51 protein-coding genes and 1 pseudogene (1 of these 52 cut by a window edge) are annotated in these 57,145 nt (G+C 62.0%); 30 read left to right on the forward strand and 22 right to left on the reverse strand.

What is annotated here, in order from left to right:
* A partial coding sequence (locus AC3WN7_RS21815; protein ID WP_102674916.1) for an HvfC family RiPP maturation protein occupies positions 1–678 on the reverse strand: 678 nt, incomplete at its 3' end.
* The gene (locus AC3WN7_RS21820) at positions 671–1,513 is read right to left on the reverse strand and encodes an HvfB family MNIO-type RiPP peptide maturase (protein ID WP_095967741.1); all 843 of its coding nucleotides are present in this window, start codon (positions 1,511–1,513) and stop codon (positions 671–673) included. The genes AC3WN7_RS21820 and AC3WN7_RS21815, both read right to left, overlap by 8 nt.
* A gap of 446 nt (positions 1,514–1,959) precedes the next feature.
* Here AC3WN7_RS21820 and AC3WN7_RS21825 point away from each other — a divergent pair, with 446 nt between their 5' ends.
* Entirely contained in the window at positions 1,960–3,006 is a 1,047-nt protein-coding gene (locus tag AC3WN7_RS21825) for a class I SAM-dependent methyltransferase (protein WP_102674915.1), read from the forward strand.
* Positions 3,007–3,133: 127 nt separating this feature from the next.
* Positions 3,134–3,976: an NAD-dependent protein deacetylase gene (locus tag AC3WN7_RS21830; RefSeq protein WP_102674913.1), complete on the forward strand. Its 843-nt coding sequence runs from the start codon at positions 3,134–3,136 to the stop codon at positions 3,974–3,976.
* A 33-nt stretch (positions 3,977–4,009) separates the two neighbouring features.
* Here the strand turns inward: AC3WN7_RS21830 and AC3WN7_RS21835 are convergent, their stop codons facing one another.
* Entirely contained in the window at positions 4,010–4,906 is an 897-nt protein-coding gene (locus AC3WN7_RS21835; protein ID WP_095967737.1) for a LysR family transcriptional regulator, read from the reverse strand.
* A 173-nt stretch (positions 4,907–5,079) separates the two neighbouring features.
* Between AC3WN7_RS21835 and AC3WN7_RS21840 the strand changes: the two genes are divergently transcribed.
* The 5 genes from AC3WN7_RS21840 (at position 5,080) to AC3WN7_RS21860 (ending at position 9,663) form a co-directional block, all read left to right on the forward strand.
* Positions 5,080–5,778: a CoA transferase subunit A gene (locus AC3WN7_RS21840; protein ID WP_015094554.1), complete on the forward strand. Its 699-nt coding sequence runs from the start codon at positions 5,080–5,082 to the stop codon at positions 5,776–5,778.
* Between the two features lie 36 nt (positions 5,779–5,814).
* On the forward strand, positions 5,815–6,480 hold the full coding sequence (locus AC3WN7_RS21845; protein WP_007975748.1) for a CoA transferase subunit B: 666 nt from the start codon (positions 5,815–5,817) through the stop codon (positions 6,478–6,480).
* A gap of 11 nt (positions 6,481–6,491) precedes the next feature.
* On the forward strand, positions 6,492–7,673 hold the full coding sequence (locus AC3WN7_RS21850; RefSeq protein WP_095967736.1) for an acetyl-CoA C-acetyltransferase: 1,182 nt from the start codon (positions 6,492–6,494) through the stop codon (positions 7,671–7,673).
* 486 nt (positions 7,674–8,159) lie between these two features.
* Positions 8,160–8,966 (forward strand): hypothetical protein, encoded by an 807-nt coding sequence (locus AC3WN7_RS21855; protein ID WP_102674920.1) that lies wholly within the window; start codon positions 8,160–8,162, stop codon positions 8,964–8,966.
* A 130-nt stretch (positions 8,967–9,096) separates the two neighbouring features.
* Positions 9,097–9,663 (forward strand): DcrB/PsbP domain-containing protein, encoded by a 567-nt coding sequence (locus AC3WN7_RS21860; protein WP_102674911.1) that lies wholly within the window; start codon positions 9,097–9,099, stop codon positions 9,661–9,663.
* A gap of 3 nt (positions 9,664–9,666) precedes the next feature.
* On the opposite strand, the gene AC3WN7_RS21865 is transcribed toward AC3WN7_RS21860, so the two are convergent.
* The 3 genes from AC3WN7_RS21865 to AC3WN7_RS21875 all read right to left on the reverse strand — a co-directional run bounded on the left by AC3WN7_RS21865 (position 9,667) and on the right by AC3WN7_RS21875 (position 12,668).
* Positions 9,667–10,383, reverse strand: coding sequence for an alpha/beta hydrolase (locus AC3WN7_RS21865; RefSeq protein ID WP_102674910.1), 717 nt, complete (start codon positions 10,381–10,383; stop codon positions 9,667–9,669).
* A gap of 191 nt (positions 10,384–10,574) precedes the next feature.
* Positions 10,575–11,687 (reverse strand): succinylglutamate desuccinylase/aspartoacylase family protein, encoded by a 1,113-nt coding sequence (locus tag AC3WN7_RS21870; protein ID WP_102674909.1) that lies wholly within the window; start codon positions 11,685–11,687, stop codon positions 10,575–10,577.
* Between the two features lie 201 nt (positions 11,688–11,888).
* Positions 11,889–12,668, reverse strand: coding sequence for an ABC transporter substrate-binding protein (locus AC3WN7_RS21875; protein WP_095967732.1), 780 nt, complete (start codon positions 12,666–12,668; stop codon positions 11,889–11,891).
* Between the two features lie 329 nt (positions 12,669–12,997).
* Between AC3WN7_RS21875 and AC3WN7_RS21880 the strand changes: the two genes are divergently transcribed.
* Positions 12,998–13,639, forward strand: a complete 642-nt coding sequence (locus AC3WN7_RS21880; RefSeq protein WP_102674908.1) for a type 1 glutamine amidotransferase — start codon at positions 12,998–13,000, stop codon at positions 13,637–13,639.
* Between the two features lie 134 nt (positions 13,640–13,773).
* Here AC3WN7_RS21880 and AC3WN7_RS21885 read toward each other — a convergent pair whose 3' ends face one another.
* Positions 13,774–14,208, reverse strand: a complete 435-nt coding sequence (locus AC3WN7_RS21885; RefSeq protein ID WP_095967729.1) for a rhodanese-like domain-containing protein — start codon at positions 14,206–14,208, stop codon at positions 13,774–13,776.
* Positions 14,209–14,309: 101 nt separating this feature from the next.
* Here AC3WN7_RS21885 and ftrA point away from each other — a divergent pair, with 101 nt between their 5' ends.
* The gene (ftrA, locus tag AC3WN7_RS21890; RefSeq protein ID WP_102674907.1) at positions 14,310–15,284 is read left to right on the forward strand and encodes a transcriptional regulator FtrA; all 975 of its coding nucleotides are present in this window, start codon (positions 14,310–14,312) and stop codon (positions 15,282–15,284) included.
* Between the two features lie 130 nt (positions 15,285–15,414).
* On the opposite strand, the gene cobF is transcribed toward ftrA, so the two are convergent.
* Together cobF and AC3WN7_RS21900 are read right to left on the reverse strand one after the other, a co-directional pair.
* A complete protein-coding gene (cobF, locus tag AC3WN7_RS21895; RefSeq protein ID WP_102674906.1) occupies positions 15,415–16,170 on the reverse strand; it encodes a precorrin-6A synthase (deacetylating) in 756 nt (251 codons plus the stop codon).
* Positions 16,170–16,742: a histidine phosphatase family protein gene (locus AC3WN7_RS21900; RefSeq protein ID WP_102674905.1), complete on the reverse strand. Its 573-nt coding sequence runs from the start codon at positions 16,740–16,742 to the stop codon at positions 16,170–16,172. The genes cobF and AC3WN7_RS21900 overlap by 1 nt, the downstream gene beginning before the upstream one ends.
* A 738-nt stretch (positions 16,743–17,480) precedes the next feature.
* Between AC3WN7_RS21900 and AC3WN7_RS21905 the strand changes: the two genes are divergently transcribed.
* From AC3WN7_RS21905 to AC3WN7_RS21915, 3 genes are all read left to right on the forward strand, one after another.
* Complete coding sequence (locus AC3WN7_RS21905) at positions 17,481–18,497, forward strand: arginine N-succinyltransferase (RefSeq protein ID WP_102674904.1); 1,017 nt, start codon at positions 17,481–17,483, stop codon at positions 18,495–18,497.
* A 55-nt stretch (positions 18,498–18,552) separates the two neighbouring features.
* Positions 18,553–19,587: an arginine N-succinyltransferase gene (gene astA / locus AC3WN7_RS21910; RefSeq protein WP_102674903.1), complete on the forward strand. Its 1,035-nt coding sequence runs from the start codon at positions 18,553–18,555 to the stop codon at positions 19,585–19,587.
* A gap of 142 nt (positions 19,588–19,729) precedes the next feature.
* Complete coding sequence (locus tag AC3WN7_RS21915) at positions 19,730–20,599, forward strand: isocitrate lyase/PEP mutase family protein (RefSeq protein ID WP_007975765.1); 870 nt, start codon at positions 19,730–19,732, stop codon at positions 20,597–20,599.
* 183 nt (positions 20,600–20,782) lie between these two features.
* On the opposite strand, the gene AC3WN7_RS21920 is transcribed toward AC3WN7_RS21915, so the two are convergent.
* Entirely contained in the window at positions 20,783–21,856 is a 1,074-nt protein-coding gene (locus AC3WN7_RS21920) for a diguanylate cyclase (RefSeq protein ID WP_095967723.1), read from the reverse strand.
* 198 nt (positions 21,857–22,054) lie between these two features.
* Between AC3WN7_RS21920 and AC3WN7_RS21925 the strand changes: the two genes are divergently transcribed.
* The 3 genes from AC3WN7_RS21925 (at position 22,055) to hglS (ending at position 26,039) form a co-directional block, all read left to right on the forward strand.
* Positions 22,055–23,509, forward strand: coding sequence for a flavin-containing monooxygenase (locus tag AC3WN7_RS21925; protein ID WP_102674902.1), 1,455 nt, complete (start codon positions 22,055–22,057; stop codon positions 23,507–23,509).
* A 22-nt stretch (positions 23,510–23,531) separates the two neighbouring features.
* Entirely contained in the window at positions 23,532–24,488 is a 957-nt protein-coding gene (locus tag AC3WN7_RS21930; RefSeq protein ID WP_102674901.1) for an alpha/beta fold hydrolase, read from the forward strand.
* A gap of 120 nt (positions 24,489–24,608) precedes the next feature.
* Positions 24,609–26,039, forward strand: coding sequence for a 2-oxoadipate dioxygenase/decarboxylase HglS (gene hglS, locus AC3WN7_RS21935; RefSeq protein ID WP_102674900.1), 1,431 nt, complete (start codon positions 24,609–24,611; stop codon positions 26,037–26,039).
* Positions 26,040–26,849: 810 nt separating this feature from the next.
* Here hglS and AC3WN7_RS21940 read toward each other — a convergent pair.
* From AC3WN7_RS21940 to AC3WN7_RS21955, 4 genes are all read right to left on the reverse strand, one after another.
* Positions 26,850–27,428 (reverse strand): hypothetical protein, encoded by a 579-nt coding sequence (locus AC3WN7_RS21940; protein WP_008052121.1) that lies wholly within the window; start codon positions 27,426–27,428, stop codon positions 26,850–26,852.
* Between the two features lie 117 nt (positions 27,429–27,545).
* On the reverse strand, positions 27,546–28,628 hold the full coding sequence (locus AC3WN7_RS21945; RefSeq protein ID WP_102674898.1) for a lipocalin-like domain-containing protein: 1,083 nt from the start codon (positions 28,626–28,628) through the stop codon (positions 27,546–27,548).
* Positions 28,618–31,089: an ABC transporter permease gene (locus AC3WN7_RS21950; RefSeq protein ID WP_102674919.1), complete on the reverse strand. Its 2,472-nt coding sequence runs from the start codon at positions 31,087–31,089 to the stop codon at positions 28,618–28,620. The genes AC3WN7_RS21945 and AC3WN7_RS21950 overlap by 11 nt, the downstream gene beginning before the upstream one ends.
* 1 nt (position 31,090) lies before the next feature.
* Positions 31,091–31,759: an ABC transporter ATP-binding protein gene (locus AC3WN7_RS21955; protein ID WP_102674897.1), complete on the reverse strand. Its 669-nt coding sequence runs from the start codon at positions 31,757–31,759 to the stop codon at positions 31,091–31,093.
* Positions 31,760–31,896: 137 nt separating this feature from the next.
* On the opposite strand from AC3WN7_RS21955, the gene AC3WN7_RS21960 reads away from it, so the two are divergent.
* Together AC3WN7_RS21960 and AC3WN7_RS21965 are read left to right on the forward strand one after the other, a co-directional pair.
* A complete protein-coding gene (locus AC3WN7_RS21960; protein ID WP_102674896.1) occupies positions 31,897–33,870 on the forward strand; it encodes an alkyl/aryl-sulfatase in 1,974 nt (657 codons plus the stop codon).
* Positions 33,871–33,904: 34 nt separating this feature from the next.
* A pseudogene (locus tag AC3WN7_RS21965) lies at positions 33,905–33,985 on the forward strand (outer membrane lipoprotein carrier protein LolA); the annotation flags it as partial.
* A 328-nt stretch (positions 33,986–34,313) separates the two neighbouring features.
* Here the strand turns inward: AC3WN7_RS21965 and AC3WN7_RS21970 are convergent.
* On the reverse strand, positions 34,314–34,610 hold the full coding sequence (locus AC3WN7_RS21970) for a DUF1330 domain-containing protein (RefSeq protein WP_095967716.1): 297 nt from the start codon (positions 34,608–34,610) through the stop codon (positions 34,314–34,316).
* Positions 34,611–34,680: 70 nt separating this feature from the next.
* Between AC3WN7_RS21970 and ribBA the strand changes: the two genes are divergently transcribed.
* From ribBA to AC3WN7_RS22000, 6 genes are all read left to right on the forward strand, one after another.
* Positions 34,681–35,790 (forward strand): bifunctional 3,4-dihydroxy-2-butanone-4-phosphate synthase/GTP cyclohydrolase II, encoded by a 1,110-nt coding sequence (gene ribBA, locus AC3WN7_RS21975; RefSeq protein ID WP_102674895.1) that lies wholly within the window; start codon positions 34,681–34,683, stop codon positions 35,788–35,790.
* Positions 35,791–36,094: 304 nt separating this feature from the next.
* Positions 36,095–37,120, forward strand: a complete 1,026-nt coding sequence (locus AC3WN7_RS21980) for an ABC transporter substrate-binding protein (protein WP_095967714.1) — start codon at positions 36,095–36,097, stop codon at positions 37,118–37,120.
* Positions 37,117–38,061, forward strand: coding sequence for an ABC transporter permease (locus tag AC3WN7_RS21985; protein WP_173862116.1), 945 nt, complete (start codon positions 37,117–37,119; stop codon positions 38,059–38,061). The genes AC3WN7_RS21980 and AC3WN7_RS21985 overlap by 4 nt, the downstream gene beginning before the upstream one ends.
* A gap of 6 nt (positions 38,062–38,067) precedes the next feature.
* Entirely contained in the window at positions 38,068–38,877 is an 810-nt protein-coding gene (locus AC3WN7_RS21990) for an ABC transporter permease (protein ID WP_007976227.1), read from the forward strand.
* 16 nt (positions 38,878–38,893) lie between these two features.
* Complete coding sequence (locus AC3WN7_RS21995; RefSeq protein ID WP_102674893.1) at positions 38,894–40,048, forward strand: ABC transporter ATP-binding protein; 1,155 nt, start codon at positions 38,894–38,896, stop codon at positions 40,046–40,048.
* A 401-nt stretch (positions 40,049–40,449) separates the two neighbouring features.
* Positions 40,450–42,165, forward strand: coding sequence for an amidase (locus tag AC3WN7_RS22000; protein ID WP_102674892.1), 1,716 nt, complete (start codon positions 40,450–40,452; stop codon positions 42,163–42,165).
* Positions 42,166–42,660: 495 nt separating this feature from the next.
* Here the strand turns inward: AC3WN7_RS22000 and AC3WN7_RS22005 are convergent, their stop codons facing one another.
* The gene (locus AC3WN7_RS22005; protein WP_095967710.1) at positions 42,661–43,659 is read right to left on the reverse strand and encodes a bile acid:sodium symporter family protein; all 999 of its coding nucleotides are present in this window, start codon (positions 43,657–43,659) and stop codon (positions 42,661–42,663) included.
* Positions 43,660–43,743: 84 nt separating this feature from the next.
* On the opposite strand from AC3WN7_RS22005, the gene AC3WN7_RS22010 reads away from it, so the two are divergent.
* Positions 43,744–44,532: an AraC family transcriptional regulator gene (locus AC3WN7_RS22010; protein WP_102674889.1), complete on the forward strand. Its 789-nt coding sequence runs from the start codon at positions 43,744–43,746 to the stop codon at positions 44,530–44,532.
* A gap of 143 nt (positions 44,533–44,675) precedes the next feature.
* Here the strand turns inward: AC3WN7_RS22010 and AC3WN7_RS22015 are convergent, their stop codons facing one another.
* Positions 44,676–45,776 carry a polyamine ABC transporter substrate-binding protein gene (locus tag AC3WN7_RS22015; RefSeq protein WP_102674888.1) on the reverse strand — a complete coding sequence of 367 codons (1,101 nt, stop codon included), beginning with the start codon at positions 45,774–45,776 and terminating at the stop codon, positions 44,676–44,678.
* Positions 45,777–46,226: 450 nt separating this feature from the next.
* Between AC3WN7_RS22015 and AC3WN7_RS22020 the strand changes: the two genes are divergently transcribed.
* Positions 46,227–46,844, forward strand: a complete 618-nt coding sequence (locus AC3WN7_RS22020) for a glutathione S-transferase family protein (RefSeq protein ID WP_095967707.1) — start codon at positions 46,227–46,229, stop codon at positions 46,842–46,844.
* A gap of 194 nt (positions 46,845–47,038) precedes the next feature.
* Here AC3WN7_RS22020 and AC3WN7_RS22025 read toward each other — a convergent pair whose 3' ends face one another.
* Positions 47,039–48,445: a purine-cytosine permease family protein gene (locus AC3WN7_RS22025; RefSeq protein ID WP_102674887.1), complete on the reverse strand. Its 1,407-nt coding sequence runs from the start codon at positions 48,443–48,445 to the stop codon at positions 47,039–47,041.
* Between the two features lie 324 nt (positions 48,446–48,769).
* Here AC3WN7_RS22025 and AC3WN7_RS22030 point away from each other — a divergent pair, with 324 nt between their 5' ends.
* The 5 genes from AC3WN7_RS22030 (at position 48,770) to AC3WN7_RS22050 (ending at position 53,000) form a co-directional block, all read left to right on the forward strand.
* Positions 48,770–49,255, forward strand: coding sequence for a flavin reductase family protein (locus AC3WN7_RS22030; protein ID WP_095967705.1), 486 nt, complete (start codon positions 48,770–48,772; stop codon positions 49,253–49,255).
* A gap of 230 nt (positions 49,256–49,485) precedes the next feature.
* Positions 49,486–50,529, forward strand: a complete 1,044-nt coding sequence (locus AC3WN7_RS22035) for an LLM class flavin-dependent oxidoreductase (RefSeq protein ID WP_102674886.1) — start codon at positions 49,486–49,488, stop codon at positions 50,527–50,529.
* Positions 50,530–50,703: 174 nt separating this feature from the next.
* Entirely contained in the window at positions 50,704–50,856 is a 153-nt protein-coding gene (locus tag AC3WN7_RS22040) for a hypothetical protein (protein ID WP_172435765.1), read from the forward strand.
* Positions 50,857–50,931: 75 nt separating this feature from the next.
* Positions 50,932–51,609 carry a cysteine hydrolase family protein gene (locus AC3WN7_RS22045; protein ID WP_102674885.1) on the forward strand — a complete coding sequence of 226 codons (678 nt, stop codon included), beginning with the start codon at positions 50,932–50,934 and terminating at the stop codon, positions 51,607–51,609.
* Positions 51,610–51,614: 5 nt separating this feature from the next.
* On the forward strand, positions 51,615–53,000 hold the full coding sequence (locus AC3WN7_RS22050; RefSeq protein ID WP_102674884.1) for a purine-cytosine permease family protein: 1,386 nt from the start codon (positions 51,615–51,617) through the stop codon (positions 52,998–53,000).
* Between the two features lie 268 nt (positions 53,001–53,268).
* On the opposite strand, the gene AC3WN7_RS22055 is transcribed toward AC3WN7_RS22050, so the two are convergent.
* The 4 genes from AC3WN7_RS22055 to AC3WN7_RS22070 all read right to left on the reverse strand — a co-directional run.
* Positions 53,269–54,615 (reverse strand): glutamine synthetase family protein, encoded by a 1,347-nt coding sequence (locus tag AC3WN7_RS22055; protein ID WP_102674883.1) that lies wholly within the window; start codon positions 54,613–54,615, stop codon positions 53,269–53,271.
* Between the two features lie 20 nt (positions 54,616–54,635).
* Complete coding sequence (locus AC3WN7_RS22060; protein WP_007976194.1) at positions 54,636–55,190, reverse strand: helix-turn-helix domain-containing protein; 555 nt, start codon at positions 55,188–55,190, stop codon at positions 54,636–54,638.
* A gap of 25 nt (positions 55,191–55,215) precedes the next feature.
* Positions 55,216–56,505, reverse strand: a complete 1,290-nt coding sequence (locus AC3WN7_RS22065) for an NAD(P)/FAD-dependent oxidoreductase (RefSeq protein ID WP_102674882.1) — start codon at positions 56,503–56,505, stop codon at positions 55,216–55,218.
* A gap of 139 nt (positions 56,506–56,644) precedes the next feature.
* Positions 56,645–57,145: the 3' portion of an NAD(P)/FAD-dependent oxidoreductase gene (locus tag AC3WN7_RS22070; RefSeq protein ID WP_102674881.1), read on the reverse strand. It continues 702 nt past the right edge of the window; 501 of the gene's 1,203 nt are visible here — the last part of the coding sequence; its start codon lies beyond the right edge, outside the window; the stop codon is at positions 56,645–56,647.

Here is a 57,145-nt window from a genome sequence, read left to right on the forward strand (position 1 = left end):
CACCGCCCCCGCCTCCACCGCCAACCCCTGCAACAGCTCAAGCCCGGTCAACCCGGGATACTCGCCAACAAGCAGCAACAACCGCCACGCCAACGGACTCAATTCGGAAAACTTCACACCCCAGTCCTCGGCGCGACGTACCAGCAACAACGTCGGCTGAGCCGGTAAAACGTCCGGCTGGTAATCCGGCCCCACCCGTTGCACCGGCCAGGCATACGCCAACGGCCAGGCCAGCGGCGACACCTGCAAGGTCCGATCCAGCAGCAACGCCGCATCACCGGCAGCCACAGGCTCGGCGTCGGACTGTTGCAGCGCCATTTCCACCCACTCGTAATGCGCCAGTTCCACCATGAACGGTGGCCACGAACCATCGGCCAACGCCAGCGGTTCACTGGCAAGAAACTCGACAAACTCCTGGGCGATCTCACCGAATTTCGGTGTGCGGGCTCGGTAGTCCCGCAGAAAAATCCGCACCAGCGAACGCCAGTGTTCATCGCCCAGAATCTTCACCAGGACCGGAAAGGTGCCACTGAGCAATGAAGACAGGTTGGCGAACACCAGATCGCGGTAAACCTGTGCCCGCGCCGGGTCCATTTCGGTGGGTGGCGCGTTGTGTCCAGGGTCGCGCAGGTACAGGCCCAGGGTGGTTTGTTGCTGCACAAGGCTCGACTTATCCACGGTTCATCCCCTCCTGTTGCAGGTGGCGAATGGTCTGCAGTTCCGCCACCAGTTCGGCGAATGCCGGAAAATTGAAATCGCGCTCCAGCAAGGTCGGCTGCGCACCGAACCGGGCGTAGGCCTGGGCCAGCAACGACCACACCGCCGGTTTCACCGAAGCGCCATGGGTATCGATTTTCAAGGTATCGGACTCATCGAAATGCCCGGCGATATGCATGGCCACCACCCGTCCCGCATCGATACCGGCGAGAAACGCCTGGGGATCGAAACCGTGGTTGATCGAGTTGACGTAGACGTTGTTGACGTCCAGCAACAGGTCGCAGTCAGCCTCGCGCAACACCGCATTGGTGAACGTCACCTCGTCCATGTCCTGTTGGGGGGCGGCGTAGTAAGAGACGTTTTCCACCGCCAGGCGCCGACCGAGGATGTCCTGGGCCTGGCGGATACGCGCGGCGACGTGGTGCACCGCTTCTTCGGTGAACGGCAGCGGCAACAGGTCGTACAGGTGACCGTCATCGCTGCAATAGCTCAAATGCTCGCTGTACAGCGGCACGTGGTAGTGATCGAGAAAACCCCGGACTTCCTGCAAAAAACCGACGTCCAGCGGCGACGGCCCGCCCAGGGACAGGGACAGCCCGTGACAGGACAACGGATAACGCTCGGCCAGTGCCCGCAGCGCCGCGCCATGGGCGCCGCCGATGCCGATCCAGTTTTCCGGCGCGAGCTCCAGAAAATCGAAATGACCGGCCGGGGCCGCTTGCAGGTCTTTGAGTAAACCGCGACGCAGGCCAAGCCCGGCGCTGGCCTTGGCTACGGGGGGAATGGATGTCTGCATGGTATCGATCTCGCCTGTGTCCAAGGGCGCGGGCAGGTGCCCGCCATGAGGCACAGTTAATCGAAGGGGTGTATCGGGACTGTGTTCGGCTGGGGGCGGAATAAGAGGTCACTGTGTCAAGAAGGGGTCTGGATACAGTGGGATACACACGATCCTTGCAGGCTCCGCTGATCCTGTGGGAACGGGCTTGCCCGCGAAGAGGCCGGCACATTCAGAAGCGATGTTGGCCGAGCCACCGCTTTCGCGAGCAAGCCCGCTCCCACAGGGGTTTAGTGTCAATCATGAGGACTTTCGTCGCTCCAGACAGCAGTACACACGCCCCGGACTAGACTTAATGCACACAGGACCCGCTTGGTGCCCTGCACATTTCCACGACCACCGCCCAGCGGCGCATGCCTCGCCAAACGATGCCTCTGGACCGTGATCCTGCCAAAGGAGCACACGTGATGGACGAGGCCAGACTCAACGATTTCATGGGCAAACTGGTGAATGACATGGGCGGCGCGGCGATGCTCGCCAACGTCATCCTCGGCGAAGAGCTCGGCCTGTACCGGGCGATGGCCGACAGCCAACCCATCACCCCCGAAACCCTTGCCGAGAAAACCGGCTGCAACACCCGGCTGCTACGCGAATGGCTCAGCGCCCACGCCGCCTCCGGCTACATGGAACACCGCGACGGCCAGTTCCGCCTGCCCGAAGAGCAAGCCCTGGCCCTGGCCATCGAAGACTCTCCGGTCTACATCGCCGGGGGTATCGGCGTGGTCGCGTCGTTTTTCCACGACAAGGACAAGCTGGTCAACGCCATGCGCGGTAACGGCGCCCTGCCCTGGGGCGAACACCATCCGTGCATGTTCAGCGGCACCGAGCGTTTCTTCCGCCCCGGCTACAAAGCCCATTTGATCGCCGAATGGTTGCCGGCCCTCGACGGCGTGGTGGCCAAACTGGAAGCCGGGGCCAAAGTGGCGGACATCGGCTGCGGTCATGGCGCCTCGACGGTGATCATGGCCCAGGCATTTCCCGATTCGCGCTTCGTCGGCTTCGACTACCACGCGCCCTCCATTACCGTCGCCACCCAACGGGCCGAAGAAGGCGGTGTGTCCGGCCGGGCCAAATTCTTCCAGGGCACGGCAAAAAGCTACCCCGGCAACGACTATGACCTGGTCTGCTACTTCGACTGCCTGCACGACATGGGCGACCCGGTGGGCGCGGCCAGACATGCCTATGAATCGTTGAAGGAGGACGGCACGGTGCTGCTGGTCGAGCCCTACGCCAACGACTTGCTCGACGACAACCTCAACCCGGTCGGACGCCTGTTCTACGCCGCCTCGACCTTCATATGCACGCCGAACTCGCTGTCCCAGGAAGTCGGCCTCGGGCTGGGTGCCCAGGCCGGTGAAGCGCGGTTGCGCAAGGTGTTCACCGAGGCCGGGTTCTCGAGTTTCCGTCGGGCTACGGAGACGCCGTTCAACCTGATTCTGGAGGCGCGTAAATAACCCCCGCCACCCCCTCTGTAGGAGCGAGCTTGCTCGCGAAAAGCGCGAGCACGCCGCGGGGTGTCAGGCTTACAGTGTTATCGTTGACGACCATCGCGAGCAGGCTCGCTCCTACAGGTTTTCCAGCATGCTCGACAGCCTGATCCACGAACAACTCCACCGCCTCCATCAACGCATGGCCGACGCGCCGTTTGCAGTGCTGACCGGTGCCGGCATCAGCACACCGTCGGGCATCCCCGATTATCGCGACAACCAAGGCGTGCGGCGGGGCCGGCAGCCGATGATGTACCAGGAGTTTCTCTCCGCCCCGGCGTCCCGGCGCCGCTATTGGGCGCGGGCGATGCTCGGCTGGCCACGGGTGCGCCTGGCGCAGCCGAACGTGGCCCACGACAGCCTGGCCCGGCTGCAGGGCACGCGACAGATCAGCGGGTTGATCACCCAGAACGTCGACACCCTGCACGACCAGGCCGGCAGCCATGACGTGATCGAACTCCACGGCAGTTTGCACCGGGTGTTGTGCCTCGATTGCGGCAGGCTTTGCGAGCGCGACTCGATCCAGCGCTTGATGGAAACCCGCAACCCCTACCTGGCCGGCGTCGACGCGGTACAGGCGCCGGATGGCGACACCCTGCTCGACGCGGCCTTCGAGGCACGATTCCAGGTCCCGCATTGCCCGCATTGCGCCGGGGAACGGATGAAGCCGGATGTGGTGTTTTTTGGTGAAAACGTCGCGCAAGCCACGGCGGCCAAGGCGATGGCGGCCGTTGAACAGGCGGCCGGGTTGTTGGTGATCGGGTCTTCGTTGATGGCCTATTCGGCGTTTCGCTTGTGCCGGGCGGTGGTGGATCAGGGCAAGCCGTTGATCGCGATCAACCTGGGCAAGACCCGGGCGGATGACATTCTGGATATGAAGATCGAGGGGTCGTGCGAGCATCTGTTGCCCCTATTGGCCCAACGCCTGACTTCCTGATCAACACAACACCCTGTGGGAGCGGCGCTCATGTCAGAGAAGCTTTTCCCCAAATTTTTCCTCCTTCAGCACATCAAACAACGCCTGCGCCGCCGCCGACAGCTCCCCCCCGGGCAACGTCAACACACCAAGCGCCCGCTCCACCACCGGATCGCGCAAGGTAATGCAGCGCGCGCCCAGCTCACGCATCTGCCCGGCACACAAGGCCGGCACTGCGCTCACGCCCAGGCCGCTGGCGACCATGCGTCCGACCGTCGCCAGTTGATGGCTTTCAAACTCCACCGACAGCTTCATGCCGCGGGCCTGCAGGTGCTCTTCAAGCATCACCCGCACGGTGGAAGGTCGCTGCAAGGTAATGAACGGCTCCTTGAGCAGGGTCCGCCAATCGATGTCATCGAGTTCGGCCAGCGCTGAATCCAGGGGCACTACCGCCACGAATCGATCGATGTACAACGGCGTGAATTGCAGCGGCGAACTCTGGGTCGGCTCGAACGCCACCCCCAGTTCAACCTGGCGGTCACGGACCATTTCCAGCACCTGCTCGTTGATCACGTCATTGACCGTCACGTTGACGTTCGGGTAGCGGGCGCGGAAGGTCTTGAGGATCGGCGGCAGCAGGTTGCCAGCGAACGATGGCATGGCTGCCAGGGTCACGCGACCGCGCTGCAGGGTGAAGCGTTGACGCAGTTCGTCCTCGACATTGTCCCAGTCGGCGATCAGCCGGCGCGCCAGCGGCACCAGGGCTTCGCCTTCGGCAGTGAGCGCCACGTTGCGCGTGTTGCGGGTGAACAGGCGTCCGCCGAGGCCCTCTTCCAGCGCCTTGATGGTCAGGCTCAGGGCCGATTGCGACAGGTGCAGGCGTTCACAGGCCACGGCAAAGCTCAGGCTCTGGGCCACGGCGAGAAAGGCGCGGATCTGCTTAATGGTCATGTTCGCTTCGCTTCCAGTTGTAAGCTACAAGCCTGGAGCTGCAAGAAAGCAGCGGTTTGTTGAGTTTTATCTATTAATCAACCGTAAAAATCAACTTAACAAATGAATGCTTCGGCGAGACACTCCATCCCATTCGGCTAGCCAGCCGCCCACAAAGAATAAAAGAGGTGCATATGGCAGGTTTCGACAAGCGCGTGAGTTCCTACGAGCAAGCGTTGGCAGGTCTTGAAGACGGCATGACCGTGATCGCTGGCGGCTTCGGCCTGTGCGGCATCCCGGAAAACCTGATCGCCGAGATCAAGCGCAAGGGCACACGCGACCTCACCGTGGTCTCCAACAACTGCGGCGTCGACGGTTTCGGCCTCGGCGTACTGCTGACCGACCGCCAGATCAGCAAAGTGGTGGCGTCCTACGTCGGCGAAAACAAGCTGTTCGAAGAGCAGCTGCTCAAGGGCGAAATCGAAGTCATCCTGACCCCGCAAGGCACCCTCGCCGAGAAAATGCGCGCGGGCGGCGCCGGCATTCCGGCCTTCTTCACCGCCACCGGCGTGGGCACTCCGGTTGCCGAAGGCAAGGAAGTGCGTGAATTCCATGGCCGCAAGTACCTGATGGAAGAGTCCATCACCGGCGACTTCGCCATCGTCAAAGGCTGGAAAGCCGACCATTTCGGTAACGTGATCTATCGCCACACCGCCCAGAACTTCAACCCGCTGGCCGCCACCGCCGGCAAGATCACCGTGGTCGAAGTCGAGGAAATCGTCGAACCCGGCGAGCTGGACCCGGCGCAGATCCACACCCCTGGCATCTACGTCGACCGGATCATCTGCGGCACGTTCGAGAAGCGCATCGAACAGCGCACCGTGCGTAAGTGATCCCCTGCCCCCGGACCGAATGAAGGAATAACGACAATGGCACTTTCCCGCGAACAAATGGCTCAACGCGTCGCCCGCGAAATGCAGGACGGCTTCTACGTGAACCTGGGCATCGGCATTCCGACCCTGGTCGCCAACTACATCCCTGAAGGCATGGAAGTCATGCTGCAGTCGGAAAACGGCCTGCTGGGCATGGGTCCGTTCCCGACTGAAGAAACCATCGATGCCGACATGATCAACGCCGGCAAACAAACGGTGACCGCGCGCATCGGCGCCTCGATCTTTTCCTCGGCCGAGTCCTTCGCGATGATCCGCGGTGGTCATGTCGACCTGACCGTGCTCGGTGCCTTCGAAGTGGACGTGCAAGGCAACATCGCCTCGTGGATGATCCCCGGCAAGCTGGTCAAGGGCATGGGCGGCGCGATGGACCTGGTGGCCGGCGCAGACAACATCATCGTCATCATGACCCACGCGTCCAAGGACGGTGAGTCCAAGCTCCTGTCGCAATGCAGCCTGCCGCTGACCGGCGCCGGTTGCATCAAGCGCGTGCTGACCGACCTCGCCTACCTGGAAATCGAAAATGGCGCATTTGTCCTCAAGGAACGCGCACCTGGCGTCAGTGTCGAGGAAATCGTCGCCAAGACCGCTGGTAAACTGATCGTCCCGGACCACGTTCCGGAAATGCAGTTCGCTGCCCAGTGAGGAATCATTCCATGCAAGAAGTCGTCATTGTTGCCGCCACGCGCACCGCGATCGGCAGTTTCCAGGGTTCCCTGGCCAATGTTTCTGCCGTTGACCTGGGCGCTGCGGTGATCCGCCAGTTGATGGCGCAAACCGGCCTGGACCCGGCCGAAGTCGATGAAGTGATCATGGGTCAGGTGCTGACCGCCGGCGCCGGGCAGAACCCTGCGCGCCAGGCCGCGATCAAGGCCGGCCTGCCCTTCGCCGTACCGGCCATGACCCTGAACAAGGTCTGCGGTTCGGGCCTCAAGGCCCTGCACCTGGGCGCCCAGGCGATTCGCTGCGGTGATGCCGAGGTGATCATCGCCGGCGGCCAGGAAAACATGAGCCTGGCCAACTACGTCATGCCCGGCGCGCGCACCGGCCTGCGCATGGGCCACGCGCAGATCGTCGACACCATGATCAGCGATGGCCTGTGGGACGCGTTCAACGACTACCACATGGGTATCACCGCCGAGAACCTGGCCGAGAAGTACAGCCTGACTCGCGAGCAGCAGGACGCGTTCGCCGCCGCCTCGCAACAGAAAGCCGTAGCCGCCATCGAAGCCGGGCGCTTCGTCGATGAAATCACCCCGATCCTGATCCCGCAGCGCAAGGGCGATCCGCTGTCCTTCGCCACCGACGAGCAGCCACGGGCCGGCACCACCGCCGAATCCCTGGGCAAACTCAAGCCGGCCTTCAAGAAGGACGGTTCGGTGAGCGCCGGCAACGCTTCGTCGCTGAACGACGGTGCCGCCGCCGTGATCCTGATGAGCGCCGACAAGGCCAAGGCCCTGGGCCTGCCGGTACTGGCAACAATCGCGGCCTACGCCAACGCAGGCGTTGACCCGGCGATCATGGGCATCGGCCCGGTGTCGGCCACCCGTCGTTGCCTGGACAAGGCCGGCTGGAACATCGACCAGTTGGACCTGATCGAAGCCAACGAAGCCTTCGCCGCGCAATCTTTGGCGGTGGCCAAGGACCTGGAATGGGACTTGAACAAGGTCAACGTCAACGGCGGCGCCATCGCCCTGGGCCATCCGATCGGTGCTTCGGGTTGCCGCGTGCTGGTGACCTTGCTGCATGAAATGCTCAAGCGTGATGCCAAAAAAGGCCTCGCCACCCTGTGCATCGGTGGCGGTCAAGGCGTGGCACTGGCGCTCGAACGGGCTTAAAGCGTTCAACAGACGGCGCGGGGACCCACGAAGATCCGTCGCTGTCTGGACAAACACCCGGTGCGATGCAAGTCGCACCGGGTTCTTTTTTGCCTGCGTTTTTTCAGTTGGACCGCGTCATCGTTCTTCGCGAGCAAGCCCGCTCCCACAGTGGACCGCGCTCGTCTGGACAATTGTGGGAGCGGGCTTGCTCGCGAAGAGGCCCGAGGAGTCACCCCAAGAACTGCAGAATCAACCCACTGTCCGCCCCACTGATTTCTGGTGCGCGGATCGAGCCAGATGGCAAAAAATGCCCGGGCGAACTGCAGTTCTTTCACATCACGCATGGCAGGCTGGCCTCCTCGCAGATGCCCAGGAAACGCAGGCGCAAAAAATCCTTTCGTACAAATTCAGAAGCCTGCATGTATACAAAATCCGCATACAGTTAAAGCAATCCAGCCGATGTAATGTTACCGTTGCCACCTCACACAGGTCGGAGACATGCGCGTGTTGATCCTCAAACTGCTGGTAATCCCAGGCTTCCTGCTGCTGATTTCCCTGGCTGGCAAACGCTGGGGACCGAGCGTGGCCGGTTGGCTGTCGGGATTGCCGGTGGTAGTCGGACCGATCCTGCTGTTCCTTGCCCTTGAGCAAGGCCAGGCGTTCGCTGCGCAGTCGGCCACGGCGGCGCTGTCAGCCATGTTCGCGATGATTGCGTTTTGCGTGACCTACGCCCAGGTCGCACAACGGGCCGGATGGCCATTGGCGTTGCTGATCTCGCTGTCGGTCTGGGCGCTGGTGGCGGTTGTCCTGGCGCTGATCCCGGGGTCCCTGGCGTTTTCGCTGTGCGCCGCCGCGACCGCGCTGCTCGCCGCGCCTAATCTGTTCCCCGCCGTGCAACCGGTGCTCAGTGGCCCGGGGCCGAAATCCGACAAGCTTGTGCTGCGCATGGTGGCCGGTGCATTGCTCACCTTGGTCGTGACGCTGCTGGCCAGCACCGTCGGCGACCGCTGGAGCGGTTTGCTGGCGGTGTTCCCGGTATTGGGCAGCGTGATGGCGGTGTTCTCCCAGCAAACCCGTGGCCCGGCCTTTACCGCCGCGTTGCTGCGCGCCACCGCCACCGGCATGTACTCGTTCGCCGCCTTCTGCCTGGTGTTGGCGCTGACCCTGCCGACGATGGGAATGAACGCTTTTGTCCTGGGCGTCGCGGTGTCGGTGGCCATGCTGGGGGTGACAAAGCGTCTGCTGGCGCGGCCGGTTGGCCCGACGACGGGCGCTGGAGGAACCGTCAAAGCACCGAAACACGTTCGATGAGGTACGTCGGAAAGAATGCCACAGGAAAGCGACCTCACCGCAAGTGACCGCTCGGTAGAGCACGCTGGAATGCAGCACAACCTCCGTGGGATGATCGCGCCCCACCGCGCGCCCATCCCTGGAGATTCCGATGTCTTTGTTGAGTAAAAAAGCCCTTGTCCTGCTGCTGGCAGCCGCTACCGGCCTGGGGGCTTTGAATGCGCAGGCCGCCAAGGCCACTTCCAGCGACGCGCCAGCGCAGAAAGTCTCGATGCTCGGCAGCAAGTTCACCTTCAACCTGCCCAAGGGTTTCATCGCCAACCCGCTGCCCGCCAGCCCGGACGGTGCCAGCGGCACCCTGTACAGCAATGAAACCACCAAGACCGTGGTGATTGCCGCTGAAAACACCCTGCCCAACGGTATCAGCGTCAAGGACAACGACGGCGGGTTCCTCGACGGCACCGTGGCCGACTTCGATGCGGCGCAACACAAGTCCCTGCCCGACTACAACAAGCTCAGCGAGAAAACCCTGACCCAGAAATCCGGGCTGGGCCTGCGCCAGATCGACGGCACGGCCACGCAAGGCGGTGGCATGACCCTCACCACCACGCTGATGGCCGCCTCCGGCACCCGCATGGCGGTGATCCAGGTGATTTCCCGCCCTGGCGACATGGCGGCCCATGAAACCCTGATCAAACAGATCGTCAGCGGAAAATAAGGCTCAGGGGTTAAGACGCTGCAACCAGGCGCTCAAGTCCTGGATCTCTTCGGCGCTGATGCTGTGGCCAACACCGGGGTAGCCGTGAAACTCGGGTTCGAGTGACACGCTCTGCAACAGGCTGTTGGCTTCAGTGCCGTCGCTGTAGGGAAGACGTTTGTCCTGCTCGCCATGACCAATGAAAATCGCCAGCGACTGGCGCTTTTCATCCGGTTTGAGTTCGGCCTTGAGCACCGGCAGAATCCGCCCGCTCAGCGCCGCGATCCCGCCGAGCGCTTCGGGGTGCCGCAAGCCCACTTCGTAAGACATGATCGCGCCCTGGCTGAAACCGATCAGGAACACCTTCTCGGGCTCGGTGTGATATTTCTTCGCGGCCTGTGTGACGAAATCCAGCAACACCTGTCCGCTGGTCTTCAGATCATCGGTCTCGCCGTTGTAGGCCCCTTCGCCCTTCTTGCGGAACCACTGATAACTGCCCGCCTCCATCACCAAAGGTGCCCGCACCGACAGGTAGGTGTAGGACGCGGGCAAGTCGTCCTTGATGTCGAACAGGTCCTGTTCGTTACTGCCGTAACCGTGAAGGAAAATCACCAGGGGCTGAGGGTTCGAATCGGTGGTGGCCTGCGCCAGGTACTTGAGTGGCAGGTCGGTTTGCAGCGGGGTTTGGGCGTGGACGGCAGTGGATGCCAACAGCGTGAGCAGCGCGAGAACCTTCAACATGGGTCTTCCTTCACGGAATGCAGGATTCGCGCAAGAGCCTAACACTGTGCAGTAGGCAGGAACATCTCGGGTGTGGCTGATGCCGCCTTCGCGAGCAAGCCCGCTCCCACACTGGACCTGTGGCGTTCACAAAACCTGTGGGAGCGGGCTTGCCCGCGAAGAGGCCAGTACAGACAAAGAAAATTCCCGGCTCAGTCGTTGATCAGCTTCCCCACCCGAATCGGCTCACGCCCGGCGACTTTCGCCTGCCAGGTGCCTGGCTGGGTGTAGCGCCCACGATCGATGGCGAACAGCACGCCACTGGTGCCGGCCTGCACGGTGGTGACCTTGTCGTTCAACGGGTCGACCACCTCGAACAGCGCATCGCCCTTCTCTACCCATTCCCCGGCTTCACGCAGGAAACTGACCACGCCGTGATGCGGTGCGAACAGGTATTGGGTGCCTTCGAACGGCATGCCTTCACAGCAGTCGACCGGTGCCGCCGGCCAGGTGCCGCAGATGAAACCCTGCTCGGCGAGGAAGCCGAGAATGGCCTCGCAATTGGCCCGGGCCTGGTCGACCCGAGTGTCCCCCATGCTGCCCAGCTCCAGCGTGGTCGCCAGGTTGGCCGGTGGAATCGCCGCCGCCGGGAATGCCCGGGCCAGGCGCAACCAGGGCGAAGAACAGGACTCGTCGAACGAGCTGCCGCCGGAGTCCTCACACAACAGCGCCACGCCAGCCTGCAAGCGCGCCGCCAGGGATCGCCATTGTGGCCAGTGCTGCGGCAACGCATAAATGTGGATCGCCGCTTCGAAATCGCAATGCAGGTCGAGGGTGATGTCGGCGTCGCAGGCATGGCGCAGCAACAGGCGGTGCATGGCTTCCAACTGTGATGTCGCTGCCGGCAAGTCGTCGAGCACCTGGCCCATGGTCTGGCGAATCAACGCGATATTGGCCTGGGCATCGCTGCCGAGGCGATCACCGACCCGCTCGGCCACCGGCGCGCTGAGTTCGACGAACGAGCGGTTGAAGTTCCTGCCGCTGCCCAGCTCGAAACGCCCCATGTGGCTGCCTTGCAGGTGCTGGTCGAGGCCAATGGGATTGGCCACCGGCACCAGTTCGATCACACCGTTCAACTGTCCCTGTTGCTCAAGTTCGGTCAGGCGTTTCTTCAACTCCCAGGCCGTGCGCATGCCCGGCAATTCGTCGGCATGCAGGCTGGCCTGGATGTACACCTTGCGCGGCCCCGCGCCATAACGAAATACGCTGAGGGTGCGCTCAGTGCCCAGGTGGCTCCAGGGCAGTTTGTGGTCGATGCGTTGCATGGGAACTCCGAATATTGAACGGCGAAATCACCTGTGGGAGCGGGCTTGCTCGCGAAGGCGTCGATACATTCAACATCCATGCTGCCTGACACGACGCCTTCGCGAGCAAGCCCGCTCCCACAGGGATCTTTGTGCTGAAAAGGATTGCACAAAAAAAATGGCAACCGCGTCTGACGGTTGCCACTTTTCCAAACGGCTGGATTACTCGCCGTAAACGTCAAACTTGAAGTACTTGTCCTGCACTTGCTTGTACTTGCCGTTGGCGCGGATCTCGGTGATGGCTTTGTTGAACTGCTCGGCCAGGGCGGTATCGCCCTTGCGCACGGCAATGCCGGCGCCGCCACCGAAGTACTTCGGATCGTTGTACTCAGGGCCGACGAAGGCAAAACCTTTACCGGCGTCTGTTTTCAGGAAACCGTCGTCCAGGTTGACCGAGTCGGCCAGCAGCGCGTCGATGCGACCGGAGACCATGTCCAGGTTGGCTTCCTGCTGGGAGCCGTAGCGCACCAGGACAATCCCCGCCGGTTGCAGCACTTCAGTGGCGAAGCGGTCGTGGGTACTGGCACGCAGAACACCGACTTTCTTGCCCTTGAGTTCGGTCAGCGGGTCCTTGACGTCGCTGCCTTCCTTCATCACGAAGCGCGCCGGGGTGTGGTAGTACTTGATGGTGAAATCGACGTTCTTCTTGCGGTCGTCAGTGATGGTCATGGACGACAGGATCGCGTCGATTTTCTTGACCTTCAGCGCAGGGATCAGGCCGTCGAACTCTTGCTCGACCCAGGTGCACTTGGCCTTCATCTGCTCGCACAAGGCATCGCCGATGTCCACGTCGAAACCGGTGAGTTTGCCGTCAGGGGTTTTCATCGAAAATGGCGGGTAGCCGGCTTCGATGCCGATGCGGATCGGCTTGGCGTCGTCAGCCACGGCGGTCAGGGACAACATCGACAGTGCCAGGGCACCGAACATCACTAGCTTCTTCATTTATAACTCCTGTGTGCGGAGGCTTTTATTGGCAGCTTCGATTGGCAGCGTTCGGTCCTTGCTTTGTGAGCGGAACCGAAGTGGCCGGCAGTCTAGAGCGGCTACAGGAGGGTAAATTACGCCAAGGCGACAAATATTTATAAAAAAGTGGCGCCGGGATCGAGTCATTGCGGTGGATTCGCCATGACGGCGCAACGTCTGTCGGACAGATCGCATTTTCAGACCAGACCTACAGGCTTTTCGGCGCCATCCGAGGCAACGGGCCGGCTGGCGATACCGGATGTTTTACGGCACATTGGGCGCCCTTGCGTCCCATCGAGAGTAGCCCGATGCCCACGTTGAACCTGATCCAGCACCATCCTGCCGAAGGCCCGGGTGCCATCGCCTTTTGGGCCGAGTCCCGAGGGCTGACGCTGAAGGTGTTTCGCGCCGACCTGGGGCAATTGCCGCCCGTCAGCGCCGATCCGGTGATCCTGCTGGGCGGGCCTTATGAATCCAATGCCGGCCCGGCCTGGCTTGCGGCCGAACGGCAATGGCTCAAAGGCAGTCTGGATCTGGGCGGGGCCGTGTTCGCCATCTGCCTGGGGGCTCAGTTGCTGGCGTTGAGTCTGGGCGGCAATGTACGGCGCATGGACCGGAGCGAAACCGGATGGACCACGGTGAGCTTTATCGATGGGCAAGCGCTGAAGGTACTCGAGTGGCACGAAGACGCCATCGACCTGCCGCCCGGCGCGCAACTGTTGGCCAGCAGCGCGCACTGTGTGCAGCAGATGTACCGCGCCGGGCCGGCACGGCTGGGGTTGCAGTTTCATCCGGAGTGGAACGCCGGGTCGGTGGCCGTGCTCAATGCGCATTTTGGTGAGGAGTCGCCATTGCCACGGGGGGTGCAGGACGGTGCGGATTACGCAGCGATGGCCGTGTGGCTGGAGGCGACACTCGATGAGTGGTGGGCGGCCGCTAACGAACACTGATCCATATCAAAGCACATTCCTGTGGCGAGGGAGCTTGCTCCCGCTCGGCTGCGCAGCAGACGCAGTTTTTGGGGTCGCTACGCGACCCAGCGGGAGCAAGCTCCCTCGCCACAAAGATCAACAGTGTTTGAAGGTCAGCATTCGCAACCGATCACTTCACGGGCCAGCCGCGGCTCCGTGACACTCAACTCAAACCCCTCATCCAGCCACCCGGTCACGCCGCCGATCATCTCCTTGACCGGATAACCCAAGGCCGCCAGCTTCACCGCGGCCTTGTTGGCGCCGTTGCAGTGAGGCCCGGCGCAATAGACCACGAACAACGTGTTTTTCGGATAACCGGCCAAACCTTCGGCGGTCAACAAGCGCGCGGGAATGTTGATCGCTCCCGGTACATGCCCGCGTTCGAACGCCAGCGGACCACGCACATCCACCAGAATGAAATCGATTTCGCCAGCCTGCTGGCTGCCGTAGACGTCGGAACAATCGGTTTCGAACGTCAGACGATTGCTGAAATGCATCAGGGCGATGGCCGATGGGGCGGCGGGAATTTCGCGAACCAGACTGGTCATGGGCTGTACTCCAAAGAGGCGGTGGGTGTGGGAAGACTTTATCCGCCCGGCACTTGCGGCTACAGTGGCGCACAAGACACCGATCGGGAATTTTCCGCCAAATGCATCCCAACCCGGCCATGGTCGCGATTCTGGCCTACGACGGCCTCTGCACATTCGAGTTCGGCATCGCCGTGGAGATCTTCGGCCTGCCACGCCCCGAGTTCGATTTCCCGTGGTACGAACATCGTATCGTCGCCGTCGATCAAGGCCCGATGCGTGCCATGGGCGGCATCCAGGTTCTGGCCGACGGCGGCCTGGAATTGCTCGCCGACGCCCGCACCATCATCATTCCCGGCTGGCGCGACCGCAGCGCCACGGTCCCCGCAGAGCTGATCGACGCCCTGCGCCAGGCCCATGCGCGGGGCGCACGGTTACTGTCGATCTGCTCCGGGGTGTTCGTCCTCGCCGCCACCGGATTGCTCGACGGGCATGGTGCGACCACGCACTGGCGCTACACCTCGGAACTGGCCGAGCGGTTTCCCGGCATCCGGGTGGACCCGGACGTGCTGTATGTCGATTCCGGCCAATTGATCACCTCCGCCGGCAGCGCGGCCGGCATCGATGCCTGCCTGCATCTGGTGGCCCGGGATTTCGGCACGCAAGTGGCCAATTCCGTGGCCCGGCGCCTGGTCATGTCGCCGCAACGCAGCGGCGGCCAGGCGCAATTCATTCCGACGCCGGTCAGTCCTACACCGCGCAGCGATCTTTCCCGCGTCATGCAGTGGGCACGTGAGCGCTTGCACGAACCGCTGGAAGTGCGCGACCTGGCCAGCGAAGCCGCCATGAGCGAACGCACCTTCCTGCGTCGCTTCACCGAAGCCAGCGGCCAGTCACCGAAAACCTGGTTGCAGCAGCAACGTCTGGGACGCGCCCGCGAACTGCTGGAAAGCAGCGACCAGAACACCGAGCAGATTGCCGAACGTTGCGGTTATCGCTCGGTGGAAAGCTTCCGGGTGGCCTTTCGCACCGTGGTTGGCGTGCCGCCTTCGGTGTATCGGGAGCGGTTTGGGCGCGGGGGCAGTGCTGGTTTTTGAGGTGTTCTCAAGGGCCCCTTCGCGAGCAAGCCCGCTCCCACATGGATGGTGTGAACAACACAAAACCTGTGGGAGCGGCGGTGCGGCGATCCGACTTGCCCGCGAAGGCGTCAGCCCGGTCACCGACTGATCAAGGCTTGCGCAACAGATAGGTATCCATGATCCAGCCATTGGCCAGCCGCGCTGCCTTGCGCACCCGTTCGATTTCATCCGCCACATCCTTGAGTTTGCCGCTGATCAGGATTTCATCCGGCGTCCCCAGATAGGCCCCCCAGTAAATCTCGGTGTCCTGATCCGCCACCTGATGGTAGGCATCCTGAGCATCGAGCATCACCACCAGGCTGTCGGCATCGCTCACCTGCCCTGCCGCCAACCGCCGGCCCGTGGTGATTTCAACGGAGCAGCCAATCTGGTTGAGCGCCACCTTGTGCTGTGCCGCCAGGGCCTGGACGCTGGTAATGCCGGGGATCACCTCGAACTCGAACCCACAGGCGCCCGAGGCCTGGATCGCCTGAAGGATACGGATTGTGCTGTCGTACAGCGCAGGGTCGCCCCACACCAGGAAACCACCACATTGGTCGTCGGACAATTCTTCATTGATCAGGCGTTCGAAGGTCTGCTGTTTGGCCAGGTTCAAGTCGTCGACACTGCTCCTGTAGTCCACCTCACCGCGCTCGCGCTCGGGGCTGTGGGCCTGGACAAAACGGTAAGCGTGGTCGGTGATGTAGCGTTCGCAGATTGCGCGCCGCAAGTCGATGAGCTTGTCTTTGCTCTCACCCTTGTCCATGAGGAAAAAAACATCGACCTGATTCAGCGCCTTCACCGCTTGCATCGTGAGGTAGTCGGGATTGCCGGCGCCGATGCCGATGACCAGGAGTCTTTTCATCACAGCAGGTCCTCGGGGTCGGTGCCCGGCAAGCGCAACCGCCAGCGGCCATGGAACCTCAGTTCCACCGCCGACAGGGGTTCGACGTCGATCATGTTGGACGCCGCACTCTGCAACACCTGCGTCAGTGCGGCGCGAATGACAAAGGGATGGGTAATGGCAACGATGTGTCCGGGTGTCGACTGCAATGCGGTCAACCACGCCCCCACCCGTTCGCCCAATTGCACCAGCGACTCGCCACCGTGGGGTGCCGAAGCCGGATCTTCCAGCCAATGCTCGAGCGCCCCGGGGTCGTTTTTTTGCAGAGCGCCGATGCGCTCACCCCGCCAACGCCCGAAGTCGCAATCTTTCAATGCATCGACAATCTGCGCCGCGCTGCCGAACAGTTCAGCGGTTTGCCGGGTGCGCAGTTCCGGACCGCAGACAAGACGTGGAACGCCCTTGAACTGATTGCAACGGGAAAGCCTGAGCGCTTGCCAATCCATCTCCAGAGGTTCGTCCAATGGAAAACGCGCCAGTTTCTGTGCGACGGTTCGAGCGTGACAAATCAGGGTTAAACGGGTCGCCTGCACCGGCAATCACTCCAGGGATGGAAAGGAACAACGGCGTCAGGGGGAGCGCCATCGCGCAATTGTGCCGCAAGAAAGCAGGCCTTGGGGTAAGCCGATCAGTTAAGAGTGACACTGACCTGTGGCGAGGGAGCTTGCTCCCGCTGGGCAGCGAAGCGGCTCCAATAAATGGGCCTGCTGCGCAGTCCAACGGGAGCAAGCTCCCTCGCCACAGGTTGATCAGCGCTGGCCGCCCCTTGACTGATCGGCATCAGGCCTTGGGGGCGTTTAATTTTCCTGTTTGAAGCGGGCTCCGTCAGGCATGTCCTGGCAGGTTTTCCGTTATCGCTGACTGCAATAAAGGCAATGGCCTACAAGACTTTGCGACATCGGCGTAGCCCCTTGCTACAGGCACTTCACCCCATTTTCTGGCACGGCCGGACCACGCGAAAATTAACTAGACAGGCAGCACGCGATAATTAAATACTCTTTTCAACGGACTGTTAAAACATGTGCCACGCTCATCCAGCAGGAGCCCGGATGCCCTTTCTCCAATACCCGATCAATGTGCCAGGCCCGGCAACGCCAGCGGCCGAACCGTCCGTTCCTCGTTTAATGCAGGCAACCCCGGCAAGCATCTGACAAGAAAAAGTGTGGCGCCTGACAACGATCAGATGGCCACCGAATAAATGTGTGGAAAAACCGACAGTGATAGTCAGGTTCGGCTCAAACCGCCGGATCGTTTGATACAGGAGTATCTCCATGCTGGTCTTGCGTCCAGTCGAGTTGGCCGACCTGCCAAGGTTGCAGAAGCTGGCTCGTGAAAGCCTGGTGGGCGTCACATCCCTGCCTGACGATAGCGAACGGTTGCGCGAAAAAATTCTCGATTCCTGCGCCTCGTTCGAGAAAGACGTCGAGGGTCATGGCCCGGAAAATTATTTCTTTGTCCTCGAAGACCCGACGACGCAGCACCTGGTCGGCTGCTCGGAAATCCTCGCCACGGCGGGGTACGACGAGCCGTTCTACAGCCTGCGCAACCGGCACTTCACCAGCGCCTCGCGGGAACTGAACATCGAGCACGGTGTACCGGCCTTGTCGTTGTGTCACGACCTCAGTGGCCACACCTTGCTGCGCGGCTTCCATATCGATGCCGCACGGGTACGCACCGCCCATTCCGAACTGCTGTCGCGGGCGCGCCTGTTGTTCATCGCGGCCCATCCCGGGCGGTTTTCCGCAACGGTGATCACCGAAATCGTCGGCTACAGCAGTGATGAAGGGCACTCGCCATTCTGGGATGCCGTGGGCAAGCATTTCTTCGACCTGCCCTACGTCGAGGCCGAACGGCTTTGCGGCCTGCAGAGCCGCACCTTTCTTGCCGAACTGATGCCGCAGTATCCGATTTACGTGCCCATGCTGCCTAAAGCGGCACAAGACTGCATCGGCAGCATCCACCCCGATGGCCAGGAGGCCTTCGATATCCTCGAGCGTGAAGGCTTCGAAACCAACAGCTACATCGATCTGTTCGATGGCGGCCCGACGCTCTATGCGCGCACCGCGGGCATTCGGTCCATCGCCCACAGCCAGTGCGGCCTCACGCAGCCTGGCCCGGTGAACGATGCCCGGGGCAGCTTTCTGGTGAGCAACGAGTCCTTGACGGATTATCGGGCCATTGTCGCCGATCTTGATTACATCGCCGGGCAACCCGTTACGCTGGACGCGGCCATGTGCACGGCGTTGAAGGTCACCGAAGGCAGCCCGGTCAGGCTGATCGCCCTGTGAGTGCCCGCCTGGGTCAACGCCAACGCCCGAACACCCATGAACAAGGAACAGCCGCATGATTGTCCGTCCGGTCCAGATCACCGACCTGCCTGCCTTGTTCACGCTGGTGCGTCAGGCCAGCCCCGGACTCACCAGCCTGCCGGCCGATGAAGAACGCCTGGCCTACCGGATCCGTTGGGCCCAACGCACCTTCGCCGGCCAGGTCGATCGGGCCGATGCCGATTACCTGTTCGTGCTCGAGGACGACGAGCAGCAAGTGGTGGGCGTCAGCGCCCTGAAGGGTGGAATCGGCCTGCGCGAGCCCTGGTACAACTACCGGGTCGGGCTGACGGTCAGTGCTTGCGCGGACCTGGGTATCCAGCGCCAGATCCCGACCCTGTTCCTGAGCAACGAATTGACCGGGCAATCGGAAGTCTGCTCGTTGTACCTGCGCCCCGATCAGCGCCAGGGAAGCAACGGCCGTTTGCTTTCGCTCGGGCGTTTGTTGTTCGTGGCCGAGTTCACGCAGCTGTTCGGCAACCGGCTGATCGCCGAATTACGCGGCAGTACCGACGAACGAGGCGGCTCACCGTTCTGGGACAGCCTTGGCCGGCATTTTTTCAAGATGGATTTCAGCCATGCCGATCACTTGTCCGGGCTGGGCAACAAATCGTTCATCGCCGAACTCATGCCACGCCAGCCGCTGTACACCTGCCTGCTCACCGAACAGGCCCAGGCGGTGATCGGCAAGGCCCACCCGAACACCGAACCGGCCCTGAAAATCCTCAGCGCCGAAGGTTTTGCCCACAACGGCCATATCGATATCTTCGACGGCGGACCGGTCATCGAGGCCCCGGTTTCCGGTATCCGCACCGTGTGCGACAGCCGACCGCTGCAACTGGCCATCGGCTCGCTGGACGCTAACGATTTGCTCTGGCTGATTCACAACCGTCGCTTGGAAAACTGCCGCATTACCTGCGTCCCGGCCCGCCTGGCGGGCAACAGCCTGGTGGTCGATCGCCTGACCGCCAAGCGTTTGCAGCTGCAGCCCGGCGACTCGGTGCGCGCCGTGCCGCTGCTCAACCAGCGGCAACAGGCCGCAGCGGCGTGACCTATCAGCTTCCTGTCTCAGGCGTCAATCCGGCTTACCCGGCAAATTCGTCATCATTCTCCCCCTGCGCGCGTGATAGCCTTTTATTTCTTCGGCGTTGACACTTTTGCTCAAGCCCTTCCATTCCATTGGTGGAACTCATATGTCCAGGCTTTCCCATCAAGATTTGCGCCGCAATTTTCGCCAACTGTTCGCCTCCAACACCTGCTACCACACGGCCTCGGTGTTCGACCCGATGTCGGCGCGCATCGCCGCCGACCTGGGCTTCGAAGTCGGGATCCTGGGTGGCTCGGTTGCTTCGCTGCAGGTGCTGGGCGCCCCCGACTTTGCTCTGATCACCCTCAGCGAGTTCGCTGAACAGGCCACCCGCATCGGTCGTGTCGCCCAGTTGCCGGTGATTGCCGATGCCGATCACGGCTACGGCAACGCGCTCAACGTCATGCGCACCATCGTCGAACTCGAGCGGGCCGGCGTCGCCGCGCTGACCATCGAAGACACCCTGCTGCCCGCGCAGTTCGGCCGCAAATCCACCGACCTGATCACGGTCGCCGAAGGTGTCGGCAAGATCCGCGCGGCGCTGGAAGCCCGCTGCGATAAGGAAATGGCGATCATCGCCCGCACCCACGCCGGGATTCTGCCGGTGCAGGAAATCATCAGCCGCACCCGGCAATACCAGCAAGCCGGGGCCGACGGGATCTGCATGGTGGGCGTCAAGGACTTCGACCATCTGGAGCAGATCGCCGAGCACCTGAGCGTACCGCTGATGCTGGTGACCTACGGCAACCCGCTGCTGCGCGACGACAAGCGCCTGGCCGAACTGGGTGTGCGTGTGACCATCGACGGCCATGGCGCCTACTTCGCCGCGATCAAGGCGACCTACGACAGCCTGCGCGAACAACGCCAGATCCTCACCCAGACCTCGGACCTGAGCGCGACCGAGCTGACTCACACCTACACGCAACCGGAGGAATACATCCGCTATGCGGAAGAATTCATGAGCGTGAAGGAATAACGGTTTAACCCGATACACCGCCTTCGCGAGCAAGCCCGCTCCCACAGGGGATCTGCAGTGAGCACATCATTTGCCTCCACCCGTGATCATTTGTGGGAGCGAGCCTGCTCGCGAAGAGGCCATCACAGCCAACATCCATGCCGCCTGACACTGCGCCTTCGCGGGCAAGCCCGCTCCCACAGGTCACGCCGAGTCGAGCAGTTCGCGATGGGGTTTGCCATTGCCGCAACAGATCACGCGGTTACGCCCGGTGGTCTTGGCTTCGTATAGCGCATGATCGGCGTCGTTGAGCCAAAGCGTCGCGTCGGTGTGCGCCGGGTCGTATGACGCCAGGCCAATGCTCAGGCTGACTTTCAGTGCCGGACTCTGCTCGTAACCCAAGGTGGCGAAGCGATCACGCAGGGCCTCCATGACCACCGCGGCGCGGTTCAGGGGCAGGTCCGGAAGGATCACGCAGAACTCGTCACCGCCGTAGCGCCCGGCCACATCGGTCGCTCGCAGGTTCTGCTTGAGCATTTTGCTCAACTGACGCAGGACGATATCACCGGCAACATGGCCGTAGGTGTCGTTGATGGCCTTGAAATGGTCGATGTCGATCAGGGCAATCGCCCCGCCTTTTTGCTGGCGTTTGCAACGCTGGAACTCGACTTCCAGCTGGTCCTTCCAGGTGCCATGGTTGAACAGGCCCGTCAGGCTGTCGGTGCGGCTCAGTGCCAGCAGTTCACGCTTCTGACGGCCGAGGGTATGGGCCTGGCGGAAGCAGATCCAGCCCAGCGCCAACGGATACAGGCACAGCAAGGGCAAACAGGCATAGAGCTGCAGCGGGCTGGTCGCTGGAATGAACGCCGGGGCGAAAATCTGCAAACCGACTCCAATGCCCAGCACTTGCGCGGCCGTCCCGGCCAACAGGAAGCGCATGCCGCCGATGGCCACGTTGTTCATGGCCATCATGGAAATGGTGGTTGCGCTGGGCAGTGGATTGAAATGCATCGCGGCAATCCAGAAGCCGCCGAGAAAGGCATCGATCAGCAGATTGCGGTGTTCGGCGTGATAAGGCTTTCTGGCCCGGCGCGCCCATTGATAAGCCACGTGCGGCCAGACCAGGCCATTGAACCACATGAAACCCCAGACCCAGGGCGCCGGATCGAGTGGATACATCGCCGCGCTCACGCACACCAATCCCAGGGCCACCCCCAGGATTCGCGATGTATAGAGCCTCCTGGCCAATGAGAACCCCTTTCCTCCCGCTTTTTCCATAAGGCCTCTGTGCCACTCGACGGAATGCGATAACAGCCTGTGCCTGTGCGCTGGAGTCTATCAGGGCGAGATTAAATAGCCATCACCGGCTGACGGGCTGAATATCGCGACATCACCCTCGCATAAAAGCAAAAGCCTCACCCCAGAAACGGCTATACATGACAGAAGGGGTTGATCAATGACCATAAGAGGAGGCCCATGCAGACCTTTCAAGTATTGATCATCGGCAGCGGGTTTGGCGGCCAATGTGCAGCAATCAATTTGCTCAAGGCCGGCATCGACGATTTTCGCCTGCTGGAGCGGCGGGATTTCTTCGGCGGCACCTGGTGCCAGAACACCTACCCCGGCGCGGCCGTCGACGTGCCTTCGCCGCTGTATTCGTTGTCTTTCGCGCCGTATCGCTGGACGCAGATGTTCGCCGAACAGGCCGAACTGCATCGCTACACCCGCCATGTGGTGGAACACTTCGGCCTGCGCGACAAGGTGGAACTGGATGCGAATGTCGAGCGCATCGAATGGGACGACACCCGCAAGCGCTGGACCGTCTACACCGCCGGCAAGGGCACGTATTGCGCGCAGTTCCTGATCAACGCAACCGGGCCGCTGAGTCAACCGGTGGTACCGCGCTTCGAGGGACAGGAGCGTTTTCAAGGTAAAACGTTTCACACCAACAACTGGGATCACGGCTACGACTATCGGCTAAAACGCGTGGCCATCGTCGGCAGCGGCGCCAGTGCGGCCCAGGTGATTCCGGCCATTGCCCCGGATGTCGGGCACTTGCATGTCTTCCAGCGCACGCCCCACTGGGTGTTGCCCCGGGCCGACCGCCGCTTTGGCCGTTTCCAGCGCTGGCTGCTGGGGCTCAAGCCGGCCTACAAACTGCTGCGCTGGGGGATCTACTGGCAGTTCGAAACCCGGGTGATTGCCTTCAAGTATTCGAAGCCGGCGATACACATGGTCCAGCGCCAGGCCCTGCGTTTTCTCAAACGCCAGGTGCCGGACGCCGAACTGCGGCGGCAACTGACGCCGGACTACACCATCGGCTGCAAACGGGTGATCCTGTCCAGCACGCTGTACCCGGCACTGGCGCGGCGCAACGTGACGCTGCACAACCGCGAGCAAGGCATCGCCGCCATCGACGAAACCGGCATCGTCACCCTGGATGGCCAGCACATCGACCTGGACCTGATCGTCTGGTCCACCGGTTACGACGCCACCGACGGGGTGATTTCCTACCCGGTAACGGGAAAAAACGGCACCCGTCTCAAGGAGGTCTGGGCGCAATACCCTCGGGCCTACCTCGGCACCGCCCTGCCCGACTTCCCCAACCTGTTTATCGTCACCGGGCCGAACACCGGGATCGGCCACACCTCGGCGCTGTTCATCATCGAATCGCAGATGAACTACATCCTCGACTGCATTCGCACGTTGAAGACTCAAGGTTTACGCAGCATCGAAGTTCGCCATGAGGCGGAACGTACCTACACTGAAATGATCCACCGGGAAATGGAACGTACCGTGTGGAAGTCCGGTGGTTGCCACAGTTGGTATCAAAGCAAGAGCGGTCATGTGATTGCGATGTTTCCGGGGTTCAGTTTCAGCTTTCATCGCTTGACCCGAGCGCTGAAACCCGCCGATCACATTTTGTCCTGAGCTGATAGAAGGGAGACGCGTGATGCTTTTGTTGTTCGTGGTTCTTGCAGTGTTCGTCGCCTGGAGCTGGCTGACCTACCCGGCCATCGGCTACTGGCTCTATGACCTGAGCATGGCGGCCGAGGCCAAGCTGTACCGGCTGCACAAGATCGTCGTGCCCATCCCCGAGATGACCGTCTCGACCTGGCAAGGCGGGCCGTACGAAGCCACCAGCAGTGTGCTGATGCTCCATGGCTTCAGCGCCGACAAGAACCTCTGGCTGCGTTTCGCCCGGCACTTTGTCGGCAGCCACCGGGTGATCATCCCGGACATCGCCGGCCATGGCGAAACCGGCTTCAAGGCGGGCGGCGGCTACGACATCCCGCTGCAGGCCAAGCGCATGATCCAGCTGCTGGACGTGTGCGGCGTCGAGAAAGTCCATGTCATCGGCAACTCCATGGGTGGCTACATGGCGGCATGGCTCGCGGCCAATTACCCGGAGCGCATTGTGTCCCTGGCCCTGATCGACCCGTCGGGGGTCACCTCGCCCGAGCCCAGTGACCTGGAGCGGCATTTGGCCAAGGGCCACAATCCGTTTCTGATTCACTCGCGGGAAGAATTCCGGCGTTTCTACGCCATGACCATGGCGTCCCCGCCCTGGGTGCCGAAGCTCGTGCTCGATGCCGTCGCCCAGCGCTATGAACAGTCCCGTGAGGAGCTGGAAGAAATCTTCCGCGATTTCCGCGCCAGCCCGCCGATGGAACCCCGCCTGCCCGACATCACCGCCCCGTCGCTGTTGCTGTGGGGGCGCAAGGACCGGCTGATCGACGTCAGCAGCGTGGCGGTCTGGAGCAAGGGCATCGCCGACCTGCGCGTGCATATCTGGGACGCCGTCGGGCACATGCCCATGGTGGAAGCGCCCTCCGGTTCGGCGCGCCTGTATCGGGATTTTTTGGCATCACTGCGTTCGGAGAGTCCACAGGATCAACGACTGCACTAGGTTTGTAGTCATTTGCAGTCCTTTGCAGAATGAAGTTCGTCAGAAACTTCGTTTGTCGGCGTCGCTCAAGGCTGCGATCTTTTGACCATCCTTTACGTCACCGCGCCAGGAATCCTGTTCATGAACCACCCGAACTTCGTCAGCCCTGACCTGATCCGCCAACGCTTCTCCAAAGCGATGTCCGACATGTACCGCGAGGAAGTGCCGTTGTACGGCGCGTTGATGGAACTGATGGAGCAGACCAACCGTCACGTGCTGCAAAGCGATCCGCAGATCCTGCAACAGCTCACCAGCACCGGCGAAATCGAGCGGCTGGACCTGGAACGCCATGGGGCGATCCGCGTCGGTACGGCCGATGAACTGGCGACCCTCGCCCGCCTGTTCGCGGTGATGGGGATGCAACCGGTGGGTTACTACGACCTGACACCGGCCGGCGTACCGGTGCATTCCACGGCGTTTCGCGCAGTGCATGAAGCGTCCTTGCAGATCAGTCCGTTCCGGGTATTCACTTCGCTGTTGCGCCTGGAGTTGATCGAAGACCTGGAACTGCGAGCGTTCGCCCAGTCGATGCTCGACCGGCGCTCGATCTTCACCGCCAAAGCCCTCTCGCTCATCGAGCGTGCCGAATCCGAGGGGGGCCTGACCGAACCGCAAGCCCTGGAATTCGTCGAACAGGCCCTGGAAACCTTCCGCTGGCACCACAGCGCCACCGTCACCGCCGAGCAGTATCAGAAGCTCAGCGCCCAGCATCGGCTGATCGCCGACGTGGTGGCGTTCAAGGGCCCGCACATCAACCACCTGACGCCACGGACCCTGGACATCGACATCGTCCAGGCGCAAATGCCCGCCCATGGCATCACCCCCAAAGCGGTGATCGAAGGTCCGCCCCGCCGCCAGTGCCCGATCCTGCTGCGCCAGACCAGTTTCAAGGCCCTCGACGAGCCGATTGCCTTCACCGATCAGAATGAAGCTCGCGGCAGCCACAGTGCCCGCTTCGGCGAGATCGAACAGCGCGGAGCCGCCCTCACGCCAAAAGGCCGCGCACTGTACGACCGCTTGCTCAATGCCGCGCGGGACGAACTCAAGGACTTCCCCAACGAAGCCAACGCCGCGCGCTATAACGCCCTGATGGCGCAGCATTTCAGCGAGTTTCCCGACACCTGGGAAGGCATGCGCCAACAAGGCCTGGCTTACTTCCGCTACTTTGTGACGGAAAAAGGCCTGGCGGCGGGCAACCTGAAAAATACCGCCCTGGAAGACCTGCTCGGCAGCGGTTACCTGCGAGTTGAACCGTTGGTGTACGAAGACTTCCTGCCGGTCAGCGCGGCGGGGATTTTTCAGTCAAACCTGGGGGACGCGGCGCAAACCCGTTACGGCGTGCACGCCAATCAGCAGGCGTTCGAAAAGGCACTGGGGCGTTCGATGATCGATGAGTTGGCGTTGTATGCCGAGAGCCAGCGGCGCTCGATCGAACAGTGTTTCGCGGCGTTGGCCGATGTTGTTCCAGCCAATGAAAAAGGCTCTTCATACAATCCGGGGCAACACCGATAACGCAATACCTGTAGGAGCCAGCTTGCTGGCGATGGACTCCAATGCGCCGCGTTCATCCAGTCCAAACGCGTAATCGTTAACGACCATCGCTGGTAAGCCAGCTCCCACAAAGGACCGTGCCCATGCTGAACCTACTGTAGGAGCCAGCCTGCTGGCGATGGACTCAAGCGCGCCGCGTTCACCCGGTTCACCCGCGTTATCGTTGACGACCATCGCTGGCAAGCCAGCTCCCACACGGGACCGTGCCCACGCTGAAACTGTAGGAGCCAGCCTGCTGGCGATGGATTCAAATGCGCCGCGTTTATCCAGTTCGCCCGCGTTATCCTTGACGACCATCGCTGCGATGCGGCGACCCGACAAGCCAGCTCCCACAATGGACCGCGCCCACGCTGTCATTGGCTTCTATAAGAATGCCACCGCGGCGCACAGACGCCTCGGTTTGGGTGAGTCCATTCAATTACACGGGCGCGTGCCCACGCTGGAATTCCAAAAAAAACGGGCGACCTGCAGGTCGCCCGTTTTTTTATATCCGAAACTTTCAATACAACCAATAAAGTGTTCGCCCAGTGCGATGGCCTCGGCAATCCATGCACTGGTAAAGAGCCGTACACTGGGCGAACGGAAAGGATTTTAGTAGATGAGAATCAATATGTCCGCACTGCAAAGATGAAATTTATCGACACAATGTTTAAGGAAATGTCGACTTGATTACGACGCCGCACAACGCTTTAAACGCGCCCGTTAAACGCTATGAGCTGATTATTCCCGTACAAGACTTCTACAAAAACAATCAGCCCATATAACTCAATCTCAGTGCTTGCTGGTCACCGTCAATATGTCGGTGTAAACCACGTTTACGCTTTGCCCGACTTTCAAGTCCTTTAGCTTGGCCTGGACTTCAGGTCGCTTGACGTCAACGGTCTTGGACTTGCCTTCCGGGTTTTCAAAAGTCACCTGGTGTTTTTTCTGGTCGATGTGGGTGATTTTCAGCTGCACTTTCACTTGACGGTAAGCTTCGCCGCCGGGGTTGTCGCTACCGGGTGCTGCGCGCACTTCGCCAGTGGCTTCGGCAGTGCCGGGCAAGCCTTTGTCGACATCGGTGTCGAGGAAGGCGGCAACGGCGCTGGTGACCCTGATATCGACCGTATCGCCGGCCTTGAGGTTGTCGAGATTTTTCGCTTTTTCGGTCAGTTGCACAGGGAACTCATTACCCTGCGGACCTTTGAGGACCACGATACGGTTTGCGGTATCGACCGAAACGACCTGGGTGGCGACCTGATCGACCACCACCACTTCGGACAAAGGGAGTTCGGCGGCAACCGCGCCGAAACTGGCGGCAGACAGCAAGGTGGCGAGGGTGATGGCTTTGGTCAGTGCGTGGCGTTTCATAGGCAGAACTTTCCCTGTGATAGATGGCAACAGACGGCGTTGAAGCCAGGCCCAACGCCATGTGTGCGATGAGCATAGACGCTGTTTGGCGAGTGGTCGTGGCGGGCCGCTGATTTTCTAATACCCGGTCATTTCCAGATAGCCGTTCCCTGCATGACTGCCACTGAGACGTACCGGCCCCTCCCAATAGGGTATGCGCAAGTCCATCCACGCCTGGGGATTGAGCGCAGTGATGACGATATCGAGGTGTCTGGAGGGGATCCTGATCGACCAGCGAACGGGCATCTCGCGCCCGGCCACGCTGGCCCTGTCTTGCGGCGTGAGGCTGATGTCGCTGGCGTGCAGCAACTGAGTCTGCCCCCGGGCGTCGATCCAGGTGCCGGTGAGGTAAGGCTCGCCGTCCTTGTGCCGCATGCGATACAGCATCACCTGCTCGCCGCTGTCCAGGTGCAGGGAGAACCAGTCCCAACCGCTCTGGTTGGCCGTCAGGGGCTGGCTGCTCCACTCACGGTCGAGCCAGGCCGGCCCACTGACCTGAAAGGTCTGGCCGTCGATTTCCAGGGCGCCGCTGGCCTGGAAAAACGGCTGACTGTAGTAGTAAGAGGCTTGACCCTGTTCGGACTTCTGGCTGAACCCCTTGTCCCCTTGCAGCACCAGCGGACCTGTCGAGATCAACCGCAGCCGGTAGCTGAAACGCTTGTCACGGGCGCTGAGCAGCAGGTCGGCCAAGGGATCGTCGGCTGTCGCTTGGCTGCTCAACTGCCAGTCGTCGATCCATGCATTGAACGGCGCAACGCTGACACCGGCCTGACCGACGCCGCCACGGGCGTAGCGCTGCGCCGCGTGATGCACCGTCGCCGACGTCACCGCCGCGTGACCGAGCCAGATCGTCTGGTTCTGCCAGCCTGCCACCTCGGGGGTGGCTTTCAAGGCACTGCGGAACAGCGTCCATTGCGCGCCGAACTCATGCCCCTGAGCGTCCTTCAGGTTGGCGGTGATGTACCACCATTCGATGCGAAAGCCATCGTGGGGGCCGTGATCCGCCGGGAAGCTGAACACCCGACCGGGCACCACCTTGGTAAACGCAGCGGCCTGGTTGCCCAGCCCGGCAAAACCTTTTTCTACCGGTGCCGGTTGATCGCAGCCATTCAACAGCAGCACCAGTAGCGCCAGGAGCAAGACGTCGAATTTAATCTTCATGGGCAAAGGTGCGCAGCAAGTCCGCCGGTTGCGTGCGGTACAAACGGAACAACGGCCAGGCTGAAGCCAGCAATGTCGCCACCAGCGCCAGGCCCATCAACTGCAACAGTTGCAACGGGAACACCCGCAACGGCAGGCGCCAGCCAAAGGCCTGCACATTGATCACCGTGTCCAGGCACCACGCCAGGGCGATGCCCAACGGCAACGCCAGCACCAGGGTCAGCAGGGCCAGCAACCAGGTTTGCCCGAGGTTGAGCAACATCAGATGCCGGCGCGTCACACCCAGCGCCCACAGCGGCGCCAGTTGCCCCAGACGGCTCTGACTTTGAGTCAACAGGCTGATGAACAGCGCCACGCCGGCCACGCACAACGTCAGGCTATTGAGCGCAGCGGTGGCGGCGAAGGTGCGTTCGAAGACTTGCGTGGACCAGCCCTTGAGCCGCGCCTGATCGACAATGCGGCTGTCGTCCAGGGTAAAACGCGCCTGCAACGCCGTGACGAACGCCGGGATCGACGCCGGGTCGATGCGCAGGTTGAAGCGGTTCGGCGTCAGTTGCGGCCAGCCGCGCAGCAGGTGGTTGATATTGACCAGAAGGTGACCCTTGGGGTTGCCGTAGTCGGCGTAGATCCCGACGATCCGTGGCGACCACGGGCCAGTGGGCGTCGGCAGCGTCAGGTGGTCGCCCAGTTGCACGCGCAGGCGCCGGGCCAGTTGTTCGCTGAGCATCACCGCATCGTCCTTGGCCAGTCGTTCCCAAGGGTTGTCGCCCAAGGCGTCGAGCAGCGGCCAGTGCTGGCGATAGGTCGGGTGGTCGATGATCCCGGACAGGTCCGTCGGCCAGCCCTGCAACTGGATCGACACCTGCCAGTTGGGCAGCACCGCCGCCAGTTGCGGCTGCTGGTTGAGCCAGCCGTACAGCTCCCGGGCCTGGGCCGGGTTTTGTGGATTGAGGTAAAGCTCGGCCGTCAGCCGTTGCTCGAGCCAGTCGCTGAAGGTCTGACGAAAGCCTGCGGTCATGCTGCCGGCACCGATATTGGCGGCCATGGCCAACAGCAGCGCCATCAACGCCAGGCTTAACGCCGGAAGTTGCTGGCGGCAATCGGCGACAAACCATTGGCCCAGTACCGAGCGACTGCGCTGCGAGGCGAGACTGAGCAGCGAACTGAGCACCACCGGCAACGCCAGCGCGGCGGCGATCAACAGCGCCGCCATCAGCACGAAGCCGCTGACCAGGCTGTCGCCGAAGATCAGCGCCAGCAGCGCGATCACCCCGGCCATGGCCGCCACCCAGGCCTGGCGTCGCAACCAGCGTGCATGGGCCTGATGCCAGGCCTGCGGGTCAGCCAGCGCCAGCAACGGCAAACGCGCCGCCCGCAGCAGACTGTTGACACCGGCCAGCAACGCGCCGATCAGACTCAGACCGATACCACTGAACCACCATGACAGGCCGAGGTTCAACTGCCCCGCCACTTCGGCACCGTACAAGCCACGCAGGCTGGCGGCGACATCCGGCAACAGCACGGCGGCCAGCAGGTAGCCGCTGACCACCCCGGCCACACCGCCGACCAGGGCCAATCCACCCAATTCGACGGTGAGACAGGCGATCAGCATGCGCGCACTCACACCACAGGCACGCAGCGTGCGCAGCAAACCCCGACGTTGCTCCAGCGCCAGCCCGATGGCGGCATGCACGATAAACAGACCAACCACGAACGACAGCACCCCCAGGGCCGCGAGGTTCAGGTGAAAGCTTTCGGTCAGGCGAGTGAGGTTGTTTTCTTCGCCAGCGCTTTTGAGTTGCAGCTGTCCATGGAGGGCGTGCGGCAGCGGTGCAGTGAGATCCTTCGGTAACAGCAGGCGCGACAGTTGATCCGGCAACCCGAGAATCTGCTGGGCAAAACCGATGTCCACCAGCAGCACACCGGGCGCCATATCGGCCTGCACCTGCAGCGGCGGCAGTGCCACGCCCGCCAGGTTCAGTGGCCGGTCACCTTCGCGCAAGCCCAGTGCCTGCAAGGTTTGCAACGATATCCAGGTACTGCCCGGCGGGCTGAAAAAGCCGACCACCTGCTCGATCGCCAAGGCCTGCCCCGCCACCGCCGCACCCGCCGGCAGCGACACCGGCTCGATGCCCATCAACTGCAGGCGCTGTTCTTCATGCCCCTTGAGCGTGACCCGCCCCTGCAGCACTGGTGACACGGGCCACCCCGCGCGGCGCAGATCGACAAACCATTGCTGTGGGAAGGTGCCGCCACCGGGCGCACCGAGACTGGCCTGAGGCTCGCCGCCGATCAACTGACTGGCGCGGGCATAGCTGTCACGGGCCTGGCTGTTGAGTGCCTGGACGCCGGTCAACAGGCCGGTGGCCAGCCACAACCCGGTCAGCACGCTGAAAAACTGCACCGGATGCTGCCGCCAGTGGCTGAGCAGCGCGTGCAGGGTCTGGCCAAAGATGCCCATGTCAGCGCTCGCCCACACCGGCCAGGCGACCACCGCACAGCAAGGCCTTTTGCGCGAGCCGCGCCGCCACGCCGGGACTGTGGGTGACCATCAGCAGGCTGGTGGGACTGTCGTCGAGCAATTCCAGCAGCAACTGCAACACCTCGGCGCCGGTGGTTTCATCGAGGCTGCCGGTGGGCTCGTCGGCCAGCAGCAATGGCGGGCGCGACGCCAGCGCCCGGCCCAGCGCGACCCTTTGCTGCTGGCCGCCGGACAGTTGCTCCGGGTAGCGCCGCAACAGCTCGCCCAGGCCCAGGCGCTGCACCAGATGGGCTTGCCAGCGTGGGTCATGACGCCCGGCCAGACGCGCCTGAATCGCCAGGTTGTCTTCGACCCGCAGGCTGCCGATCAGGTTAAATTGCTGGAACACCAGGCCGATTTCCGTACGGCGCCAGTTTGCCAGTTGCCCTTCATTCATCTGTTCCAGGCGATGCCCGCCACTGCGGATACTGCCGCTGTCGACCTTGTCCAGCCCGGCGATCAGGTGCAGCAAAGTGCTTTTGCCACTGCCCGACTCGCCCATCAGCGCCAGGCTGCTGCCGGGCCTGAGCGTCAGGTCGACGCCTTGCAGCACCGGCAGCGGCCCCTGCGGTGTGGCGTAGCTTTTGAAAACGCCATGGACTTCAAGCATGGGTCAACCTGCTGGGTATGCGTGGCTCAAGGATAGCGGCCCTGAATGTTTTTTGTCCGTTGCCGATGATCGCCCTGCCCGTGCCCCGCCCTACCCTCGAAGCTGGTCTAGCCATAACGATAAAAAACGGAGACACCATGCCTCGTTTCACCTTGAACCCTCGCGGGCTGCTCGCTTGCCTGATCACCGCCTGCCTGGCGCAACCGGTGGTCGCCGCCGATGCACCGGTCGCGGCCAGCCCGCAAACCATGGCCAGTAACGCCGCCGTGCTGAAACAACTGCCCTTTACCGATCGCACCGATTACGAGTCGGTCACCAAGGGGCTGATCGCGCCCTTCAAGGGCCAGGTCAAGGACGCCTCGGGCAAGGTCATCTGGGACATCCAGGCCTATGACTTCCTCGCCAAGGACCAGGCCCCCGAGTCGGTTAACCCGAGCCTCTGGCGCCTGGCCCAACTCAGCGCCCATGCCGGATTGTTCGAAGTCAGCCCACGCTTGTATCAGGTGCGCGGCCTTGACCTGGCGAACATGACCATCATCGAAGGCGACGACGGGCTGATCATCATCGACCCGTTGACCATGGCCGAAACCGCCAAGGCGGCACTGGAGCTGTACTACCAGAACCGCCCGCACAAACCGGTGGTGGCAGTGATCTACAGCCACACCCATGTCGACCACTTCGGTGGCGTGCGCGGGGTCATCGACGAAGCCGACGTCAAGGCCGGCAAGGTCAAGGTGTTCGCCCCCGCCGGGTTCATGGAACACGTGATGAGCGAGAACGTCTACGCCGGCAACGCCATGAGCCGCCGCGCGCAGTTCCAGTTCGGCAGCCTGCTGCCCCGTGGCGAAAAAGGCCAGGTCGATGCCGGCCTGGGCAAGAGCACACCGAGCGGCGGCACCGTCACCCTGATCCCGCCCACCGACCTGATCGACAAGGCACTGCAGACCCGCACCATCGCCGGCCTCGAGGTGGAATTCCAGTTGACCCCGGGCACCGAGGCGCCCGCGGAAATGAACCTGTACCTGCCACAATTGCGTGCCTTGTGCATGGCGGAAAACGCCACGCAAATGATGCACAACATCCTCACCCCGCGCGGCGCGCAAGTGCGGGATGCCAAGGCCTGGGCCGAGTACCTGGACGGCAGCCTGGCGCGATACGGTGACAAGAGCGACGTGCTGTTCGCCCAGCACAACTGGCCGACCTGGGGCGGCGAACGCATTCGCACCTTCCTCGCCGACCAGCGCGACATGTATGCCTTCCTCAATGACCGCACCCTGCACCTGCTGAACCAGGGCCTGACGCCGCTGGAAATCGCCGACTCGATCAAGAAACTGCCCGGCAGCCTGGACCAGAAGTGGTACACCCGCGGCTACTACGGCTCGCTGAGCTTCAACACCCGTGCGGTGTATCAGCGCTACATGGGTTTCTATGACGGCAACCCGGCCAACCTCAATCCGCTGCCACCTGTGGAAACGGCGAAGTACACGGTCGAGGCCATGGGTGGCGAAGCGGCGGTACTGGAGAAAATGCGCGCGGCGATGACCAAGGGTGAGTACCGCTGGGCCGCGCAACTGGGCAATCAATTGCTGTTCGCCAACCCGGACAACGGCGATGCGCGCAAAGCCCAGGCCGAGGCGCTGGAGCAGATGGGCTATCAAAGCGAAAACGCCACCTGGCGCAACATGTACCTGACCGGCGCCATGGAACTGCGCAACGGCGTACCGCCCCATGCGGGCACTTCGGTGTCGGTCGACATGGTGCGGGCGATGAGCCCGCAGATGTTCTTCGACTTCCTGGCCGTGCGCCTGGACAGCGAAAAGGCCGCAGGCCATGACCTGACCCTGAACTGGACCTTCGAGGACCTGAACAAGGACTTCAACCTGACCCTGCGCAACGGCGTGCTGACCCACCGCGCCGGCCTCAATGCCCAGGCGGATGCCAGCGTGACCATGAGCAAGGCCACCCTGGAACAGATCAGCCTCAAGCAACTGGATATCCCCACGGCGATCCAGAAAGGCCTGATCAAGCTGCAAGGCAATGGCAAGAAGCTTGGGGAGTTGATGACCAGCCTCGATACGTTTGCGCCGCAGTTCAATATCGTTACCCCGTGAACCCAGATCCCCTGTAGGAGCGAGCTTGCTCGCGATGGAGGCCAACGATGACGCGGGGAGCCTGACACCCCGCGGTGCTCTCAGGTTTTTCGCGAGCAAGCTCGCTCCTACAGTTGAGCTGGGTACATTCGAAAGAAATTGGTCGGCTGGCAGGACGCCTTCGCTGGCAAGCCAGCTCCCACAATTTGACCGAGTACATCTGAAAGAGATTGGTCGGCTGTCAGGCCGCCTTCGCGAGCAGGCTCGCTCCCACAGAAGAACAAGGGCAGATCGGCGTACACCCACGCGTCCCACCAGTCATCAGGCCGAGCGTTAGCTCGCCTGCCGCTCTTGATCTTGATCCACCCGCCCCCTCGGCAGGCTGAGCGCAGGTGTTCATCCGGGGATGGGCGCGCAGCGCCAGCCGCCGTTACCGAAGAAACGGATTTGTACACATTCGCAATTCAGAGCGGCGCCACGCCTTCGACGATGATGACCTCAGCCAAAGCCACTCCCTCACGATACCCACGCGCCTCCTGATACAACGCCGAGTGATAGCACGCCACCGCCTGCTCGTAGGAATCAAACTCGATCACCACACTGCGCTGCGGCGTCGCCCGCCCCTCCATCGCCTCGCTACGCCCTCCCCGCGCCAGAATCCGACCGCCATACAGGGCAAACGCCTGTGGCGCCCGCCGGGTGTATTGGCTGTACTGATCAGGGTCAGTGACATCCACATGAGCAATCCAGTACGCCTTCATAGTGACCTCTCGGTTTATTTTGTATTATGGTATACCACATTGCCCATCCCACAAACACTGAGACTCCAGCATGGCCTTCAACAGCATCGAAGAAATCATCGTAGACTACCGCCTCGGCAAAATGGTCCTGCTGGTCGACGATGAAGACCGGGAAAACGAAGGCGACCTGTTGCTGGCCGCCGACTGCTGCACACCCGAGGCAATCAGCTTCATGGCCCGTGAAGCCCGCGGCCTGATCTGCCTGACCTTGACCGACGAACACTGCAAACGCCTGGGCCTGGAGCAAATGGTGCCGAGCAACGGCAGCGTGTTCAGCACCGCGTTCACCGTGTCCATCGAGGCCGCCGTCGGCGTGACCACCGGTATCTCCGCCGCCGATCGCGCCTGCACCGTGGCCGCCGCCGTCGCCGCCAACGCAGGTCCCGCCGACATCGTGCAACCGGGCCACATCTTCCCGCTGCGCGCCCGGGAAGGCGGCGTGCTGACCCGCGCCGGCCACACCGAAGCCGGTTGCGACCTGGCCCGCCTAGCCGGCCACACGCCCGCCTCGGTGATCGTCGAAGTGATGAACGACGACGGCACCATGGCCCGCCGCCCGGACCTGGAAGTGTTCGCGCGCAGGCACGGGATCAAGATCGGCACCATCGCCGACCTGATCCACTACCGCCTGAGCACCGAACACACCATCGTGCGCATCGGTGAACGTGACTTGCCGACGGTGCACGGCACCTTCCGTCTGATCACCTTTGAGGATCGCATCGAAGGCGGTGTGCACATGGCCATGGTCATGGGCGATCTGCGCCGCGATGAGCCGACGCTGGTGCGCGTGCATGTGATCGATCCGTTGCGCGACCTGGTCGGCGCCGAATACAGCGGGCCGACCAACTGGACCTTGTGGGCCGCCTTGCAGCGTGTCGCCGCCGAAGGCCACGGCGTGGTGGTGGTGCTGGCCAATCACGAATCCTCCCAGGCGCTTCTGGAACGCGTGCCGCAATTGACCCAGTCGCCCCGGCAGTTCAGCCGTTCGCAGTCGCGGATTTATTCGGAGGTGGGCACCGGCGCGCAGATCCTGCAGAACCTGGGTGTCGGCAAACTGCGCCACCTGGGACCGCCGTTGAAATATGCGGGCTTGACCGGGTATGACCTGGAGGTGGTGGAGAGCATTCCATTCACCGAGTGATCCTCGGCTGAATGCAATCCCCTGTGGGAGCGGGCTTGCTCGCGAAAGCGGTATGTCTGACAGAGAGATGTCGACTGACACTCCCTCTTCGCGAGCAAGCCCGCTCCCACAGGGGGAATGCGTCGACACTGAAAAAGCGCTTTTGGCTGATAGCCGGTACGGCAAAGTGCTTGCACAAAGCTTGGAATACCATAATATGATATTCCATAGACCGGACAGTCAGCACTGACTCGCCGGACCTACTGCTCCCGATAGGCGGGCACTCGAAAGCCCCGCTCATAAACACAACAATGAGGGCGTGAAAATGGTGTTGAACAAACGTGCGACCGCGGTTCTTTTTGCGGGACTGCTGAGTGTGACCAGCCAGGCATTGCTGGCGGCCGAAAGCGTCAACTTCGTCAGTTGGGGCGGCAGCACCCAGGATGCGCAGAAGCAGGCCTGGGCCGATCCGTTCAGCAAGGCCAGCGGCATCACCGTGGTGCAGGATGGCCCGACCGACTACGGCAAGCTCAAGGCCATGGTCGAAAGCGGCAACGTGCAATGGGACGTGGTCGACGTCGAAGCCGACTTCGCCCTGCGCGCCGCCGCCGAAGGCTTGCTCGAACCCCTCGATTTCAAAGTCATCGAGCGCGACAAGATCGACCCGCGCTTCGTCAGCGATCACGGCGTTGGCTCGTTCTTCTTCTCCTTCGTCCTCGGCTACAACGAAGGCAAGCTCGGCGCCAACAAGCCTCAGGACTGGTCCGCGCTGTTCGACACCAAGACCTACCCCGGCAAACGCGCCCTCTACAAATGGCCAAGCCCTGGCGTGCTCGAACTGGCGCTGCTGGCCGACGGTGTAGCGGCGGACAAGCTCTATCCGCTGGACCTGGACCGTGCGTTCAAGAAACTCGACACCATCAAGAAAGACATCGTCTGGTGGGGCGGTGGCGCGCAGTCGCAGCAACTGCTGGCCTCCGGTGAAGCGAGCATGGGCCAGTTCTGGAACGGCCGGATTCATGCCCTGCAGGAAGACGGCGCCCCGGTCGGCGTAAGCTGGAAGCAGAACCTGGTCATGGCCGACATCCTGGTCATTCCCAAGGGTTCGAAAAACAAGGACGCGGCGATGAAGTTCCTGGCCAACGCCAGCAGCGCCAAAGGACAGGCCGACTTCTCCAACCTGACCGCCTACGCCCCGGTCAACGTCGACAGCGTGGCGCGCCTGGACTCGGCGCTGGCCCCGAACCTGCCGACCGCTTATGCAAAGGATCAGATCACTCTTGATTTCGCATACTGGGCCAAGAACGGTCCGGCCATTGCGACACGGTGGAACGAATGGCTGGTCAAATGAAAATGACGGCAACCGCGCCTCGTCCTTCCACGGCCTCCGGGAGCGCCATCGGCGCTGCCGGTTCGGCAGTCGGCCAGACCGTTGCAAAGCAAGCCTCGCCGTCGCTGAAACAGCGTTGGCGTGGCGCCAGTAACCTGGTCCCCGCCCTGCTGTTTCTCGGCCTGTTCTTTCTCGCGCCGCTGATTGGGCTGCTGCTGCGCGGCGTGCTGGAACCGGTGCCGGGCCTGGGCAACTACGAGCAACTGTTCGCCAACTCGGCCTATGCCCGGGTCCTGCTCAACACCTTCTCGGTGGCGGGCCTGGTCACGCTGTTCAGCCTGTTGCTGGGCTTCCCGCTGGCCTGGGCGATCACCCTGGTGCCGCGTGGATGGGGGCGCTGGATCCTCAACATCGTGCTGTTGTCGATGTGGACCAGCCTGCTCGCCCGCACTTATTCCTGGCTGGTGTTGCTGCAAGCCTCCGGGGTGATCAACAAGGCGCTGATGGCCATGGGCATCATCGATCAACCGCTGGAGATGGTGCACAACCTCACCGGTGTGGTGATCGGCATGAGCTACATCATGATCCCGTTCATCGTGCTGCCGTTGCAGGCGACCATGCAGGCCATCGACCCGATGATCCTGCAGGCCGGTTCGATCTGCGGCGCCAGCCCCTGGACCAACTTCTTCCGGGTGTTCCTGCCGCTGTGCCGGCCGGGGCTGTTCTCCGGCGGCCTGATGGTGTTCGTGATGTCCCTCGGTTACTACGTGACCCCGGCGCTGCTGGGCGGTGCGCAGAACATGATGCTGCCCGAGTTCATCATTCAGCAGGTGCAGTCGTTCCTCAACTGGGGCCTGGCCAGCGCCGGCGCCGCGTTGCTGATCGTGATCACGCTGGTGTTGTTCTACTTCTACCTGAAGCTCCAGCCGGAATCCCCGGTTGGCGCCAGCAACGCGAGGTAAGCCGTCATGCTCCTGACCCCCAATGCCATGAGCCGCCGGATGCGCTTCGGCCTCTATGCCACCACCGGGCTGATCGGTCTGTTCCTGCTGCTGCCGATCGTGTTCATCGTGCTGCTGTCGTTCGGTTCGTCGCAATGGCTGGTGTTCCCGCCGCCGGGCTGGACGCTGAAATGGTACGGCCAGTTCTTCTCCAACGCCGACTGGATGAACGCGGCGATGGCCAGCCTCAAGGTCGCGGTGCTGACCACGTTCTTCGCCGTCGCTTTGGGCCTGCCCACCGCGTTCGCCCTGGTGCGCGGCCGCTTCCCTGGCCGGGAAATGCTCTACGGCCTGTTCACCCTGCCGATGATCGTGCCCCTGGTGATCATCGCCGTGGCGGTGTACGCGCTGTTCCTGAAACTCGGTTACACCGGGACCATGTTCGCTTTCGTGGTCAGCCATGTGATCGTGGCATTGCCGTTCACCATCATCTCGATCATCAACTCGCTGAAGCTGTTCGATCAGTCGATCGAGGATGCGGCGGTGATCTGCGGCGCCTCGCGCCTGCAAGCGGTGTTCAAGGTGACCTTCCCGGCGATCCGTCCGGGCATGGTGGCCGGCGCCCTCTTCGCCTTCCTCGTCTCGTGGGATGAAGTGGTGCTGAGCGTGATGATGGCCAGCCCGACCCTGCAAACCCTTCCCGTGAAAATGTGGACCACCCTGCGCCAGGACCTGACGCCCGTGATCGCCGTCGCCTCGACGCTGCTGATCGGCCTCTCGGTATTGGTCATGGTGATCGCCGCCGCTCTGCGCCGGCGCAACGAAATCAGCGCTTGAGCGCCAGGAGTACGACATGAGTGCAGTGATCAAAGATTCCGCGCAGCAAAATGACAACCCCCTGGTCAGCCTGCGTAACCTGAACAAGCACTACGGCGACTTTGCCGCCGTGGACAACATCTCGCTGGACATCAAGGACGGTGAATTCCTCACCTTCCTCGGCTCCAGCGGCTCGGGCAAAAGCACCACGCTGTCGATGCTCGCCGGCTTCGAAACGCCGAGCAGCGGCGAGATCCTGGTCGACGGCCAGTCGCTGGTCAACGTGCCGCCGCACAAGCGCGACATCGGCATGGTGTTCCAGCGCTACTCGCTGTTCCCGCACCTGTCGGTGCGCGACAACATCGCCTTCCCGCTGACCATTCGCAAACTGGCCACGGCTGAACGCGAACGCCGGGTCGATGCAATGCTCAAGCTGGTGCAGCTTGAGCAATTCGCCCATCGCCGTCCTTCGCAACTGTCCGGTGGCCAGCAGCAACGGGTCGCCATCGCCCGGGCGCTGGTTTACGAACCACGCATCCTGCTGATGGACGAACCGCTGGGCGCACTCGACAAAAAACTGCGCGAAGACTTGCAGGATGAACTGCGCCAGCTGCATCGGCGCCTGGGCATCACCATCGTCTACGTGACCCACGATCAGGAAGAAGCCATGCGCCTGTCCCAGCGCATCGCGATTTTCAGCCACGGCAAGATCGTTGGCCTGGGCAGCGGTTATGACCTGTACCAGAACCCACCGAACGCCTTTGTCGCCTCGTTCCTGGGCAACTCCAACTTCCTCAAGCTCAAGGCCCAGGGCAATGCGGTGGCGACCTTCGAGGGGCAACCGCTGTCGATCCGACTCACCGCCAGCCTGCACACCGACCAGGACGTGCTGCTGATGGTACGCCCGGAAAAAGCCCTGGCCCTGAGCAATGAACAAGCCCTCGCCGAACCGCTGGCCGCCGGCTGGAACGAAGTCTCGGCCAAGGTCGTGGAAGTGCTGTTCCTCGGCGAAAGCCAGACCTGCAGCGTGATCACTGCCGGCGGCACCTCGATGACGGTCAAGGCACTGTCCGCCGCCGGCATGCCGCTCAAGACGGGTGACCCGGTGCGGGTGCGTTGGGCCACTGCCGACGCCTGCGTCTACACCGAATGGGCCGAAAGCGACCTGAACAAGGCTGCCGGCGCTCACTGATCCATTGGCCTGCGCGCGCGGGCCACTATAATGCGTCACCCTCGGGCCACCACAACGTCGGGTTGTGGTGGCCTTTTTTTGCTCTTCTGTAGGAGCAGCCGGTCGACGCTCGATTGCTCGCGATGGACTTTAACGATGACGCGCAAACTGGATAAACGTGGAGCACTTGAGCCCATCGCCAGCAAGCTGGCTCCTACAGTTTCCCGGGATGGCGTGAAGTCGCCTGTAAGATAAATTGGACAACGGATTCCTAAAATCCCGGTTTAATGCTAAATAGTGCTCAGTATTTTTAACACCCGACCCTGTCGTGCCACACAGTGCAACGAGAATAACGATATGAAAGTCCATTTCGAGAAAAGTGAAGTGTTTGGGACCCTCCACCTGCAAGCGGCGGTGGCAGCATGATCGAAGTCACCGAAGTTTCCATTGCCGTGCTGCGCGCCGCGCTCGAATCCGGCCAGACCACCTCGGTTGAACTGGTCCAGGCCTATCTCGCGCGAATCGACGCCTATGACGGCCCCGAGACGCCCACGGCACTGAACGCGGTGGTGGTGCGCAACCCCGAGGCTCTCGCCGAAGCACAGGCCGCCGACTCCCGTCGCGCCAAGGGCCAGGTGCTGGGTCCGCTGGACGGCATCCCTTACACCGCCAAGGACAGTTATCTGGTCAAGGGCCTCACCGCCGCTTCCGGCAGCCCGGCCTTCAAGGACCTGATCGCCTATCGCGATGCGTTCACCATCGAACGCCTGCGTGCCGCCGGGGCGATCTGCCTGGGCAAGACCAACATGCCGCCGATGGCCAACGGCGGGATGCAGCGCGGCGTCTACGGCCGTGCCGAGAGCCCGTACAACGCCGGCTACCTCACCGCCCCTTTCGCCTCCGGCTCGTCGAACGGTGCCGGCACGGCCACCGCGGCCAGTTTCGCCGCTTTCGGTCTGGCGGAAGAAACCTGGTCGAGTGGTCGCGGCCCGGCCTCGAACAACGGTTTGTGCGCCTACACCCCTTCGCGCGGCGTGATCTCGGTACGCGGCAACTGGCCGCTGACCCCGACCATGGACGTGGTCGTGCCGTTTGCCCGGACCATGGCCGACCTGCTCGAAGTGCTCGACGTGGTGGTGGCCGATGACGCGGATACCCGCGGTGACCTGTGGCGCTTGCAGCCTTGGGTGCCCATTCCGAAATCGTCCGAGGTACGCCCGCAATCCTATGCCGCGCTGGCGGCGAACAGCGAAGCGCTCAAAGGCAAGAAATTCGGCATTCCGCGCATGTACATCAACGCCGACCCTGAAGCCGGCACCAGCGAAGCGCCGGGCATCGGTGGCCCGACCGGCCAGCGCATCAACACCCGTCCTTCGGTGATCGGTCTGTGGGAACAGGCGCGCAAGGCCCTCGAAGACGCCGGTGCGCAAGTGATCGACGTGGACTTCCCGCTGGTCTCCAATTGCGAAGGCGATCGCCCTGGCGCGCCGACCGTGTTCAATCGCGGCATCGTCTCCAAGGAATTCCTGCACCATGAACTGTGGGACCTGACCGCCTGGGCGTTCGATGACTTCCTGCAGGCCAATGGCGATCCGAAATTGAATCGCCTGGCCGATGTCGACGGCCCGCAGATCTTCCCTCACGACCCGGGCACCCTGCCCAACCGCGAGGGCGACCTGGTCGCCGGCATGGACGAATACGTGCGCATGGCCGAGCGCGGCATCACGCCGTGGGACCAGATCAGCACAGTGCCCGACGGCCTGCGCGGGCTTGAGAAGACCCGCAAGATCGATCTGGAAGACTGGATGGATCGCCTGGGCCTCGACGCGGTGCTGTTCCCGACGGTCGCCGATGTAGCGCCTGCGAATGCCGATGTCGATCCGCAGTCGGCGGATATCGCCTGGAGCAACGGTATATGGGTCGCCAACGGCAACCTCGCCATCCGCCACCTCGGCGTGCCAACGGTCACCGTGCCGATGGGCGTGATGCCGGACATCGGCATGCCGGTCGGCCTGACCTTTGCCGGGCGCGCCTATGACGACTCGTCGCTGCTGCACCTGGCATCGGCGTTCGAGTCCACCGGCAGCAAACGCATGATCCCGCCGCGCACCCCGCCATTGGCGGCTGACAAGCAGTAATGTAAGAGCTGGCTTGCCAGCGATGGTCGTCAACGATAACGCGTGTGATCTGGATAAACGCGGCGTCCTTGAGTCCATCGCCAGCAAGCTGGCTCCCACAGTTTTAGCGTGGGCACGGTCCCCTGTGGGAGCTGGCTTGCCTGCGATGTTCGTTAACGATAACGCGTGTGAACTGGATAAACGCGGCGCGCTTGAGTCCATCGCCAGCAAGCTGGCTCCTACAGGTATTGCGTGAAAAACGTCGCGGACGCGGTCCCTTGTGGGAGCTGGCTTGCCAGCGATGTTCGTTAACGATTACGCGTGTTAACCGGATAAACGCGGCGTCCTTGAGTCCATCGCCAGCAGGCTGGCTCCTACAGTTTTAGTGTGGGCACGGCCCCCTGTGGGAGCTGGCTTGCCAGCGATGGTCGTTAACGATTACGCGGGTCAGCTGGATGACCGCGGCGCGCTTGAGTCCATCGCCAGCAAGCTGGCTCCTACAGTTTCCCGGGGTTTTCAGGGATCGACCTGGGCCATCAGTTGCGGAATCGATTCCGGGCGATTGGCAAAACGCTGCGCCAGCACCGCACAGACCATCAGTTGAATCTGGTGGAACAGCATCAACGGCAGGATCAACACGCCAATGGTGCTACCGGCAAACAACACCTGCGCCATCGGCACACCGGTCGCCAGGCTTTTCTTCGAGCCGCAGAAAAGAATGGTGATGCGGTCTTCCTGATTGAAGCCGAACGCCTTGCCCAGTACGGTCGAGGCCACCAACACCAGCGCCAGGACCACGCAGCACGCCACCACCAGCCCAACCAGGTCCAGCAACGGAATCTGGTGCCAGAGGCCTTCGATCACCGCCTCGCTGAACGCGCCGTAGACCACCAGCAAAATCGAACCCTGATCGACGAACCTCAGCCAACTCTTGTTGCGCGCCACCCAGTTGCCGATCCAGCGTCGCGCGATCTGCCCGGCAATGAACGGCAGCAGCAACTGCACGCTGATCTTGAGGATGGCGTCGAGGGTCGAGGCGCCTTCACCGTGCACATTGAGCAGCAGGGTCACCAGCAAGGGTGTGAGGAAAATCCCGAACAGGCTCGACGCCGCCGCGCTGCAGATCGCCGCCGGGATGTTGCCCCGCGCCAGCGAAGTAAAGGCAATCGCCGACTGCACTGTGGCGGGCAGCGCACACAGGTACAGCATGCCCATGTACAGGTCGTTGCCGATCAGCGGTGACAGCAGCGGTTTGAGCGCCAGACCGAGCAGCGGGAACAGTACGAAGGTCAGGCTGAACACCAGCAAATGCAGGCGCCAGTGCCCGGCACCGGCAATGATCGACTCGCGGGACAGCTTGGCGCCGTGCAGGAAAAACAGCAGCGCGATGGCGATGTTGGTCAGCCAGCCAAAACCGACCGCGACCTGGCCGCTGGCAGGCAGCAGGCTGGCGAGCGCGACCACGCCGATCAGGGTCAGGGTGAAGTTGTCGGGTAACAAACGGGGGCGAGTCATGGGTTGATCATCCGGGGGTTGCCAGTACGTGAAAGCGACTCTAACGTGACTGGATATTACCGACTAACGCCGATGAGCCCACCGATGCCGCCCAAAGGACATGACAAAAGTATCCGGCGCAGTATTCCCGGGCTGTCCAGCCTGCCCAGGCCGCTCTACGGACGTACCGAATCGCTGCCCAATCGCGCCCTGACCCGGCGCCACAGCCACCCGTGGGTGCAGTTGTCCTATGCGATCCAGGGCGTGCTCGAAATCCAGACCGGCGTCGGGCGCTTCGTTGCCCCGCCGGAGCGTGCGGTGTGGATTCCGGCGGGCATGCCGCACCGGGTGTTCAGTTCGCCGCGCACGGAAATGCGCAGCCTGTACATCGATTGCAGCGTCTCGACCTGGGCGCCGCCGGGCTGTCATGTGTTGGCGGTCAGCGATCTGTTGCGCGAGTTGATCCGTGCCTTCAGTCAGGTTCCGGTGGAATACGATCAGGACGGAGCGCACGGCCGGTTGGCCCAGGTGATTCTCGATCAGTTGGCTGAGGCCCCCCAGATCGACCTGATGCTGCCGCTGCCCCAGGACAGCCGATTGCGGCAAATTGCGCAAAGCCTGGAGTCGCACCCCGAGCAACAAACCACCCTCAGTCACTGGAGCGACCAATTCGGCGTCACCGAGAAAACCCTCAGTCGCCTGTTCCTGCGCGACACCGGCCTGACCTTTCGCGCCTGGCGCCAGCGCTTGCGCCTGCTCGGCGCCCTGACACCGCTGGAACAGGGTGAGCGAGTGACCGACGTCGCACTGGCCTGCGGCTACGACTCAACGTCGGCGTTTATTGCGGCGTTTCGTCAGCAGTTTGGTGAAACGCCGGGGGAGTTTTTTCGATAAATTCGACACAGGACGACCTGTAGGAGCGAGCTTGCTCGCGATGGACTTAAGAGCGCCGCGTTTAGCCAGTAAACACGCGTTATCGTTAACGACCATCGCGAGCAAGCTCGCTCCTACAGGGATCTCACAAAAATACCCCAGTGTTACTGATCAGACTTGATGCTGGTCCACACCCGCGTGCGCACCCGCTCGAGCTTTTGCGGCAATGGCTGCACGACGTACAGCGTCTTCAATGCCTCGCTGGTCGGTGTCAGGTTCGGGTTGCCGGTGATGTCCTTGTTGATCAGCGCCAGCGAGTCCTTGTTGGCATTCGGGTAACCGAGGAAGTCGCTGATCGGCGCGATGACTTTCGGGTCCAGCAGGTTGTTGAGGAATTCGTGGGCCTCGTCGACGTTCCTGGCGCTTTTGGGGATGGCGAAGGTGTCGAACCAGATCGGCGCGCCCTCTTTGGGCAGGCGCCAGTCGACGACCACACCGTTGCCCGCCTCTTTGGCGCGGTTGCCGAACTGATAGAAGCTGCCGGAGTAACCGATGGCTACGCAGATATCGCCGTTGGCGATGTCGGTCATGTACTTGGCGGAGTTGAAGTAGGTGACGTAAGGACGGACCTTGAGCATCAGTGCCTTGGCTTTTTCGTAGTCATCCGGGTTCTGGCTGTTCGGGTCCAGCCCCAGGTAATGCAGGGCCAGCGGCAGGATCTCCGATGGCGAGTCGAGCATCGCAACGCCACAGGCCTTGAGCTTCTCCATGTTCTCGGGCTTGAACACCAGGTCCCAGCTGTCCACCGGCGCATTCTCGCCCAGCGCCGCCTTGACCTTGGCCGGGTTGAAACCGATCAGCACGGTGCCGTACATGTAGGGCACGCCGTACTGGTTACCCGGGTCGTTCTTGTCCAGCAGCTTGAGCAACGCCGGGTCCTGGTGCGACCAGTTCGGCAGTTTGGACTTGTCGAGTTTCTGGAACACGCCGGCCTTGATCTGGGTTTCGATGAACTGGTTCGAGGGCACCACCAGGTCGTAGCCCGAGTTGCCGGTGAGCAGCTTGGCTTCTAGGGACTCGTTGGTGTCGAAGGTGTCCCAGGTCACCTTGATCCCGGTGTCCCGGGCAAAATCCTTGGGTACGGACGGCAGGATGTAGTCCGCCCAGTTGTACACTCGCAATTCGCGCGGTTCGGCGTGCACCGCACTGGCCAGCAGCGACAGTCCGCAAACGGTGGCGCCCAGTATGCGTTTCATTGAGTCCATGGATCATTTCCCCAAGTGTGGCGTGAGTTCGATGGTTTTTATGTTCTGTACACGGCAGCGGCCTTGAAAATAGCCAAGGGCAAGGAAGTCAGCTTCTGGTTGTGATTCTTGCCGAGGGCGGGGCTGGTTCACAGCGTGAGTCAGGCCAAAAGGAGATCGAAACGGCCAAAATACCTGTCCGCATTGATCAGCGTCGCGAGGCGTTTCACCGACAGCGCGGCGGCCAACCCATACATCGTTTTTTCTGTGGGAGCGAAGCGAAGTCGTAGGTGTATTGCCCGGCAGGCTATTATCAAACGCGGTGAAAGTCGTTTTCGTAGAGGGATACGGCTTGTCGCGCAGGGGTATGGACGATCACTGTTGTTGAATATCGGTGCGGCGGATTTTCATCATACTGACCTCATCGGCAGTGTTCACTGGCTGCCTGTGTGCACTCAAGGAGCAATGCCCATGAACGATCGGATAGAGCTGTTCGGCGCCAGTACCGGCAACAGTCTGCGGGCCGCGATCGCCCTGGAAGAGTCGGGCATCGCCTACACGGCACGCAAGCTCGACCTGTATGCGCAGGAGCACCGCGGGCCGGACTTCCTGGCGCTTAACCCGGCCGGGAAAGTGCCGACCCTGATCGATCACGGGACGACACCGCCGCTGGTCATCAACCAGTCCAACGCCATCATCCAGTACGCCGACTCCATTGCCCCCGGAAAGCTGGCACCGGCGCAGCCGGGACCTGTGCGCACCCGAGTGATCGATCGCTATTTCTTTTTCGTGACCGATGTCATCGCCCCCAGCCATGCCGCGTTTTTTCTGCACAAGGAAGGGCAGGACAAAGCGGCGGCGATCATCGATCTGCGGGTGATCGAACAACTGACCTACTCGGAACGTTTTTTGACCGGCGGATTCATGGCCGGCGAACAGTTTTCCATGGCCGACATTTCGGCGTTCACCATCGCCATGGCATTCCGTGACCGGCTGGACTGGAAGCTGCTTCCACGGCTATCGCGCTGGTTCGACACGGTCGAAGCCAGGCCAGCGGTACAACGCGGCCTGAATGCGTTCAAGCAGTGATGAGCAATCAGCGAACACAAAAATGCCCGACACGCCGCCGTCATTGTGGGAGCGAGCTTGCTCGCGATGGACTCAAGAGCGCTGCGTTTAGTCAGTAAACACGCGGTATCGTTAACGTCCATCGCGAGCAAGCTCGCTCCTACAGTGACGGTGACGCGCCGGGCATTTTCAATCGCACACCGAACGATTTTGCCTCAGTCGGTGTAGCCGAACTTCACCGCACGGTTTTCCTGCGCCTGGCTGCGCGTAGCGAGGCAGTAATACAACGGGCATGTCACCACCAGCCCCACCAGCCACGACAGGTCCGCGCCGTCTACCAGATTGGCGTATGGCCCGACATACAGTGAAGTGTTGGCGAATGGCAACTGCACGATGATGCCGATGAAGTAGGCGATGATCGCGTGCAGGTTGAAACGCCCGTAGATGCCGCCGTCTGCGCGGAAGATCGAGGCGATGTCGTAGCGGCGACGCTTGATCAGGTAGAAGTCGATCAGGTTGATCGACGCCCAGGGCACCAGCACCAGCAACAGCGCCAGAATCAGGCCGATGAACTGCGAAATGAAGTTCGCCGAGGCACCCAGCGCCACCACGCAGCAACCCGCCAGGATAATGCCCGACAACACCACGCGCACCTTGATGCTCGGCGTCCACTGGCTGGCGAAGGTCTGGATCGAGGTGATGATCGACAGCACCGCGCCATACAGATTCAGGGCGTTGTGGCTGATGATGTTAAGCAGGAACAGCACCATCAGGATCGGCCCCAGCCAACCGGTGGACTGCTTGACCGCCGCCATCGCCTCGGTGCCTTCGGGCGTCGCCAGCACTGCCACGGCACCGAAGGTGAACGACAGGATCGTGCCCAGGGTCGCCCCCAGGTAAGTGGCGAAGAACGGCCGGGTGATGCCGATGTCCGCCGGCAGGTAGCGCGAGTAGTCCGACACATACGGCGAGAAACTGATCTGCCAGATGATGCCCAGCGAGACCGTGGCCAGCCAGCCCGACAGGTTGAATCCGCCGCGAGTGAAGAAGTCCGCCGGCAGGTCATGGGCGAAGATGTAGAGGAAACCGGCGAGCAACGCGCTGCCCATGACCCAGGTGCCGATGCGGTTGAGGGTGTGGATGAAGCGATAACCGATCACCCCGATGGCCGTGGCGCTGAGTGCGCCGATGAGAATGCTGGCCGGCACCGGAACCGACGGCGCAATGCCGACGATCGATTTGCCAGCCAACACGATGTTGGAGATGAAGAAGCCGATGTAGATCAACGCGGCGAAGAACACGATCAGCAGCGCGCCATAGCGGCCGAACTGACCACGACTCTGGACCATTTGCGGAATGCCCATGCACGGCCCCTGGGCCGACGCCAGCGCAATCACCACACCGCCGACCATGTGCCCGAGGGCAATCGCCAGCAGGCCCCAGAACAGGTTGAGGTGGAACACCTGGACCACCATGGCGCCGGTGACGATGGGCAGTGGCGCGATGTTGGTGCTGAACCACAGGGTGAAAAGATCGCGGGCCTTCCCATGGCGCTCTGCGAGTGGAACGTAGTCGACCGTATGGTTCTCGATCAACGGATCTTGCCGGGACATCTGGGACATGTGCATGAACTCGAGTTTGTCTGTTCTTATCTTTGTATGAAGCCAAACCGGGGGGACTCTCTGGCCGCCCCTCAGATGCGGACCATATTATGGTATTCCAAACTTTAAACAAGACTGATCCGGTCTTTGAACAAGCATCTGAGCCGGCATCCTGCCCGATTCACGCCCACATTTGTTAGCCAATAGCCCAGCAATCATTGGGTTTCCGACGAAAGCAGTACGTTTATCGGTTCACTCAAAAAGACCTTGCAATCGATGTATTACGGTATACCATAAGACCTATAAACACATAAAAACCGCGTCACACCACCCGAGGACCGTCCAATGATCGATGCCGCCATCTACAAACAAGTCATGGGCTCGTTCCCGTCCGGAGTGACCGTGATCACTACGCTCGATGAAGATGGGCAAATCGTCGGCCTGACCGCCAGCGCCTTCAGCTCGCTGTCGATGGACCCGGCCCTGGTGCTGTTCTGCCCCAACTACAGCTCCGACTCCTACCCGGTCCTGATCAGGAACAAGCGCTTTGCGATCCACGTGCTGTCCGGCGGCCAGCAAAGCGAAGCCTATGCCTTCGCGCGCAAAGGCAAGGACAAGGCCCAGGGGATCGAGTGGACGCTCAGCGAGTTGGGCAACCCGATTCTGGCCAACGCCACGGCGGTCATCGAATGCGAGTTGTGGCGCGAATATGAAGGCGGCGACCACGCCATCATGGTCGGCGCGGTGAAGAACCTGATCGTGCCCCAGCAGAGCAACGGGCCACTGGTGTATTGCCACGGCAAGATGGGTGCCCTGCCCGTTCTGGCCTGAACCCTCTGAATCACCGCATCCCCCTGTGGGAGCGGGCTTGCTCGCGAAGACGGAGTGTCAGTCAACACATATGCCGCCTGGAAGTTCGCTTTCGCGAGCAAGCCCGCTCCCACACTGGTTAGCGTTAGCCGCGAAGATAAGTCATTTGCGGAAATCATGTATTATGGTATACCAATAACCATCAGGCCCGCAGTCGACAGGCCAACAACAAAAGATCCGAGGTAAGCGTCATGAAGTTTTCCCTGTTCGTACACATGGAACGTTGGGACGAAAGCGTCAGCCACCGCCAGTTGTTCGAAGACCTGACCGAACTGACGCTGATGGCCGAAGCCGGTGGTTTCAGCACTGTGTGGATCGGCGAGCACCACGCCATGGAGTACACCATTTCGCCGAGCCCGATGCCGTTGCTGGCTTATCTGGCGGGCAAGACCACCACCATTCACCTGGGTGCCGGCACCATCATCGCGCCGTTCTGGCATCCGCTGCGGGTGGCCGGTGAATGCGCGTTGCTCGACGTGATCAGCAACGGCCGCATGGAAGTCGGCCTGGCCCGCGGGGCCTACCAGATCGAATTCGACCGCATGGCCGGCGGCATGCCAGCCTCCTCCGGCGGCCAGGCGTTGCGGGAAATGGTTCCGGTGGTGCGGGCCTTGTGGAACGGCGACTACGCCCATGACGGCGACATCTGGAAATTCCCGACCTCCACCAGCGTGCCCAAGCCGATCCAGCAACCGAACCCGCCGATGTGGATCGCCGCCCGCGACCCGGACTCGCACAACTTCGCGGTGGCCAACGGCTGCAACGTCATGGTCACGCCGCTGATGAAAGGCGACGAAGAAGTCCTCGACCTGAAGAACAAATTCCAGGCCGCCCTGGACAACAACCCGGACGTGCCGCGCCCGCAACTGATGGTGCTGCGTCACACCCACGTGCACACCGCCGACGATCCGCAAGGCTGGGAAGTCGGGGCCAAGGCGATCTCGAAGTTCTACCGCACCTTCGATGCCTGGTTCGGCAACAAGACCACCCCGGTCAACGGCTTCCTCGCGCCGAGCCCGGAAGAGAAATTCGCCGGTCGCCCCGAGTTCGAACTGGAGAGCCTGCACAAGACCGCCATGATCGGCACCCCGGAAGAAATCATTCCGCGCATCAAGTACTACCAGGAACTGGGGGTCGACGAATTCAGCTTCTGGTGCGATAACAGCCTGCCCCACGCGCAGAAGAAAAAATCCCTGGAGCTGTTCATCAAGCATGTGGTGCCAGCGTTTCGCTGATTACGCCGCCCCGCGACATCAACTGTAGGAGCGAGCTTGCTCGCGATGGACGCCAACGATAACGCGGACCATCTGAATGAACGCGTTGTCCAGAGTTTTTCGCGAGCGAGCTCGCTCCTACAGGTACGCATTTGTCCTGTGGGAGCAAGCGCGCCCCCACAAGAGTCGATTCCAATGATCACTGATCGTCTCCCATCACTCGCCCTTCCCTCCGGCGCCGCGCGGGCTTACCTGCGCGGTGAATGGACCGCCTCGCACCTGCATTTCAAGCGCCTGCGCGCCAGCGTTTCGGCCAAGCAGAACGGCTTCTGGCAAATAGTTCACTGAGCCCACCCGAACAGCCAATCACGCACCCCGCGTCTCGTGCGGTGCTTTGTATTCGCCTTTGATCAGGTTTGCCCAATGAACAATAACAACGCGCTGTTGATCATCGACATGCAGCAGGAGGACGGCTTCGTCCTGGAGAACCTCGACAGGGTGGTCGCCCATACCGCCGCCCTGCTCGATACCGCCCGCCATCAGCGGATGCCTGTCATCTATACCCGCCACATCAATCAGGCCGACGGCAGTGACCTGCCCCACGGCGAACCCCTGGCCGCCGACGGTGGCCCCGGCGGTTACCGCGCCGGCACCCGGCAAGTGGAAATCATCGAGTCGCTGACGCCGCAGTCCGGTGAATGGGTCATCGACAAGGGCCGGTACAGTGCCTTCCACCGCACCGACCTCGATGCCCGACTCAGGGCCATGGAGGTCGACACGCTGATCATCTGCGGCGTGTTGACCGACGTCTGCGTCCTGACCAGCGTGTTCGATGCCTTTGCCCTGGGCTATCGCGTGCGCCTGGTCAGCGATGCCTGCACCACGACCACCGAGGCCGGGCATTACTCGGCTCTGCTGATCATGGCCAACTGGGTCTACTCGCTGGAAATCCTCACCACGACCGAATGCGTGCGCGCCCTGGAACAGCGCGACTACCTGAGCCTGATCCCCGAGCGTCCGGACTTGTTTGCCCACCAACCCCATGAGCTGCAAAGCACCATCGCCCGTCTGCAATCCCGTCTCGTCCGGACTCAGGAGTGATCGCCATGCAAGTCGAAAAAAGAAGCATCGATTTCATCCCCGACACCGAACGCCACGGCAAACCGGGTTCGCTGTTCTATATCTGGTTCGGCGCCAACATGAACATCACCACCATCGCCTCCGGCGTGTTGCCGGTGGTGATGGGGCTCAACCTGTTCTGGAGTGCGCTGGCGATCATTGTCGGCTCGTTGCTGGGGGCGATTTTCATGGCCTCCCACTCGGCCCAGGGACCGAAGCTGGGCATTCCACAGATGATCCAGAGCCGGGCGCAATTCGGCGTGCTGGGGGCGGTGTTGCCGCTGCTGTTCGTGATGCTGATTTACCTGGGTTTTTTCGTCAGCAACACCTTGCTCGCGGCCCAGGCGCTGGAGTCCGTCAGCCCGCTGCCGATGTCCGGCAACATCTACCTGATCGGCGCGTTGTGCTTTGTCGTCGCCCTCTATGGCTATCGGTTGATTCACCGTTTGCAGAAGCTGCTGTCGATCCTGTCGCTGGTGGTGTTCGTGGCCGCCACGGTGCTCGCCTTGCAGTTGCCGATCCCGGCCGAACAATGGCTGCCGACCGGTTTCTCGTTGTCGAAGTTCCTGGTGGCGGTGAGCATCGCCGTGACCTGGCAACTGTCCTACGCGCCTTATGTCGCCGACTACTCGCGCTACCTGCCGAGCCACACACCGACTGCGCAAGTGTTCTGGTACAGCTACGCCGGCACGGTCAGCGGTGGTGCGTGGATGATGATTCTCGGGGCGATCCTGAGCGTCGGCATCGGCGACTTTTCCAGCAACGTCGGCGGGCATGTCGCCGGTCTGTTCGGCACTGGCGCAGTACTGCTGTTCGCCTTCATCGTCTATGGCCAGGTGTCGATCAACGTGTTCAACCTATACGGCGCGTTCATGTCGACCATCACCGTGATCGAGCCATTCGCCCGACTCAAGGTGACGCCGCGGGTGCGCGGTGTGTTCATGCTGCTGATCAGCCTGGTGGCCACGGCCCTGTGCACCATCAGTCAGGACGACTTCATCAACTTCTTCCTGAACTTCATCTTCTTCATGAGCTACTTCCTGATCCCGTGGACAGCGATCAATCTGGTGGACTACTACTGCCTGCGCAAAGGCCAGTACCGGATTGACGACATCTTCGACCTGGACGGGATCTACGGGCGAGTCAACCGGATTGCCTGCGGCAGTTTCCTGCTGGCGATCGCCCTGGAAATTCCGTTCATGAACACCACGCTGTACGTCGGCCCGGTGGCCACGGCGCTGGACGGGGTGGATCTGGCGTGGGTGGTCGGGTTGCTGGTGCCGGCGGTGAGTTATTACTGGCTGATGAAGCGGCGCACACAATCTGTGGCGAGGGAGCTTGCTCCCGTAGGGTCGCGAAGCGAACCCAATTGACGCCTGACAGTATGAATTCCGATTTTTAGGGCTGCTACGCAGCCCAACGGGAGCAAGCTCCCTCGCCACCAATGGCAATCAACAAAAATCAGGCAAAAAAAATCCCGGGCAGCTGATGGACGCCCGGGACTTAAAAATGCATAAACCGTGGTGGTGAACGCGGCGCGGATATTACGGAATATTTCGGCCTGTAACAAGATATTTTTATTCACTATCCAGTTACTAAACGCTCTAAGCCCTTATATATCCACATGTTTTCTAAGGGCGACTACAAGAACCAGCGATACTCACGCGCGCTGATGTCATGCAGAAATGCTAGATGATCCTGCCGTTTGTTTTCGCAATAGACGTCCACAAACTCCGCCCCCAAGCCTTCGCGCACGGCTGAATGATGTTGCATGGACTGCACCGCTTCGAGCATTTCCAACGGGAAATCGATGCCACTGCTGCGGTCTTCGTTGAGCGGTGCAATCGGCTCGCGCTCCCCTTCCAGGCCCTGCTCCAACCCCACCAGGATCGCCGCCAGCGCCAGATACGGGTTGGCATCGGCGCCCGCCAGGCGATGTTCGATGCGCAGGTTCTTGACGTCCGACTCCGGAATGCGCAAGCACGCATCGCGATCCTCGAAGCCCCAACTGGCGCGGGACGCCACGTTCACCGTGCCACTCAAGCGACGCATTGCATTGTGGTTCGGGGCAAAGATCGGCATGCAGTGCGGCAACACCTCCAGGCAACCGGCCACGGCATGGCGCAGCGCCCGCTGACCGTTGGCCGCCAGCAGGTTGTTGCCGGCCTGGTCATACAGGCTGACGTGCACGTGCATGCCGCTGCCGGGGTGTTGCAAGTAGGGTTTGGCCATGAAGCTGGCGCGCAGGTTGTGCTTGAGCGCCACGCCCCGGGTGCTGCGGCAGAACAGGGCGGCCCAGTCGGCGGCACGCAGGCCTTCATCGCAATGGCCGAAGTTGATTTCGAACTGGCCCGGGCCGAGTTCGGCGGTAATCACCGTGGCATCGATGCCTTGGGCTCGCGCGGTCTCGACCATTTCATCGAGTACCGGGGCGAAGCGCGACAAGCGTTCGATGTGCATGTTCGGCTGATCATCGGCGTCGCCAGTCAATTCATCGCGGGGGAACTGTGGCAGGCCGTCCTTCAAGCGGCTGTCGAACAGGTAAAACTCCAGCTCGAAGGCCACCACCGGAAAAATCCCTTTACGGTGCAGGCGGTTCAGCACTTGGGCCAGCACTTCACGGGGTTCGAATTCGATGGGTTTTTCCGTGCCGTCGGAGGTGATCAGCATCTGGCCCAGAGGCTGCTTTTCCCAGGTCACCAGCTTCAAGGTGCCAGGCACCAAACGCCGCAGCGCATCCGGGTCGCCATCGTTGAAGCAGTAGTCACCAATCTTGAACAGCCCGCCCTGGGTGCCGAGCAGCACGCAGTTTTGCGGCAGTTTCAGTGCACTGCCGGCAGCGACTTTCTCCAGCATCTCGATCGGGTAGCGCTTGCCGTAGAAATGCCCCGGAATGTCCAGGGAGATAAGGTCGACATAACGCACTTCGGGGTTGCAGTGGCGGAAGTTGCGAACTTCGGCCAGCAGTTCAGAGCACACGGCATCCATCGTCTTGTTCCTTGTTGTTATCAGGTGTAAACCCAAAGCACGCGGGTCAGTTGGTCGGACAGGTTGCCGTAGCGGCAGTGCGCATGGCTGGCCAGTTGAAAGCTGTCGCCGGGATGCAGGGTCACCGGTTCGTTGTCGTCGAGCCACAGGGTCAGTTGCCCTTCGAGGACATAACCGCCCTGCTCCGAGCTGTCCTTCATGTGCCGGTCGCCGCTGCTGGCGCCGGGTTCGAGCTGGCTTTCAAGCATCGAGAAGGACGCGCGCATTTTTGGCGAAACGAGGATGTCGGTGATGCCGTCGGCGTAGTACAGCGTGCGGCGTTCGTCCGGGCGGGTGACCCAGGACAACGCCATGGGTTTGGGCAGGCTGTAGAAATAGGTGGTCGGCACGCCGAGGGTTTCGCTGATCGCGGTCAGATCCGCCACCGTCGGGCGCGACAGGCCGCGCTCGACCTGGGACAGAAAACCGACGGAGCGGCCGATTTTGTCCGCCAGTTCCTTGAGGGTGTACTTCTTGTGCTTGCGCAGGTCCTGGATCAGGATCGCCAGCGCCGAGATCTCTTCTTGCATGTCCATCTTGAGGCTTCCAGAAAGTGTCGCTTCAAATGCTGTCGCGCAGTCGATACCAGGCCTTGCCGATGGCTTCCAGCGGCGCGGCCAGGTATTTGCCGCCGGGAAAACTGCCGTTGTTCAGGCCCTGGTACAGGGACAGTTCGTCGGGCTGACCGAGGATCGCGTCGGACACCGCCCGCGCCGCGGCCAGTGTCGGCAGCACGCCATGCCCGGAATAGCCCTGCATCCAGTACAGATCGCCGCGCCGCCCGATATCCGGCGTGCGCTTGAGGGTCAGGTCGATGTGTCCACCCCAGGCAAACTCCAGCGCCACGCCCGTGAGCTGCGGGAACACTCGCTCCAGGAACGGCCGGGTCGCCGCGGCGATGTCCTTGGGCATCCCGCCCAGGTAAGTGCAACCACCGCCGAACAGCAGGCGGTTATCCGGGGTGCGGCGGAAATAATCGAGCACGAACTGGTTGTCGGTCACGCACACGTTACTCGGCAGCAGCGCAGTGGCCTGGTCCTTGGTGAGCGGCGCGGTCGCGACCTGATAGGTGCCGACCGGCAACACGCAACTGGCCAGTTGCGGGTCGAGCCGATCGAGGTAGGCGTTACACGCCAGCACCAGCACATCGGCGCGAATACGACCGCGTTCGGTCGTGACCACAAAGCCTTCGCCCTCCTCGCCATAACTCAGCGCCTTGCTTTGCTCATAGATACGGCCGCCAGCCCGCTCAACCGCATCCGCGAGACCCAGCGCCAGTTTCAGCGGGTTCAAATGCCCGCCCTCGGGGTCGAACAGGCCGGCCTGATAACGCTCGCTGGCCACCCATTCCGGCAGCTGTTGCCGGGGGATGAATTGCAGTTTGTCGTGACCCCACTTGTGGCTGGCCTCCTGCTGCCACTCGGTCAGCAGCCCCACTCGCCGCGGCATCACCGAAGTCCAGAGATGGCCGGCGCGATAGTCGCAATCGAACTCATGGCGGCCAGGCAGATCACGCAATTCGCGCGCGGCCCAGCGCATGCCGTCCCACAATCGCCGCGCCCGCTCGTATCCCAGCGCCGCTTCCAGCGGTGGCATGTCGCACGACCAGCCGAGAATCGCCTGCCCGCCATTACGCCCGGACGCGGCCCAGGCCACCCGGCTGGCTTCGAGCAGGGTCACGCGCTTGCCGGCCAGCGCCAGGCGCAACGCCGTGTGCAGTCCACTGAAACCGGCCCCGATGATCAGCACTTCGGTGTCTTGCTCACCTTCCAGTGCGGTGCGATTGACCAGTCGATCGGCGCAGCTATGGGCGTAGTAACTGGCGACATGCCGGGTTGATTGCTGAAACATACGGCCTCGTGAAATTTTGTATTTTTAATTTCATGAAAAAATACACGGTTAATTTCACGCAGGCAATCGAGGCGTAAAAAAATCCCGCCCGGGCGAACCCGAGCGGGACTTCTTCAATCAGGCGCGATGTTCGAATCAATCAGGCCACAGGAATCATCGGATCCGCCGAAGCCAGTGCGGTGACTCGATCTGCCGCCGGTGGGTAGATCCACTGGGTGTTGATCTGGGTCTTCAATGCCTTGGCCTCTTGCTTGATCAACTTGACCTGGCGGTCCCAACCCTCGGTGTAGACCGCGCCCCAGGCACCGAGGTCCAGGCAGGTCACGTACTTGGGCTGGCTGTACGGCGTCGGGTCGACCCCGAGGATCTGCGCCGCCACGTTGTTGCCGGCATGACGGCCCAGCGAAATCGCGTGCTGGCAAGTCATCAGGGCGTAGTTGCCGATCTCGTCACTGGCTGCGTAAGCCACGTCGCCGGTGGCGAAGATGTCGTCCTGGCCAATCACTTTCAGGTGAGCGTCGACATGCAGGCGGCCCAGGCGATCGCGTTCGGCCGGGATCTGTTCGGTCAGGGAGCTGGCGCGAACGCCGGTGGTCCAGACCACGGTCCTGGCATCGATACGCGCACCGTCGGACAGGGT

This window comes from Pseudomonas sp. FW305-70 (genome assembly GCF_058783925.1).

Bases quoted from the DNA above. Each gene is read 5' to 3' on its own strand.
- AC3WN7_RS21820 (WP_095967741.1), bottom strand. From the start codon at position 1,513: ATGCAGACATCCATTCCCCCCGTAGCCAAGGCCAGCGCCGGGCTTGGC.
- AC3WN7_RS21825 (WP_102674915.1), top strand. From the start codon at position 1,960: ATGGACGAGGCCAGACTCAACGATTTCATGGGCAAACTGGTGAATGAC.
- AC3WN7_RS21830 (WP_102674913.1), top strand. From the start codon at position 3,134: ATGCTCGACAGCCTGATCCACGAACAACTCCACCGCCTCCATCAACGC.
- AC3WN7_RS21835 (WP_095967737.1), bottom strand. From the start codon at position 4,906: ATGACCATTAAGCAGATCCGCGCCTTTCTCGCCGTGGCCCAGAGCCTG.
- AC3WN7_RS21840 (WP_015094554.1), top strand. From the start codon at position 5,080: ATGGCAGGTTTCGACAAGCGCGTGAGTTCCTACGAGCAAGCGTTGGCA.
- AC3WN7_RS21845 (WP_007975748.1), top strand. From the start codon at position 5,815: ATGGCACTTTCCCGCGAACAAATGGCTCAACGCGTCGCCCGCGAAATG.
- AC3WN7_RS21850 (WP_095967736.1), top strand. From the start codon at position 6,492: ATGCAAGAAGTCGTCATTGTTGCCGCCACGCGCACCGCGATCGGCAGT.
- AC3WN7_RS21860 (WP_102674911.1), top strand. From the start codon at position 9,097: ATGTCTTTGTTGAGTAAAAAAGCCCTTGTCCTGCTGCTGGCAGCCGCT.
- AC3WN7_RS21865 (WP_102674910.1), bottom strand. From the start codon at position 10,383: ATGTTGAAGGTTCTCGCGCTGCTCACGCTGTTGGCATCCACTGCCGTC.
- AC3WN7_RS21870 (WP_102674909.1), bottom strand. From the start codon at position 11,687: ATGCAACGCATCGACCACAAACTGCCCTGGAGCCACCTGGGCACTGAG.
- AC3WN7_RS21875 (WP_095967732.1), bottom strand. From the start codon at position 12,668: ATGAAGAAGCTAGTGATGTTCGGTGCCCTGGCACTGTCGATGTTGTCC.
- AC3WN7_RS21880 (WP_102674908.1), top strand. From the start codon at position 12,998: ATGCCCACGTTGAACCTGATCCAGCACCATCCTGCCGAAGGCCCGGGT.
- AC3WN7_RS21885 (WP_095967729.1), bottom strand. From the start codon at position 14,208: ATGACCAGTCTGGTTCGCGAAATTCCCGCCGCCCCATCGGCCATCGCC.
- ftrA (WP_102674907.1), top strand. From the start codon at position 14,310: ATGCATCCCAACCCGGCCATGGTCGCGATTCTGGCCTACGACGGCCTC.
- cobF (WP_102674906.1), bottom strand. From the start codon at position 16,170: ATGAAAAGACTCCTGGTCATCGGCATCGGCGCCGGCAATCCCGACTAC.
- AC3WN7_RS21905 (WP_102674904.1), top strand. From the start codon at position 17,481: ATGCTGGTCTTGCGTCCAGTCGAGTTGGCCGACCTGCCAAGGTTGCAG.
- astA (WP_102674903.1), top strand. From the start codon at position 18,553: ATGATTGTCCGTCCGGTCCAGATCACCGACCTGCCTGCCTTGTTCACG.
- AC3WN7_RS21915 (WP_007975765.1), top strand. From the start codon at position 19,730: ATGTCCAGGCTTTCCCATCAAGATTTGCGCCGCAATTTTCGCCAACTG.
- AC3WN7_RS21920 (WP_095967723.1), bottom strand. From the start codon at position 21,856: ATGGAAAAAGCGGGAGGAAAGGGGTTCTCATTGGCCAGGAGGCTCTAT.
- AC3WN7_RS21925 (WP_102674902.1), top strand. From the start codon at position 22,055: ATGCAGACCTTTCAAGTATTGATCATCGGCAGCGGGTTTGGCGGCCAA.
- AC3WN7_RS21930 (WP_102674901.1), top strand. From the start codon at position 23,532: ATGCTTTTGTTGTTCGTGGTTCTTGCAGTGTTCGTCGCCTGGAGCTGG.
- hglS (WP_102674900.1), top strand. From the start codon at position 24,609: ATGAACCACCCGAACTTCGTCAGCCCTGACCTGATCCGCCAACGCTTC.
- AC3WN7_RS21940 (WP_008052121.1), bottom strand. From the start codon at position 27,428: ATGAAACGCCACGCACTGACCAAAGCCATCACCCTCGCCACCTTGCTG.
- AC3WN7_RS21945 (WP_102674898.1), bottom strand. From the start codon at position 28,628: ATGAAGATTAAATTCGACGTCTTGCTCCTGGCGCTACTGGTGCTGCTG.
- AC3WN7_RS21950 (WP_102674919.1), bottom strand. From the start codon at position 31,089: ATGGGCATCTTTGGCCAGACCCTGCACGCGCTGCTCAGCCACTGGCGG.
- AC3WN7_RS21955 (WP_102674897.1), bottom strand. From the start codon at position 31,759: ATGCTTGAAGTCCATGGCGTTTTCAAAAGCTACGCCACACCGCAGGGG.
- AC3WN7_RS21960 (WP_102674896.1), top strand. From the start codon at position 31,897: ATGCCTCGTTTCACCTTGAACCCTCGCGGGCTGCTCGCTTGCCTGATC.
- AC3WN7_RS21970 (WP_095967716.1), bottom strand. From the start codon at position 34,610: ATGAAGGCGTACTGGATTGCTCATGTGGATGTCACTGACCCTGATCAG.
- ribBA (WP_102674895.1), top strand. From the start codon at position 34,681: ATGGCCTTCAACAGCATCGAAGAAATCATCGTAGACTACCGCCTCGGC.
- AC3WN7_RS21980 (WP_095967714.1), top strand. From the start codon at position 36,095: ATGGTGTTGAACAAACGTGCGACCGCGGTTCTTTTTGCGGGACTGCTG.
- AC3WN7_RS21985 (WP_173862116.1), top strand. From the start codon at position 37,117: ATGAAAATGACGGCAACCGCGCCTCGTCCTTCCACGGCCTCCGGGAGC.
- AC3WN7_RS21990 (WP_007976227.1), top strand. From the start codon at position 38,068: ATGCTCCTGACCCCCAATGCCATGAGCCGCCGGATGCGCTTCGGCCTC.
- AC3WN7_RS21995 (WP_102674893.1), top strand. From the start codon at position 38,894: ATGAGTGCAGTGATCAAAGATTCCGCGCAGCAAAATGACAACCCCCTG.
- AC3WN7_RS22000 (WP_102674892.1), top strand. From the start codon at position 40,450: ATGATCGAAGTCACCGAAGTTTCCATTGCCGTGCTGCGCGCCGCGCTC.
- AC3WN7_RS22005 (WP_095967710.1), bottom strand. From the start codon at position 43,659: ATGACTCGCCCCCGTTTGTTACCCGACAACTTCACCCTGACCCTGATC.
- AC3WN7_RS22010 (WP_102674889.1), top strand. From the start codon at position 43,744: ATGCCGCCCAAAGGACATGACAAAAGTATCCGGCGCAGTATTCCCGGG.
- AC3WN7_RS22015 (WP_102674888.1), bottom strand. From the start codon at position 45,776: ATGGACTCAATGAAACGCATACTGGGCGCCACCGTTTGCGGACTGTCG.
- AC3WN7_RS22020 (WP_095967707.1), top strand. From the start codon at position 46,227: ATGAACGATCGGATAGAGCTGTTCGGCGCCAGTACCGGCAACAGTCTG.
- AC3WN7_RS22025 (WP_102674887.1), bottom strand. From the start codon at position 48,445: ATGTCCCAGATGTCCCGGCAAGATCCGTTGATCGAGAACCATACGGTC.
- AC3WN7_RS22030 (WP_095967705.1), top strand. From the start codon at position 48,770: ATGATCGATGCCGCCATCTACAAACAAGTCATGGGCTCGTTCCCGTCC.
- AC3WN7_RS22035 (WP_102674886.1), top strand. From the start codon at position 49,486: ATGAAGTTTTCCCTGTTCGTACACATGGAACGTTGGGACGAAAGCGTC.
- AC3WN7_RS22040 (WP_172435765.1), top strand. From the start codon at position 50,704: ATGATCACTGATCGTCTCCCATCACTCGCCCTTCCCTCCGGCGCCGCG.
- AC3WN7_RS22045 (WP_102674885.1), top strand. From the start codon at position 50,932: ATGAACAATAACAACGCGCTGTTGATCATCGACATGCAGCAGGAGGAC.
- AC3WN7_RS22050 (WP_102674884.1), top strand. From the start codon at position 51,615: ATGCAAGTCGAAAAAAGAAGCATCGATTTCATCCCCGACACCGAACGC.
- AC3WN7_RS22055 (WP_102674883.1), bottom strand. From the start codon at position 54,615: ATGGATGCCGTGTGCTCTGAACTGCTGGCCGAAGTTCGCAACTTCCGC.
- AC3WN7_RS22060 (WP_007976194.1), bottom strand. From the start codon at position 55,190: ATGGACATGCAAGAAGAGATCTCGGCGCTGGCGATCCTGATCCAGGAC.
- AC3WN7_RS22065 (WP_102674882.1), bottom strand. From the start codon at position 56,505: ATGTTTCAGCAATCAACCCGGCATGTCGCCAGTTACTACGCCCATAGC.